The 57037-nt window shown below is 55.0% G+C and carries 55 protein-coding genes and 2 tRNA genes (1 of these 57 cut by a window edge); 28 read left to right on the forward strand and 29 right to left on the reverse strand.

Annotated elements, in window-relative coordinates:
* Positions 1 to 65 precede the first annotated feature (65 nt).
* From VOI14_RS12420 to alr, 4 genes are all read left to right on the forward strand, one after another.
* A complete protein-coding gene (locus VOI14_RS12420) occupies positions 66 to 932 on the forward strand; it encodes a hypothetical protein (protein WP_323752365.1) in 867 nt (288 codons plus the stop codon).
* Positions 933 to 952: 20 nt separating this feature from the next.
* The gene (gene rplI, locus VOI14_RS12425; RefSeq protein WP_323752366.1) at positions 953 to 1399 is read left to right on the forward strand and encodes a 50S ribosomal protein L9; all 447 of its coding nucleotides are present in this window, start codon (positions 953 to 955) and stop codon (positions 1397 to 1399) included.
* Positions 1400 to 1546: 147 nt separating this feature from the next.
* Complete coding sequence (gene dnaB, locus VOI14_RS12430; RefSeq protein WP_323752367.1) at positions 1547 to 2953, forward strand: replicative DNA helicase; 1407 nt, start codon at positions 1547 to 1549, stop codon at positions 2951 to 2953.
* A complete protein-coding gene (gene alr / locus VOI14_RS12435) occupies positions 2953 to 4026 on the forward strand; it encodes an alanine racemase (RefSeq protein WP_323752368.1) in 1074 nt (357 codons plus the stop codon). Before dnaB ends, alr begins: the two co-directional genes overlap by 1 nt.
* Before the next feature lie 27 nt (positions 4027 to 4053).
* Here alr and VOI14_RS12440 read toward each other — a convergent pair whose 3' ends face one another.
* Positions 4054 to 4410, reverse strand: a complete 357-nt coding sequence (locus VOI14_RS12440) for a hypothetical protein (RefSeq protein WP_323752369.1) — start codon at positions 4408 to 4410, stop codon at positions 4054 to 4056.
* Positions 4411 to 4603: 193 nt separating this feature from the next.
* Between VOI14_RS12440 and VOI14_RS12445 the strand changes: the two genes are divergently transcribed.
* Positions 4604 to 5476, forward strand: a complete 873-nt coding sequence (locus tag VOI14_RS12445) for a sugar nucleotide-binding protein (RefSeq protein ID WP_323752370.1) — start codon at positions 4604 to 4606, stop codon at positions 5474 to 5476.
* Positions 5477 to 5494: 18 nt separating this feature from the next.
* On the opposite strand, the gene fnr is transcribed toward VOI14_RS12445, so the two are convergent.
* Both fnr and ylqF read right to left on the reverse strand, forming a co-directional pair.
* Entirely contained in the window at positions 5495 to 6247 is a 753-nt protein-coding gene (fnr, locus tag VOI14_RS12450) for a fumarate/nitrate reduction transcriptional regulator Fnr (RefSeq protein ID WP_323752371.1), read from the reverse strand.
* Positions 6248 to 6394: 147 nt separating this feature from the next.
* Positions 6395 to 7324 carry a ribosome biogenesis GTPase YlqF gene (gene ylqF / locus VOI14_RS12455; RefSeq protein ID WP_323752372.1) on the reverse strand — a complete coding sequence of 310 codons (930 nt, stop codon included), beginning with the start codon at positions 7322 to 7324 and terminating at the stop codon, positions 6395 to 6397.
* Positions 7325 to 7555: 231 nt separating this feature from the next.
* Between ylqF and VOI14_RS12460 the strand changes: the two genes are divergently transcribed.
* Together VOI14_RS12460 and VOI14_RS12465 are read left to right on the forward strand one after the other, a co-directional pair.
* Positions 7556 to 7984, forward strand: coding sequence for a hypothetical protein (locus tag VOI14_RS12460; RefSeq protein ID WP_323752373.1), 429 nt, complete (start codon positions 7556 to 7558; stop codon positions 7982 to 7984).
* 229 nt (positions 7985 to 8213) lie between these two features.
* Complete coding sequence (locus VOI14_RS12465) at positions 8214 to 10268, forward strand: BCCT family transporter (protein WP_323752374.1); 2055 nt, start codon at positions 8214 to 8216, stop codon at positions 10266 to 10268.
* 47 nt (positions 10269 to 10315) lie between these two features.
* On the opposite strand, the gene lipA is transcribed toward VOI14_RS12465, so the two are convergent.
* The 13 genes from lipA to VOI14_RS12530 all read right to left on the reverse strand — a co-directional run bounded on the left by lipA (position 10316) and on the right by VOI14_RS12530 (position 21854).
* Complete coding sequence (gene lipA / locus VOI14_RS12470) at positions 10316 to 11362, reverse strand: lipoyl synthase (protein WP_323752375.1); 1047 nt, start codon at positions 11360 to 11362, stop codon at positions 10316 to 10318.
* Positions 11363 to 11492: 130 nt separating this feature from the next.
* Positions 11493 to 12770 (reverse strand): O-acetylhomoserine aminocarboxypropyltransferase/cysteine synthase family protein, encoded by a 1278-nt coding sequence (locus tag VOI14_RS12475; RefSeq protein WP_323752376.1) that lies wholly within the window; start codon positions 12768 to 12770, stop codon positions 11493 to 11495.
* A gap of 111 nt (positions 12771 to 12881) precedes the next feature.
* Complete coding sequence (locus VOI14_RS12480) at positions 12882 to 14093, reverse strand: serine hydrolase domain-containing protein (protein WP_323752377.1); 1212 nt, start codon at positions 14091 to 14093, stop codon at positions 12882 to 12884.
* Positions 14094 to 14186: 93 nt separating this feature from the next.
* Positions 14187 to 14621 (reverse strand): PACE efflux transporter, encoded by a 435-nt coding sequence (locus VOI14_RS12485; protein ID WP_323752378.1) that lies wholly within the window; start codon positions 14619 to 14621, stop codon positions 14187 to 14189.
* Positions 14622 to 14730: 109 nt separating this feature from the next.
* A tRNA-Met gene (locus VOI14_RS12490) sits at positions 14731 to 14807 on the reverse strand.
* Between the two features lie 92 nt (positions 14808 to 14899).
* A complete protein-coding gene (gene ychF, locus VOI14_RS12495) occupies positions 14900 to 15991 on the reverse strand; it encodes a redox-regulated ATPase YchF (RefSeq protein ID WP_323752379.1) in 1092 nt (363 codons plus the stop codon).
* Positions 15992 to 16073: 82 nt separating this feature from the next.
* Positions 16074 to 16664, reverse strand: coding sequence for an aminoacyl-tRNA hydrolase (gene pth, locus VOI14_RS12500; RefSeq protein ID WP_323752380.1), 591 nt, complete (start codon positions 16662 to 16664; stop codon positions 16074 to 16076).
* 21 nt (positions 16665 to 16685) lie between these two features.
* A complete protein-coding gene (locus VOI14_RS12505; protein WP_323752381.1) occupies positions 16686 to 17327 on the reverse strand; it encodes a 50S ribosomal protein L25/general stress protein Ctc in 642 nt (213 codons plus the stop codon).
* A gap of 189 nt (positions 17328 to 17516) precedes the next feature.
* Entirely contained in the window at positions 17517 to 18467 is a 951-nt protein-coding gene (locus tag VOI14_RS12510) for a ribose-phosphate diphosphokinase (RefSeq protein WP_323752382.1), read from the reverse strand.
* A gap of 52 nt (positions 18468 to 18519) precedes the next feature.
* Positions 18520 to 18594, reverse strand: a tRNA-Gln gene (locus VOI14_RS12515).
* 19 nt (positions 18595 to 18613) lie between these two features.
* The gene (gene ispE / locus VOI14_RS12520; RefSeq protein WP_323752383.1) at positions 18614 to 19477 is read right to left on the reverse strand and encodes a 4-(cytidine 5'-diphospho)-2-C-methyl-D-erythritol kinase; all 864 of its coding nucleotides are present in this window, start codon (positions 19475 to 19477) and stop codon (positions 18614 to 18616) included.
* Between the two features lie 5 nt (positions 19478 to 19482).
* Positions 19483 to 20109, reverse strand: coding sequence for a lipoprotein insertase outer membrane protein LolB (gene lolB, locus VOI14_RS12525; RefSeq protein ID WP_323752384.1), 627 nt, complete (start codon positions 20107 to 20109; stop codon positions 19483 to 19485).
* Entirely contained in the window at positions 20106 to 21854 is a 1749-nt protein-coding gene (locus tag VOI14_RS12530; protein WP_323752385.1) for a tetratricopeptide repeat protein, read from the reverse strand. The genes lolB and VOI14_RS12530 overlap by 4 nt, the downstream gene beginning before the upstream one ends.
* Before the next feature lie 233 nt (positions 21855 to 22087).
* Between VOI14_RS12530 and hemA the strand changes: the two genes are divergently transcribed.
* Genes hemA through VOI14_RS12550 form a run of 4 tightly spaced genes read left to right on the forward strand, consistent with a single transcriptional unit; the run spans position 22088 to position 26065 of the window.
* A complete protein-coding gene (gene hemA, locus VOI14_RS12535; protein WP_323752386.1) occupies positions 22088 to 23377 on the forward strand; it encodes a glutamyl-tRNA reductase in 1290 nt (429 codons plus the stop codon).
* Entirely contained in the window at positions 23374 to 24462 is a 1089-nt protein-coding gene (prfA, locus tag VOI14_RS12540) for a peptide chain release factor 1 (protein ID WP_323752387.1), read from the forward strand. The genes hemA and prfA overlap by 4 nt, the downstream gene beginning before the upstream one ends.
* 4 nt (positions 24463 to 24466) lie before the next feature.
* Complete coding sequence (gene prmC, locus VOI14_RS12545) at positions 24467 to 25303, forward strand: peptide chain release factor N(5)-glutamine methyltransferase (RefSeq protein ID WP_323752388.1); 837 nt, start codon at positions 24467 to 24469, stop codon at positions 25301 to 25303.
* Positions 25304 to 25318: 15 nt separating this feature from the next.
* A complete protein-coding gene (locus VOI14_RS12550; protein ID WP_323752389.1) occupies positions 25319 to 26065 on the forward strand; it encodes a molybdopterin-synthase adenylyltransferase MoeB in 747 nt (248 codons plus the stop codon).
* A 45-nt stretch (positions 26066 to 26110) separates the two neighbouring features.
* Here VOI14_RS12550 and phrB read toward each other — a convergent pair whose 3' ends face one another.
* A complete protein-coding gene (gene phrB, locus VOI14_RS12555) occupies positions 26111 to 27502 on the reverse strand; it encodes a deoxyribodipyrimidine photo-lyase (RefSeq protein WP_323752390.1) in 1392 nt (463 codons plus the stop codon).
* A gap of 137 nt (positions 27503 to 27639) precedes the next feature.
* On the opposite strand from phrB, the gene VOI14_RS12560 reads away from it, so the two are divergent.
* The 10 genes from VOI14_RS12560 (at position 27640) to VOI14_RS12605 (ending at position 38988) form a co-directional block, all read left to right on the forward strand.
* Positions 27640 to 28452 (forward strand): hypothetical protein, encoded by an 813-nt coding sequence (locus VOI14_RS12560; RefSeq protein WP_323752391.1) that lies wholly within the window; start codon positions 27640 to 27642, stop codon positions 28450 to 28452.
* A 22-nt stretch (positions 28453 to 28474) separates the two neighbouring features.
* On the forward strand, positions 28475 to 29362 hold the full coding sequence (locus VOI14_RS12565) for a mechanosensitive ion channel family protein (protein WP_323752392.1): 888 nt from the start codon (positions 28475 to 28477) through the stop codon (positions 29360 to 29362).
* On the forward strand, positions 29343 to 29834 hold the full coding sequence (locus tag VOI14_RS12570; RefSeq protein WP_323752393.1) for an ATP-dependent zinc protease: 492 nt from the start codon (positions 29343 to 29345) through the stop codon (positions 29832 to 29834). Before VOI14_RS12565 ends, VOI14_RS12570 begins: the two co-directional genes overlap by 20 nt.
* Before the next feature lie 2 nt (positions 29835 to 29836).
* Positions 29837 to 30742, forward strand: coding sequence for a 30S ribosomal protein S6--L-glutamate ligase (gene rimK, locus VOI14_RS12575; protein ID WP_323752394.1), 906 nt, complete (start codon positions 29837 to 29839; stop codon positions 30740 to 30742).
* A 6-nt stretch (positions 30743 to 30748) separates the two neighbouring features.
* Positions 30749 to 31816, forward strand: coding sequence for a succinylglutamate desuccinylase/aspartoacylase family protein (locus VOI14_RS12580; RefSeq protein ID WP_323752395.1), 1068 nt, complete (start codon positions 30749 to 30751; stop codon positions 31814 to 31816).
* Positions 31817 to 31830: 14 nt separating this feature from the next.
* A complete protein-coding gene (locus VOI14_RS12585) occupies positions 31831 to 32256 on the forward strand; it encodes a secondary thiamine-phosphate synthase enzyme YjbQ (RefSeq protein ID WP_323752396.1) in 426 nt (141 codons plus the stop codon).
* A 217-nt stretch (positions 32257 to 32473) separates the two neighbouring features.
* Positions 32474 to 33451, forward strand: coding sequence for a TAXI family TRAP transporter solute-binding subunit (locus tag VOI14_RS12590; RefSeq protein ID WP_323752397.1), 978 nt, complete (start codon positions 32474 to 32476; stop codon positions 33449 to 33451).
* An 83-nt stretch (positions 33452 to 33534) separates the two neighbouring features.
* The gene (locus tag VOI14_RS12595) at positions 33535 to 35730 is read left to right on the forward strand and encodes a TRAP transporter fused permease subunit (protein WP_323752398.1); all 2196 of its coding nucleotides are present in this window, start codon (positions 33535 to 33537) and stop codon (positions 35728 to 35730) included.
* A gap of 94 nt (positions 35731 to 35824) precedes the next feature.
* Positions 35825 to 37639, forward strand: a complete 1815-nt coding sequence (locus VOI14_RS12600; protein WP_323752399.1) for a sensor histidine kinase — start codon at positions 35825 to 35827, stop codon at positions 37637 to 37639.
* Positions 37636 to 38988 (forward strand): sigma-54 dependent transcriptional regulator, encoded by a 1353-nt coding sequence (locus tag VOI14_RS12605; RefSeq protein ID WP_323752400.1) that lies wholly within the window; start codon positions 37636 to 37638, stop codon positions 38986 to 38988. Before VOI14_RS12600 ends, VOI14_RS12605 begins: the two co-directional genes overlap by 4 nt.
* A 47-nt stretch (positions 38989 to 39035) precedes the next feature.
* On the opposite strand, the gene VOI14_RS12610 is transcribed toward VOI14_RS12605, so the two are convergent.
* The 5 genes from VOI14_RS12610 to VOI14_RS12630 all read right to left on the reverse strand — a co-directional run bounded on the left by VOI14_RS12610 (position 39036) and on the right by VOI14_RS12630 (position 45268).
* Complete coding sequence (locus VOI14_RS12610) at positions 39036 to 40694, reverse strand: acetolactate synthase large subunit (protein WP_323752401.1); 1659 nt, start codon at positions 40692 to 40694, stop codon at positions 39036 to 39038.
* A gap of 49 nt (positions 40695 to 40743) precedes the next feature.
* Positions 40744 to 42357 (reverse strand): FAD-binding protein, encoded by a 1614-nt coding sequence (locus VOI14_RS12615; RefSeq protein ID WP_323752402.1) that lies wholly within the window; start codon positions 42355 to 42357, stop codon positions 40744 to 40746.
* A gap of 188 nt (positions 42358 to 42545) precedes the next feature.
* Positions 42546 to 43931 (reverse strand): PhoH family protein, encoded by a 1386-nt coding sequence (locus VOI14_RS12620; RefSeq protein ID WP_323752403.1) that lies wholly within the window; start codon positions 43929 to 43931, stop codon positions 42546 to 42548.
* Positions 43932 to 43954: 23 nt separating this feature from the next.
* Entirely contained in the window at positions 43955 to 44446 is a 492-nt protein-coding gene (locus tag VOI14_RS12625; RefSeq protein ID WP_323752404.1) for an HPP family protein, read from the reverse strand.
* An 84-nt stretch (positions 44447 to 44530) separates the two neighbouring features.
* Positions 44531 to 45268, reverse strand: a complete 738-nt coding sequence (locus VOI14_RS12630; RefSeq protein ID WP_323752405.1) for an START domain-containing protein — start codon at positions 45266 to 45268, stop codon at positions 44531 to 44533.
* Between the two features lie 139 nt (positions 45269 to 45407).
* Between VOI14_RS12630 and VOI14_RS12635 the strand changes: the two genes are divergently transcribed.
* Positions 45408 to 46415: a DUF2804 domain-containing protein gene (locus VOI14_RS12635; RefSeq protein WP_323752406.1), complete on the forward strand. Its 1008-nt coding sequence runs from the start codon at positions 45408 to 45410 to the stop codon at positions 46413 to 46415.
* Positions 46416 to 46429: 14 nt separating this feature from the next.
* On the opposite strand, the gene minE is transcribed toward VOI14_RS12635, so the two are convergent.
* From minE to VOI14_RS12660, 5 genes are all read right to left on the reverse strand, one after another.
* Positions 46430 to 46684 (reverse strand): cell division topological specificity factor MinE, encoded by a 255-nt coding sequence (gene minE, locus VOI14_RS12640; protein ID WP_323752407.1) that lies wholly within the window; start codon positions 46682 to 46684, stop codon positions 46430 to 46432.
* 2 nt (positions 46685 to 46686) lie between these two features.
* Positions 46687 to 47499, reverse strand: coding sequence for a septum site-determining protein MinD (gene minD, locus VOI14_RS12645; protein ID WP_323752408.1), 813 nt, complete (start codon positions 47497 to 47499; stop codon positions 46687 to 46689).
* A 62-nt stretch (positions 47500 to 47561) separates the two neighbouring features.
* On the reverse strand, positions 47562 to 48320 hold the full coding sequence (gene minC, locus VOI14_RS12650; protein WP_323752409.1) for a septum site-determining protein MinC: 759 nt from the start codon (positions 48318 to 48320) through the stop codon (positions 47562 to 47564).
* Between the two features lie 22 nt (positions 48321 to 48342).
* Complete coding sequence (locus VOI14_RS12655; RefSeq protein ID WP_323752410.1) at positions 48343 to 48705, reverse strand: HopJ type III effector protein; 363 nt, start codon at positions 48703 to 48705, stop codon at positions 48343 to 48345.
* On the reverse strand, positions 48705 to 48983 hold the full coding sequence (locus tag VOI14_RS12660; protein WP_323752427.1) for a DUF1244 domain-containing protein: 279 nt from the start codon (positions 48981 to 48983) through the stop codon (positions 48705 to 48707). The genes VOI14_RS12655 and VOI14_RS12660 overlap by 1 nt, the downstream gene beginning before the upstream one ends.
* Before the next feature lie 114 nt (positions 48984 to 49097).
* On the opposite strand from VOI14_RS12660, the gene dinB reads away from it, so the two are divergent.
* Entirely contained in the window at positions 49098 to 50162 is a 1065-nt protein-coding gene (dinB, locus tag VOI14_RS12665; protein ID WP_323752411.1) for a DNA polymerase IV, read from the forward strand.
* Here the strand turns inward: dinB and VOI14_RS12670 are convergent, their stop codons facing one another.
* Together VOI14_RS12670 and VOI14_RS12675 are read right to left on the reverse strand one after the other, a co-directional pair.
* Positions 50163 to 50720, reverse strand: a complete 558-nt coding sequence (locus VOI14_RS12670; protein WP_323752412.1) for a phosphatase PAP2 family protein — start codon at positions 50718 to 50720, stop codon at positions 50163 to 50165.
* Positions 50686 to 51906 carry a glycosyltransferase family 1 protein gene (locus VOI14_RS12675; protein ID WP_323752413.1) on the reverse strand — a complete coding sequence of 407 codons (1221 nt, stop codon included), beginning with the start codon at positions 51904 to 51906 and terminating at the stop codon, positions 50686 to 50688. Before VOI14_RS12675 ends, VOI14_RS12670 begins: the two co-directional genes overlap by 35 nt.
* A gap of 127 nt (positions 51907 to 52033) precedes the next feature.
* On the opposite strand from VOI14_RS12675, the gene VOI14_RS12680 reads away from it, so the two are divergent.
* The 5 genes from VOI14_RS12680 to VOI14_RS12700 all read left to right on the forward strand — a co-directional run.
* The gene (locus tag VOI14_RS12680; protein ID WP_323752414.1) at positions 52034 to 53071 is read left to right on the forward strand and encodes an NADP(H)-dependent aldo-keto reductase; all 1038 of its coding nucleotides are present in this window, start codon (positions 52034 to 52036) and stop codon (positions 53069 to 53071) included.
* Between the two features lie 238 nt (positions 53072 to 53309).
* Entirely contained in the window at positions 53310 to 53663 is a 354-nt protein-coding gene (locus VOI14_RS12685) for a hypothetical protein (RefSeq protein WP_323752415.1), read from the forward strand.
* Positions 53664 to 53820: 157 nt separating this feature from the next.
* Positions 53821 to 56031 carry an acetyl-CoA hydrolase/transferase C-terminal domain-containing protein gene (locus VOI14_RS12690; RefSeq protein WP_323752416.1) on the forward strand — a complete coding sequence of 737 codons (2211 nt, stop codon included), beginning with the start codon at positions 53821 to 53823 and terminating at the stop codon, positions 56029 to 56031.
* Entirely contained in the window at positions 56031 to 56507 is a 477-nt protein-coding gene (locus tag VOI14_RS12695; protein WP_323752417.1) for a peptidylprolyl isomerase, read from the forward strand. Before VOI14_RS12690 ends, VOI14_RS12695 begins: the two co-directional genes overlap by 1 nt.
* Positions 56508 to 56679: 172 nt before the next feature.
* Positions 56680 to 57037: the beginning of a response regulator gene (locus VOI14_RS12700; protein WP_323752418.1), read on the forward strand. The gene runs 377 nt beyond the window's last position; only the first 358 of its 735 coding nucleotides appear in the window; the start codon lies at positions 56680 to 56682; the stop codon falls past the right edge of the window.

Raw genomic sequence — 57037 nt, forward strand, 5'->3', positions numbered from 1 at the left:
CCTGGCACTGCTGCCGTATACGGATAGTCACGACCACTAAGCACAGATAGACAGGACCCGGGACCATGCGTGCACTGGCACAGTATGTAATGCGCGGTCCCATGCAGGCCGGCGGAGTTGCAGTAGTTTCTACTATTGTTCCTTTGTTGTTCTGGATAGGCGCAGCAGTTACGGCCCTTGTCATAATGCGACAGGGGATTCGGCAGGGGCTCACTATTGGCCTCTGGGCAGTTTTGCCTGCATTGGGTTGGGCCGTTTATGGCCAGAACCCAACCGCACTGTTTGTGTTGCTGCAAACGATGTTGATTGCATCGGTCTTCCGAACATCGCTGTCTTGGGAAAACGCGCTGTTATCCGGCGCCTTTCTGACAATACTGAGCGGGCTGATGATGCCTGTGATGTATTCGGCACTTTTGAATGAACTCGTTCAGATAGGTGTCGATTTTTACGACCAATACAACGCTGAAGTGGTTCAGTCTCTGGGCAGTGACCTGGAGCGAATCATCCGAAGCGCGATGAGCGCCAGTATCGCGGGCTCGGCTTTCGCCGTAGCGATTGCCATGGCCATGTTGGCGAGATCCTGGCAGGCAGGGTTGGATAACCCCGGTGGTTTCCAGCGAGAATTCCATGCCTTCAGATTGTCGCCAGCCATCGCGGTAGTATGCGCTGTAACCATGGTGTCGGGCTCGTTGTTGGAGCTGAATCCGGTACTTTTGGCCTGGGCTGCAGGCACGCCACTACTGGTGGCAGGTTTAGCCTTGGTTCATGGTGTGGTAGGTCGTAAGCGGTGGGGCGGTCAGGCACTGTTCGCGTTTTACATTGTGTTGGGGCTGTTGGGTCTGAATCTGATGATGCTGTTGTTGGTTCTGGCTTTTGTGGATAGCTGGCTGGATATTCGGAAGCGCATAGCGCCAACCGGACCGGCTGAATAAAGCACGAAGAGGTTAACGAGATGGAAGTTATTCTGCTCGAGAAAGTAGCAAACCTTGGCACTCTGGGCGACAAGGTGAATGTTAAGGCCGGTTACGGTCGTAATTTCCTGCTGCCGTACGGCAAGGCTGTGCCTGCCACGGAAGCAAATGTAAAGGCGTTTGAAGAGCGTCGCGCTGAGCTGGAAAAAGCGGCTGCTGAAAAGCTGTCTGCTGCCCAGTCCCGTGCAGAAGCTCTGGAAGGCGCGTCCTTCACCATCACCTCCAAGGCTGGTGACGAAGGCAAGCTGTTCGGCTCTATCGGTGTTCGTGATGTCGCAGACGTTGTTTCTGCTGGCGGCACCGCAGTTGAGAAGAGTGAAGTTCGTCTGCCAGAAGGTCCGCTGCGGACGACTGGCGAGTACGACATTGAGCTCCAGCTGCACTCCGACGTTGAAGTTACCATCAAGCTGGCGGTTGTTGCCGAGTAATCGGTTAACCACAGCAGGTAAGTTCAGCGACTGCTGAAGCCTAGGGTTTTAGCGGTCTAAAACAAGCCCGAACCGGAAACGGTTTCGGGCTTGTTTGTTTCTGGTATTCTTATACGTCTGTTTTCATTCCTTACGTCTCTGGTGTCTATGGCAACTCCTTCTCCCAAACCTGCATCTATTGATTCAGAAACCAGTCGCATCAAGGTTCCACCTCATTCGGTGGAAGCGGAACAGGCCGTGCTGGGTGGCCTGATGCTGGACAATCGACGTTTCGACGAAATATCAGAAATGATTTCGGCTGCTGATTTTTATCGTCAGGATCACCGTCTGATTTTTGGTGCCGTTGAGCGGCTGGCTAGTGAAAGCGAACCTTTGGATGTCGTCACTCTGGCTGAATTTCTCGAACGGGCAGGGGATATTGAAGATGCGGGCGGCCTCTCTTACCTAGCCGAGTTGGCAGAGAAGACGCCCGGGGCAGCCAATATCGCAGCCTATGCCGATATCGTGCGCGAGCGTTCTATTTTGCGCCAACTGGTGGAAGTGTCTGGCAAAATTTCCGATTCGGCGTTTAATCCGTTGGGCCGAAAAAGTAGTGAAATACTGGATGAGGCAGAGCGTAGCGTCTTCCAGATTGCGGAAGCTCGCACAAAGGAAGGCTCGGGCCCCAAAGCCATTAACCCGATTCTCGCGACAACCCTTAGCCGTATCGAAGAATTGTTTGAATCCGGTGAGCAAACCACCGGTTTGACCACCGGCTTCCGGGATCTGGATGACCAGACCTCCGGTATGCAACCGTCAGATTTGATTATCGTTGCTGGTCGACCGTCGATGGGTAAGACCACCTTTGCCATGAACATTGTGGAAAATGCCTTGATCAGCTCGGGCACACCGATTTTGGTGTTCAGTATGGAGATGCCGGCGGATGCGTTGGCAATGCGTATGCTTTCTTCCCTTGGCCGCATTGACCAGACGAAGGTGCGTGGCGGTAAGCTGGAGGAAGAAGATTGGCCACGCCTAACCTCTGCCGTTAGCTTGTTGAAAGACAAGCCGCTGTACATTGATGATACGCCGGGTCTGAGCCCGACCGAGATGCGCTCACGAGCGCGCCGGATTGCCCGTGAAAATGGCGGTAAGATCGGTCTGATCATGGTGGATTACCTTCAGCTGATGCGTGTCCCCGGCAACACCGAAGGGCGAACCGCCGAGATTTCTGAGATTTCCCGATCGTTGAAAGGTATAGCGAAGGAGCTGAGCTGCCCCGTGGTCGCTTTGTCCCAGCTGAACCGTAGCCTTGAGCAACGGCCGAATAAACGGCCCGTTAACTCTGACCTCCGGGAATCCGGTGCGATCGAGCAGGACGCCGACGTAATTATGTTTGTGTACCGGGACGAGGTGTATAACGAAGATACCCAAGATAAGGGCATCGCCGAGATTATTATCGGTAAACAACGAAACGGCCCCATTGGCTCCATTCGGTTGGCTTTTATCGGTAAGTACACCAAGTTTGAGGATTTGGCCCACGGGGATTACGGCGATTACGGTGGTGACTATTAATGCCGCGTTCTACCGTTGCCAGAATTGATCTGGAGGCTTTAAAACACAATTTCAGGTTGGCGCAAGCAAAAGCGGGTGCGGCTCAGGCGATGGCTGTGGTGAAAGCCGACGGTTATGGTCATGGCATTCGTGCGGTCGCGCAGGCGTTGGCTCAAGATGCGGGTAAATTTGCAGTGGCCTGCCTTGAAGAGGCGCTTGAAATACGTGCAGCAGGTTTGAATCAGCCGGTTGTGATGTTGCAGGGCGTGCACAGCGGTCAGGATTTGGACGTGTGCCGGCAACAGGGTTTCGAGCCTGTGCTGCACAATAACCTGCAGCTGGATTGGTTGGCTGCTAGTCAGGCCCCGGCGTATTGGCTGAAAGTGAATACCGGAATGAATCGGCTGGGTTTCAGGCCGTCCGACCTGCCTGCGGTTATGGAAAAGCTCAAGCACCTGGATCAGCGTGCTGAGCTGCAGGGCTTTGTCACTCACTTTGCCTGTGCGGACGACACGGCGAGTTCAATGACCCAAGAGCAGACTCGCCTTTTCGAGCAAGCGACAGAAGCCTGGCCTTCGCTTATGCGAAGTGTGGGCAACTCAGCGGCTCACTTTCTGCCTGAGCAGCCGCTTTATGACTGGAGCCGCCCGGGGATTATGCTCTACGGCGCCTCCCCAATGATCGGTCAGACCGGGCCGGGCCTGGGGCTCGAGCCGGTGATGACGCTCGAGGCTCCTTTGATCACCACGCGAGTCCTCAGGCCGGGTGAATCGATCGGCTACGGCTCGACCTGGGTGGCAGAAGAAGAAACTCGGATGGGGATGGTTGCGATCGGTTACGGCGATGGTTATCCACGCCATGCGGGCACAGGAACGCCAGCAGCAGTCCGTGGGCGGCGCATACGCCTTCTCGGGAGGGTGTCGATGGATATGCTGGCTGTTGATCTAACGGGTGTGCCTGACGCTCAGGAAGGTGACATGGTGGAGCTTTGGGGCAAGACCGTGAGTGTAGATGAGGTGGCTGTCTGTGCCGGGACAATCGGTTACGAGCTACTAACCGGATTAACGGCCAGGGTGCCTCGGGACTGCCGCTGATCGTCAGTCCCGAGGCATTGGCTGCGCTTATTGAGCTTCCGGCTCATGAATGATGTCTTCAATGAATTCCAAGATGGACGTCAGGCTGCGGTCGTTCAGCTTTTTAAGCACTTTGTGAACCACCATTTTGCTGCCCTTCAGCATGCTACCAATACCCACTTTGGCCATGCTCATGGTCATGCTCCCGGCATTGAGGCGTCGTAGCGGCTCCAGGAAAAAGAAATCGAGGCCGTGTTCCGTCAGTTCCACAATGAGATTATGTAGAGTTTCGATCGCTTCTTTGTCGGCTTTGCCGCGAGCCTTTAGCTCGCTGACGGTGTAAAGAGCTCGGGTGCGGAGTTCGTCGGGGATGGGAGCGACAATGTGGCTTTGTTGTTTCAGCATGATCAATCCTGGTGTTGTATGCTCATGGTTGCAGCACAATAGTGACGTTGCTGCTCAGAGCGTGGTTCGATACCGATGTTCAGTCAGTTGTTATACGATTCGATGAATGGTGCAGCAAAACCTTCGTCCAGGCCATTGGCCCTAAAGTGGATTAGCCTGTCATATCAGCGAAATTCAGAGGTATTTAATTCCCGTGCATGTATTAGTTGTTCACGATTACGGCCCATTAGGGCGGGTGCTACTTGACCGCTTACGAGCATCGCACCTGCGGGTCAGCCCCCTGCTGATAAGCGATCCCTCCCGGGTCGACCTCCATGCTTTGGCAAGCTGGATCCCGGACGATACCGACTTGATTGTTAATGCGCTGTGGCTGGTTGATCCCGAGCAAGCTGAAGCCGACCGTGAAGCAACGCACGAGGCTGCCTTCTCGCTTCCTCTGGCGCTCGCCGGCCATGCCCTTGATCGAGGCATGGCGGTACTCCAACTGTCGTCATGCTATGTGTTCGATGGCCGTAAGCAGGATGCCTACATCGCATCCAATCCCGGTCAGCCGATCAATGAACTGGGGCGCTGGCAGTGGGAATGCGAACAGGCGTTACGCAGCCAGTTATCGCGGCATATTATTTTGCGCACCGGTTGGAGTCTGGCCCGGATTGCTAAAAAGGTTTGTGAAAACAGCGCCAACTCGGAAACGCTTCCATTGCCGGGGCGTTGTCAGGGCCAACCTGTGGCGGTGAAAGATCTTGCCCGGGTCATGGCGGCGATCATTATGCAGCTGGATTGTGGCGCTGAAGTTTGGGGGACGTACCAGTATGCCGGTGCGGAGGAAATATCCCTGTACGAGTTGGGGGTCGCCATTGCGGACATGCCGGGCATTCCCGAAGGCGTTCGGGTTGTGGATGAAATGCCTGACTGGGGTTACCTTGAGCCCGTTAACACGACCATGGTGTGCACAAAAATTCGCAACACCTTCGGCCTGAAGCAGATGCCTTGGCGGCGTTGGCTCGAGGAAGAGTTTTTAATGGTCATCGCTGAGGGTAAGCCTGAAAGCGAGCCGGCCGAGTAAGCGCGGCCGGCTTTCGGGTTAGGATCGGCAGGCTTGCTTGCTCACTTCGTGAGTAACGGTCTGCAGAGCCTCTACATCAAGAAGTTCCACCTCACGCCCTTTCGCCCGCAAGATGCCCTGGCTTTGAAAACGCGTAAACACGCGACTGACGGTTTCAACCGCCAGGCCCAGGAAGTTGGCAATATCGTTCCGGGGCATGGGCAAAGTGAAGCTTGTGCCGGACATCCGGCGACGACGGAACCGGCTGGATAGCGACAGTAGCAGGGCGGCAATGCGTTCTTCGGCCGTATTTTTACTGAGCAACATGGCGAGCTGATGGCTGCTCTGGATTTCCTTGCTCATCAATTGGTACATATGGTGCTGGAGTTCTGGCAGCTTGATGGTCAGTTCTTCTAGCTTATCCATCGGAAATTCACACAGGCTGGTGCGCTCAAGTGCCTCGGCTGTGCAGGCGTATTGTTTGCTACCCAAGCTATCCAGGCCCACAAGCTCACCCGGCATAAAGAATCCCGTGACTTGTTCTTCGCCGCCCTCGGTGATGATGGAGGTTTTGATTGAGCCGCTTTTTACCGCAAAGCAGGACTTTACCGGTGTGCTTTGGTCAAAAACGTGCTCACCTCGACTGTAGATCTTTCCTAGCTGAACAATATCCTCAAGGCTGTCCAGATCGTTTTCTTCCACTGCAAGGGGCAAGCAAAGGTTGCTGAGACTGCATTGATTGCAAGAGGCCTTGAGCGGAGAAACGGAGCGAAGAGGGATTGCCTGAGCCATAGCCAATAAACCTGAGATAAATGGGTGAACAAGCAACCCCTGGATGCAGGTGAGGGCTGCTTGTTGAATCTTGGGAAAGTATAACAAAAGAAGATAGCTTTATACCGAATGTTCGAACTAGCGGTATTTGTGCTTAATTCCTAAGGCTTAGCGTTTTCGGCTTTTTTGTTTGCGATCCTGCTCTTGCGCTTCTTTTTCAGCAGCTTCAGCCTCGGCCAAAGCTCTGGCTTCCGCCAATTCTTTTTCCACCATGGCCGGTGTTTCCAGAGAAATTCGGCCAATGGTCCCCGCTCTGAACTCGTTGATGAGTACTTCCGAGACCTTGTGTAGATCGGGAACGCCGCCGCGCCCGAGGAATCGTCGCTTGGCTGCAATGGCATCCATTAATGCCAAGCCGTCTCTTGGGCGTTCGTCGAGACCATAGCGGGCCATCGCCATGTCAGGGTAGGAGTCAACCAGATAGTCAGCTTCAAACATGGCGACATCTTCAAAATCCAGCACGGCGCTGCGAATCGCACCACTGACAGCAAGGCGATAGCCGCACTGCTCAGGCGACAATTTGGGCCATAGGAAGCCAGGGGTGTCGTACAACAGCACATTGTCTGGAAGTTTGATGGCTTGTTGTGCTCGTGTAACCGCGGGCTCGTTGCCGGTTTTTGCCGCAGGTCGGCCCGCAAGGGTGTTGATGAGCGTGGATTTTCCAACGTTTGGAATACCCAGAATCATCACCCGCAAAGCGCTTTTCTGCCGGTCGTGGTCAGGAGTCATTTCCTCGGCCAGCTTGAGGATGTTCAAGGCTTCCTGTCGCTGATTATGGGTTAGGGTGATGGCTCGGACACCTCGTTCCTGTTCCATCCACTCCAACCACTGTTCTGTCATCTCCGGGTCTGCCAGATCCCGCTTGTTCAGCACTTTGATCAAAGGTGTGTCGCCACGCAGTGAAGGCACCAGCGGGTTTTCGCTGCTGAAGGGGAGTCGGGCGTCAACAACCTCGATGATGAGATCCATCTGGGGCATGACTTTTTTGATCTCCTTTCGGGCCTTGTGCATATGCCCGGGAAACCAGTTAATGGCCATGATGTCTGCTCCGTATGGTGTGGAAAGTCGCCATTATGCAGTGGAATGACTAAATTTTCACATTTCGGAGATGCCGGCGTGGTGCGGGGTACGGGCGGACGGTATAAAAAACTGTACAAAAAGCAGGGGTATCGGGGTGAAATCGTTTGCATGAATGATTTAGGGTATCAGACACTGAAACGTAAATTGACCGTATTGTGGTGAAGCAACCACTCAAGTTTGGAGCGTAATATGAAGCTGAAAAAGATCATTGGTTCTGCATTGGTGGCGATGAGTTTGTCGGTGCCGGCGTTTGCTCAGCAGGGGCAAATGGATCAGGTTGGCCAGTTGGCGCAGATGGTCGGCTTGTCAGATGACCAGCAGACCGAGATTCGCGGCATTATCAGCGAGATGGAAGGTGATCTGGGTGAGCTGCGTCAGGATGCTCAGGGATTGCAGCGTGATCTGCAAGGTGAAATCAAAGCGGATTACGACGAAGGCGCTATTCGTTCGCACGCTGAAAAGTTGGGTGATGTGACCGGTGAAATCGCAGCCCTTTCAGCTCTGATGCAAGCCAAGGTCGATGCGGTTTTCACTGAAGAGCAGCGTGACGAGCTTGAGCGCAAGATGCAGGAAATGCAGCAAAAGATGCAGCAGCATCAGATGCAACAGTCTCAGTAATCGTCCGTTATTGGCGGTAACCCCGAGGGCGTCCAGGCAGTGGGCGCCCAGGCCCTCTCAGCATTCCCCGCAATCGGTTTTGTCTCTTTTCTGACATTCTTCTGTAAACGACGCGAATGGACTATTAGCCTAGAGCTTCTATAGTGTGGGCAGGTGTATCTATTCATGCTTGAAAATCTATAATCGCTGATTGGAAATTCATATTTAACAAAAGGATAGGTGGCGTTTTATGGCTTCGGACAAGAAAGCGATTCGATCGACGATCTTAGCGCCGGTGTTCATTCCGGCCGTTGTGGTCTCGCTGTTATTGGTGATCGGCACAATCAGTAATCCGGAGATGGCTGGTGAAGCATTCAGTGCGACACTCAGTTGGATCACCGAAACGTTCGGTTGGTTTTATATGCTCTCCGTGGCCATATTTCTGGTCTTCATTGTTTCTGTGGGAGCCTCTAAGTGGGGCAATATCAAGCTCGGCCCGGACCACGCCGAGCCGCAATATTCATTCCCCGAATGGTTCGCGATGCTCTTTTCGGCGGGTTACGGTATTGCTTTGCTGTTCTTTGGCGTGGCTGAGCCGGTTTTGCACTATGCGGCCCCTCCAGCGGGCGCTGCTGAAACGGTCGATTCCGCAAAGCAGGCCATGCAGATCGCTTTCTTCCATTGGGGTTTTCACATTTGGGCGATCTACGGCTTGGTGGGACTTGTTTTGGCGTACTTTGCGTTTCGCCATGGCTTACCGCTTTCGATTCGTTCTGCCCTCTATCCTTTGATTGGCGAGAGGATATACGGCCCCATCGGCCATGTGGTCGATGTCTTTGCTATTCTGGGTACGATGTTCGGTATCGCCACCACGCTCGGCCTGTCTGTCACCCAGATTAACGCCGGCATTAATTATCTCTGGCCCGCTGTGCCGATTAGCACCACTGTGCAGATTATTGCGATTGCGGTGATCACCGCCGCAGCAACCGTGTCGGTGGTAGCCGGGATGGATAAAGGCGTAAAGCGCCTCTCTATTCTGAATATGGTATTGGCCATTTCCCTGATGCTGTTCGTGTTTGTGGTGGGGCCTACCATTCACATTCTTGAAACTTTCTTGCAGAACACCGGTAGTTATCTGAGTGGTATTGTTGAGCGGACCTTTAACCTGCAAGCCTATACCCGCAGTGACTGGATCGGTAACTGGACGCTGTTTATCTTCGGCTGGACCATCGCCTGGGCGCCGTTCGTCGGGATGTTTATTGCGAAGATCAGTCGCGGTCGTACCATTCGACAATTTGTCTTTGGCGTAATGCTGGTGCCGTCAGTCTTTACCTTTTTGTGGTTTTCCGTATTTGGCGACACCGCGCTGACGCTCATTATGAACGAGGGCTTGAATACCCTGATCAACGACGTTCAGGAAGACCATGCTGTGGCGTTGTTCAAATTATTTGACGTTCTGCCATGGTCCTTCTTTATCTCCTTGCTGACCGTGCTGTTGATCGTGACATTCTTTGTGACGTCTTCTGACTCAGGGTCTCTGGTGATCGACTCATTGGCCTCCGGTGGTGTGATTGAAACCCCTGCTTGGCAGCGTGTGTTTTGGGCGGTACTGGAGGGTGCTGTGGCGTCGGTGTTGTTGCTGGCAGGCGGGTTGAGTGCCCTTCAGACGATGACTATTGCCAGTGCGCTGCCGTTTGCCATCATTATGTTGGTCGCAGCGATTGGTATGTGGCGGGCACTGGTTATCGAGGGGCATCGTGAAACCAGTTTGCAGGCCCATGTAAGCAGCAGTCGTCATATGACGGGGGCGCAGTGGAAACACCGATTGGCCGCTATGGTTGAATTCCCGACCCAACAAGACGTGGCTAAGTACATTCAGGGTACGGTGATGGAGGCGATGCAGGAAGTCGGGAAGGAACTGAAAGCTCGAGGCTGGAGTGCATCGGCAGAGTTTGATCCCGAAAACGAGCGTTCACACCTGATGGTGCATCGTGAAAGTTACGTTGATTTCGTTTACGACATCCGGTTGACCGAGCACGCTATGCCAGGGTTTGTGTACGGTGAGCTGAAACGGGACCCGGATGAACCTGACGTTTACTACCGGGCGGAAGTTTATCTGCGCCGGGGTGGCCGAGCCTACGACATCTACGGTTATGACAAGGATGACGTGATTAAGGACATTTTGGACCAGTTCGAGAATTACCTGCACTTCCTGGACATTTCGCCGGGTAAACTGCCGTGGGAAATGGCAGAGCACGATGAGATGATCAACACGCCGGATAGTCCGGAGCCGGACTCCGCCTGATGGAGCAAAAAAACCGCCCGAGCTCAGCTCCGGCGGTTTTTTTTGGCTTATTCCACGTGTTTGACGGGAATCTGCATAGCCTGCGGTGTTGCGGGAACTTCCGGTACCGTCAGCCCCAGATTGTTCTTGTCGAACACCCGGTCGGCGCGGTAGCTGGAGCGCACCATCGGTCCTGATGGGACTTCCATGAAGCCTTTCTCCAGGCCAATGTCACGGAACCGATTGAACTCCTCCGGAGTAACGTAGCGTTCCACTGGCAGGTGGTTCGGGGTCGGGCGCAAATACTGGCCCAGTGTCAGGATGTCTACGCCAACGGCACGAAGGTCGTCCATGGCTTCGAGGACTTCTTCTTCGGTTTCACCCAGACCCAGCATCAGGCTGGTCTTGGTGAGCACGTCGGGCCGATGCTTCTTGGCGTGGGCCAGAACGCTCAGGGTTTTTTCATAACCGGCGCGCGGGTCTCGCACACGGCTGGTCAGGCGCTTGACGGTTTCTACGTTTTGGGCGAATACATCCAGACCGGAATCCACCACCTTTTCGACATCGCTCATGACGGCGTCGAAGTCCGGGGTGAGGGCTTCTACCGCGACTTCCGGTGTGCGCTGCTTGATGGACGACACGCAGGCCGCGTAGTGAGCCGCGCCGCCATCATCGAGATCGTCTCGGTCTACGGAGGTGAGTACGATGTAGCGTAGGCCCATGAGTTCGACAGACTTGGCGGTGTTCTCCGGCTCTTCCGGGTCGAGCCAGCCTTTCGGGTTGCCGGTGTCGACGGCGCAGAATTTACAGGCACGGGTGCAGACAGAACCCATGACCATGATGGTGGCGGTGCCGTTGGTCCAGCATTCACCGATGTTCGGGCAGTGGGATTCCTGACAAACGGTGCTCAGACGATGTTCGGAAACGTTCCGGCGTACAGCTTCGTAGCGCTCGCCCCCGGGCATGCGCGCTCTCAGCCATTTTGGCTTGCGCTCCAGAGGTTTGTCTTCCGAGCTCGCGACCGATCGCTTGACGCCGTCTTTGATGGCGGAGAAACCGTGTTCGTTGCGGAATTTGGAACCACTGGTAATGCGGGGTTTTGCGCTGTCGCTCATGGCGTCGGGAGCTCTCGGTTCAGATAAGGTGAGCTCTAAAGGTTAATAGGCGGGGCGTGCAGTTACAAGGTGGATACGGGCAATCACGGGGGTACCGGGCACGACTTTGGTCGTACCCGGTTGATGCGGGTCAGGCTTGGGACTTTTCCAGAGCCTGAGCAACGTCGGCAATGATGTCATCGACATCTTCGATGCCGATGGAAAGACGTATCAGATCTTCGCTAACACCCGCATTTTCGAGTTCGTCTGCATCAAGCTGACGGTGAGTGGTTGTGGCCGGGTGGCAAGCCAGAGACTTAGCGTCACCGATGTTGACCAGACGCAAAACCAGATCCAATGCGTCGATGAACTTGGCGCCGGCTTCACGGCCACCTTTGATGCCAAAGCTCAGGATGCCGGAGGCTTTGCCATCGCAAATCTTCTCGCAGGTTGCTTTGTATGGGCTGTTTGCCAGACCGGCGTAGTTTACCCACTCTACGGACGGGTGATCCTGCAGGAACTGGGCGACTTTCTCAGCGTTCGAGCAGTGGCGTTCCATGCGCAGTGCCAGCGTTTCCATGCCCTGCATGATCAGGAAGGAGTTGAACGGCGACAGAGCGGCTCCGGTGCTACGTAGCGGCACTACGCGGCAGCGGCCGATAAAAGCGGCTTCGCCCAGGGCATCGGTGTAAACCACGCCGTGGTAGGACGGATCCGGCTCGTTCATCATCGGGAACTTGTCGGCGTTGCCTTTCCAGTCAAATTTGCCGGAATCCACAACGATGCCTGCGACGGTCGTACCGTGACCGCCAATGTATTTGGTCAAGGAATGGATGATGATGTCGGCGCCGTGTTCAAACGGACGGCAAAGAACGGGGGTGGCGACAGTGTTATCAACGATCAGCGGAATGCCGTGTTTGTGTGCGATCTCCGCCCACTTCTGGATATCGACCACGTTGCCCGCAGGGTTGCCGATGGATTCGCAGAAGAGTGCGCGAGTTTGGTCATCAATGGCGTTTTCCAGCCCTTCGTAATCGTCGTGGGCGACCATCTTGCAGTTGATGCCTTGGTTAGGCAGCGAATGTGCAAACAGGTTGTAGGTGCCGCCGTACAACTGACCAGTGCTAACGATGTTGTTGCCAACGCGGCAAATGGTTTGCAGTGCGTAGGTGATAGCTGCCATGCCGGAAGCAACGGCCAGCGCGCCAATGCCGCCTTCCAGAGCGGCCATGCGTTCTTCCAGAACCGCGTTGGTGGGGTTCATGATGCGAGTGTAGATGTTGCCTTGAACTTTCAGATCAAACAGGTCAGCGCCGTGTTGGGTATCGTCAAACGTGTATGACGTGGTCTGGTAAATCGGCGTGGTTGCAGCCCTGGTTGTCGGGTCGCTTTTAAAGCCGGCGTGCAGGGCGAGAGTTGCTGGTTTCATGACAACATTCCTTGCTGATGAGTTGTTGGTTATTGGCTAAGGAGGCCGAGTATGCCACAGGCCGTGATCATCGAATAGGTGGTTGTACTTAAGGTGCTTTGTGGGTGTAGTTCAGGTCATGGCGCCGTATACCAAAGCCCGTAACTCCTGACGTATAGGATAAGACGACGATGGCATCAGTTGTGTCATGAAGATGACCACCAAATCTTCCTCCGGGTCTACGAAAAAACTGGTGCTGGCTAATCCACCCCAGCCAAATTCACCTTCAGATCCGACGGTATGAGAGGCCGCGACATCCGTTTTTACTGAGAAGCCCAGACCGAAGCCGCTGCCTTGGTACGGTGTTTCGCTGAACCCGCCAACAGACAGCGCAGGGAGATCCTGATTCTCTGGCAGATGGTTTCGGCGCATGAACTCCAGTGTTTTGCGCCCGATAATTCGCTGGCCCTGATACTCGCCGCCCTGACACAGGGCCTGAGCGAACTTGTGATAATCGTCGATGGTGGAGACCAGTCCGCCGCCGCCAGACAGGAAACGCGGTGGCTTCAAAAATCTTGAGCGTTCCGGGTCGTCCTGCAGCTTCATGGTATCGCCGGGCTGATACAGATAGCAGGCCGCAAATCGGTGCTGTTGTTCAGGGCGCACGTAAAAGCCGGTGTCGGTCATCCCCAGTGGCTGGAAAATGTGATTATCGAAGTATTCGTCCAGCCGTTTGCCGGAAAGCACCTCGACCAAGTATCCGAGAACATCGGTTGAGGCTGAGTAATTCCAGGCCGTACCGGGCGAGAATTCCAGAGGTAGTTCGGCCAGTCTTTCTATCAATTTATCCAGCGTGAGAATCGGGCTGCCGTCCAGCTTCAGCTGACGGTACGCTGCATCTACTTCGGTGCGCTCGGTAAAGCCGTAGGTGAGGCCCGAAGTGTGGGTCATCAAATCCCGAATGGTCATTGTTTTGGTGGCCGGTTCGGTCTCAAAGTCTGGGTAACTGCCGCTTTTATAAACTCGCAGATTCCGCCATGAAGGGATGTACTTGTGCACCGGGTCGTTGAGCAGGAATTTGCCCTGTTCGTAGAGCTGCATCATGGCAATTGAGGTGACCGGCTTGGTCATCGAGTAGATACGGAACAGCGTGTCCCGCTGCATTGGCCGGTTTCGTTCAATGTCCATGGAACCCTGAGCCTGAGTCCAGACTACTTTGCCGTGACGAGCCACGAGGGTCACTGCTCCGGGCAGTTTGCCGGGTTGGATGTAGCGTTCATCGAAGTGGCGGGTGAGACGATCGAGTGCACCGGTGGATAAGCCGGACGCGATGTTTTCGGACATAGCAGCAGTTTCCCGAGGGTATAAAATAAAAAAGCCCGAACCAAGAAAGTCGGGCTATACAGAATACTGCGGCTGGCGTGTGGAGTCGAACCGCTATTCAGGGATGCCCGCCGGTTGGTCGTTATCCGGAAAAAGGGTGTCGTAGCACCAAGTGAATACGAAGGCGTAGATGAGATAGAACACGACAAACGCGATATCAACGATCAAGGCTTCTAATAGCCCGATTTCCATCCACCAGGCAATGATGGGCAGAAACACCAGCATCAAACCGAATTCAAAGCCGATTGCGTGCAGGAAACGTATTTTCAGAGCTTTTCGGGTTGTGCCTGTGATTCGCTTGAGGCTGTGATCAAATGCCAGGTTATAAATGTAGTTCCAGGCCGTTGCGATGGTAGCGCCGATAACGGCGAGCACGCTGGTTTGGCCGAGGTCGAAGCCAAATGCAAAGGCGGCCATCGGGGTCGATAAGAGGAGGCCAATCGCTTCGAAGGAAAAGGCTTGGCGAATTCTGTCTTTGGTGGTTCTCATAGCAAGGCTGCCATGCAAAGCGGGTCGTCCCGCACGAATCTCCCGGGATGGGTGAGGTCGTCCTCAAAACAGAAAAGGGTCACCGCGTTAACGGTGACCCTTCGAATACTGGTAGCAAGGGGCGGAGTCGAACCGCCGACCCCAGCATTATGAGTGCTGTGCTCTAACCAACTGAGCTACCTTGCCAAATCGTTTTGGGGATCACCCGAAACGAGGCGCGTATTTTCGACATTTGGCCTCAAGCTGTCAAGGCTTCTTGGCCAAAAATTCCCGAAAAATTACACGTTGAAGCGGAAGTGGATAACATCGCCGTCCTGAACGATGTATTCCTTGCCTTCCAAGCGCCATTTTCCGGCGTCTTTTGCTCCGGCTTCACCGTTGAACTGAATGTAATCGTCATAGCCGATGACTTCGGCTCGAATGAAGCCGCGTTCGAAATCGGTGTGAATGACGGCTGCACCTTGAGGGGCGGTGGCACCAACGCGAACCGTCCATGCGCGCACCTCTTTCACGCCCGCGGTGAAATAGGTTTGTAGATCAAGAAGCTTATAGCCAGCGCGGATGACGCGGTCCAGTCCCGGCTCTTCCATGCCCATTTCGTCCAGGAACATGGATTTTTCATCGTCTTCCAGTTCAGAGATTTCGGCCTCGATCTTATTGCAGATGGGGACGACGGCCGCATTTTCAGACGCGGCAATTTCGCGAACGACATCGAGGTGAGGGTTGTTCTCGAAGCCGTCTTCGCTGACGTTGGCGATGTACATGGTTGGCTTGATGGTGAGCAGGCACAGCTCACGAATCAGTGCCAGCTGATCTGCGTCGAGATCCATGCTGCGCACGGGTTTGCCTTCGTTCAGGACGGGCAGCAGCTGCTCAAACATCTCGAGCTGGGCTTTGGCGTCTTTGTCGCCGCTCTTGGCAACACGCTGTACGCGTTTGATCGCCTTCTCAACAGTGTCGAGGTCGGCAAGGGCAAGTTCGGTGTTGATGATCTCGATGTCGGAAGCCGGGTCAACTTTGTTGGCAACGTGGATTACGTTGCTGTCTTCAAAGCAGCGAACAACGTGTGCAATGGCGTCGGTCTGGCGGATGTTGGCCAGGAACTGGTTGCCAAGGCCTTCACCTTTGGAGGCACCGGCAACCAAGCCGGCGATGTCGACGAACTCCATGGTCGTTGGTACCACTCGTTCGGGTTTAACGATTTCGGCCAGTTTGGTCAGGCGCGGGTCGGGCATGGCCACCACGCCAGCGTTCGGCTCAATGGTGCAGAACGGGAAGTTCTCGGCGCCAATGCCGGCTTTGGTAAGTGCGTTGAACAAGGTTGATTTGCCGACGTTCGGTAGGCCGACAATGCCGCAGTTAAATCCCATGGAATGCCTCTGCTGGAACTAATAATTTGCGCGGATTATACCGGTGTATCGGTATAGGTGCGAGTAAGGGGTTCTGACGTGCTCAGGCCGTAGGCTTGAAGCTGTGCAGGCGGTTCATGGCGGCTGCAAGTTTGCCGCTGGCGGCATCCGGGAGTACGCGCATGATTTCATCGGTGACGGCGTTCAGCTCCTCGGTTTCTTTTTTGCCGAGGCGGCCAAGGACGTAGCCCGTTACCTTGCGGCTGTCGCCGGGGTGGCCGATGCCAATGCGAAGTCGTTGGAAGTCATTGGTGCCCAAATGTGCGATAGCGTCGCGCAACCCGTTGTGGCCGCCGTGGCCGCCGCCTTTTTTAAGTTTGGCCGTGCCGGGAGCGATATCAAGTTCGTCGTGGGCAATCAGGATGTTTTCAGGAGCGATCTTGAAGAAATCCGCCAGTGCCTTGATGGCCAGGCCGCTGCGGTTCATGAACGTGCTGGGGTTGAGCAGATGCAGGTCGAGACCCTGCCAATGAATGCGAGCGTAAAGCCCGTGGTACTTCTTTTCGGGGCGGAGCGTCTGACCCGCAGAGCGGGCCAGAGCTTCGACGAACAGGGCGCCGGCATTGTGGCGGGTATTCTCGTAGTCGGCTCCGGGGTTACCCAAGCCAACAACCATGACAATATCCTGTGCCATATGCCAGTCCCTCCGGAGTAATTACTCCTCGCCGCCTTCCTCAGCTTCGCCAGCATCCTCGGCTTCATCAGCCTTGGCGCCTTTTGGCTGATGGATGGATACAACCGCCTGATCGTGCTCTGAGTCGTGCTGCAGGGCAGGAATGCGAACGCCTTCTGGCAGTTTCAGGTCGCTCAGGTGAACAACTTGATCCATTTCGACGTCGGTCAGATCGACTTCGATGAACTCAGGCAGGTTCTGAGGCAGACACGCTACTTCAACTTCTGTCAGCAGACGGAAAGCTACACCACCGAAGGTCTTGATCGCAGGAGCGGTATCTTCGTTCACCAAGTGAACTGGAACCTGAACAACGATTTCGTGGTCTTTATCTACACGCAGGAAGTCAGCGTGGATCAAACGCAGCTTGTAGGCGTGACGCTGCAGATCCTTCAGGATTACGCTTTCTTTCTTGCCTTCCAGGTCGATGGTCAGAACCTGTGAGAAGAAAGATTCGTTCTCCAGAGCTTTTTTCAGCTCGTTTTCCCAGATGGAAATGGAAACAGCTTCTTTGTTTTCGCCATAAATGATAGCTGGGATTTTCTTTTCCTCACGACGCAGGCGGCGGCTCGCACCTCTCCCCTGATCGTCACGAGGAAATGCTTCAATAACAAATTCCTGGGACATGATATGTACCTCAATCGTCATCTGAACTGCCCGCGACCAGGCGTTTGAACAGATGATGTTTTTTGAATAGTCTGAGAATTATTTCTCAGACTGACTAAAAGAGTCGGGAGCCTTGTTAGGCTCCCGACTCCGATACGGTTTCAGCGTGATTTAACTTTTGATATTGCGCTGTATTTCGGGGCTTCCGAATTACACGTTCTCAAACAAGGCGCTGATAGATTCTTCATTGCTGACGCGGCGAATAGATTCTGCGAGTAGGCCGGCCATACTGAGGACGCGGATTTTATCACAATTCTTCGCTTTGTCACTCAACGGGATGGTGTCGCAGACGATCAGTTCGTCCAGCTCGGATCCGTTGATGTTTTCAATCGCCGGGCCTGACAGTACCGGGTGGGTAATGTAGGCGACTACTCGGGAAGCGCCGCGGTTCTTCAGGGCTTCGGCGGCCTTGCACAGAGTGCCGGCGGTATCCACGATGTCGTCCACCAGGATGCAGGTCTTGTCGGTGACATCACCGATGATGTGCATAACCTGAGACACGTTGGCTTTCGGGCGACGTTTGTCGATGATGGCCAGGTCGGCGTCGTCCATGCGCTTGGCGACGGCGCGGGCGCGAACAACACCACCTACGTCAGGGGATACAACGACAAAGTTTTCGAAACGCTGCTTTTCAATGTCTTCCAGCATCACGGGGGTGGCGTAGATGTTGTCTACCGGAATATCGAAGAAGCCTTGAATCTGGTCTGCGTGCAGGTCAAGCGTCAGTACACGATCCACGCCGATGCTGGAGATCATATCGGCTACGACCTTGGCGCTGATGGCGACTCGCGTTGAGCGAACGCGGCGATCTTGACGTGCATACCCGTAATAAGGAACAACTGCGGTGATTCGTGATGCGGAGGCGCGACGCAGGGCGTCAGCCATCACGATCAATTCCATCAGGTTGTCGTTCGTGGGGTAGCAGGTGGGCTGAATGATGAAAACATCATGGCCACGTACATTCTCATTGATCTCGACGGTGGTCTCACCATCGCTGAAGCGGCCAACAGTGGCTTCGCCCATGGGAATGTGAAGTTTTTGTGCGATTGCTTTGGCAAGCTCAGGATTGGCATTGCCAGCGAAGATCATCAGTTTTGACACGACGGCATCCTTCTCGGTATCGGCGTTTGATTCAGAAGAAGCAGGAGGAAGGTGGCTGGGGTGGCAGGATTCGAACCTGCGCATGACGGGATCAAAACCCGTTGCCTTACCACTTGGCGACACCCCAGTATCGTGCTTTTTTGGCATCATCTTAGCTCTGTTAGCTTTGTGTGAAGCGGTGAAATGTTCACCCCTTTAGCTACGAACCCCTTGATGCCGGAGGGTTTGCTTTCCCAGATGATCCGCGCTGCGGATTCTGTAGGGAAACGTCCAAAAATGCAAGCCCCGGTTCCGGTTAATCTTGCAGGTCCGAATTGTGCAAGCCATTCCAGGCTTCGGTCAACCTCAGGATACAGTTCACGAACCACATCCTCGCAGTCATTTCGGTACCTCGAGGCGTCTCCCTCAAAAGCGGGGCGTATTTTCAATTTTGGAGTGTCTCTTGTCAACCCTTCTTGTGAAAAAATCTTTCCAGTATTAATTTCGCAGTCGGCTTTAAGTACCAAAAACCAATCCTGGGGCGGGTTTGCGGGGGTCAGAATTTCTCCCACACCTTCGCCAATTGCGGTTCTGCCGCGGACAAAAACCGGCACGTCGGCACCTAACGCCAGGCCTAATTCGGCCAGTTTGTCTTCGCTCAGGTTTAGACCCCAGAGATAGTTCAGGCCTACGAGGGTGGTGGCGGCATTGGAACTGCCTCCACCCAAGCCTCCACCCATGGGTAGGCGCTTGTGCAAATCAATCGTTACGCCCGGTAGGGGCGCGCCAGCATGGCCTGCAAGAGCTCGTGCGGCCCGGATGATGAGATTCTGGTCGTCGGGGACCCCCTCTATGGAGTTTTCAAGGCGTATGCCTGGTTGCTCCGGGGTGAGCGTGAACGTCAGCTCGTCGCTGTAGTCGAGAAGCTGGAACAACGTTTGAAGCTCGTGGTAGCCGTCTGCTCGCCTGCCGGTGATGTGCAGGAACAGGTTTAATTTGGCCGGCGCCGGCAGGGTGATGCGGGTGGTCACTGAATTTAGTCCTCGCGCTGCCAGCGGCTGATGACGACCCGAACGCGCTTGTCGCCTTTCAGCGCTGTGATGCGGGCGGGCAGTTCTGGCAGAGTGTCTATGAAGGGATGCCAGCGATCGTAGCGAATCTCCCAGCCATTTTGTTTGAGAATGGCGAGTTTGTTCTGTTCATCGAACAGTAAACGGAAGTCTCCGTCGGGCGCAGGCAAGCCTTTGATCCACCACGTCAGGTTGTCGATGGGCAGTTGCCAGCCAGTGGCTGCCTGAATGAGCTTTTCAGGTTCGGAAGACTGGTAACTGTCGCCGTTCGGCATCGTCAGATGAATGTAGCCGGGCACCCCTTTCAGCTGGGTGCTGCCCATTCCCAAGAACGATGAAGACAAGGCCAGCTCGTAGCTTTCATTGTGCTGTTGCCAGCGGTTGATTACTGCGGTGCCGCTGTCTGACGGCTGTTTGACGGCGAGCTTGCCGGACAGTAGCCAGTGATTGAATTGGGTTAATTCTGTGGAGCGAGTGGCCCAATCGACAGGTGGTTGCTCTGTCATGCCCTCAGGTAGTGGCTCCAGCTGAATGGTTGTACAGCCGGTGATTGCGAATAGCAGGGCCAACAATAGCGGAATTCTGGAGATCATTCGCTGCTCCCGTCGTTGGTCAGGCGCTGTATGGTTTCGAGCAGGATTTCGTGATCAGGGTCGTTGTCCAGACCTTCCTCCCAGACAATGCGTGCCTGCTCTTCTTCTCCAATGCTCCAGAGTGCTTCTCCGTAGTGGGCAGACACTTCCGGATCCGGGTAGGTGGCCCAGGCTTTCGCCAGATAGTCCAGAGCTTCCATCGTGTGACCTTGCTTGAATAGGACCCAGCCCATGCTGTCCAGGATAGCGGGGTTGTCCGGGTCGAGCGCCAACGCTCGCTCAATGTAGCCTTGAGCTTCCTGAAGGCGGTCGTTTCGCTCGATCAATATGTAGCCGAGTGCGTTCAGGGTGATGGAACTGGTAGGTTCAATATCGAGAATGATTTTCAGATCTTGTTCAGCCTGTTCTGGCTCGTCGTTAGCGTCCAGTAGCATGGCGCGAGCATAGCGAGCCTCAACACTTTTGGGGTGCGCCTCAAGGGCTTTGTGGGCTGCGGCCAAGGCTTGCGATTTCTTATCTTGATCAATCAGTAAGTTGATCTCCAGCAGCCAAAACTTTTCGGCTTGCTCGGGGTTGTTGGCTCTTAGTGAATGAAGGTGGTTGATGGCCTCCTCCAGTTCACCGGCCTGCGCTTGCAGCTCGCTGGCCCGCGATAATGCGGGGAAGTAGTAATTGCCCTCTTCGACGCTCTGGTAGTGGTTGATCGCCAGTTCAGTATTGCCAGCTTCTTCTTCAATGCGGCCCAGGTAATACGCGGCTTCGTTGATGTGGTGCCCTTGCTCGACCAGCGTCGTGAGCTCGGTGCGGGCGATTTCCGGTTGCTGGTTTTCAATGGCCACCAATGCATGGGATAGCTTAAGCCCCGGCGTTTTAGGGTGGAGCGTTACCAGCCGCTGAAATTCATCTTGCGCGGCTTGCAGCTTTTGCTCGTTGATCAGCATTCGAGCGTACAGTGTGCCCATCTGGCGATTGTCGGGGAATCGCCGAGTATTGGTGGTGAGGTAGTTCAGTGCGCTCTTTGTCTGTCCGGTTTGATAGAGCAAGTCACCCTTGAGGGTAATGGCCGGTTGAAAGTTCGGGTGTTCGCTGAGCAAGGGTTCCAGTCTTGTGAGGGCGTCTTGGGGCGCGCCGGTGACTTTCATCAGTAGGGCAATGCCGTATTCAAGATCTGGTGTATTCGGGTGGCGTTCAGCAAGGCGCAGGTAGAGTGACAGTAATTCTTGTTGATGGGCGGCAGGGAGCTGTGTAGCCATGGCGGCGAGGTTGTCAAAGTCAGCGTCCTCGTCTTGATCCATGATTTTTTCCATGTGGAACAGTGCGGTTTCCAGATTTTGTCGTTTGACGGCCTGGATGGCGGCTACACGATGGGCTTGAATGTTTTCCGGTGACTTCTCAAGCCACAAGTCAGCCAGTTGTTGTTGGGCGTTATCGGCATTGAGCGTTTGCGCGATGCGCATGGCCCGTTCGATGACGCCGTCATCGTTGGAGGTTTTTGCGGCCTGAAGATAGTTGACCAACGTGACATCGTAACGGCCTCTTTGCGCCGCGATTTCTGCCGATAGTAGTTGGTAGAGCACTTCCGGCTCGAAGTCGGCGTACTCAATGTCTGTTTTGTCAGTTGCTGGGGTAGCAGTAGGTTCGGGGGCCGGTTGTGTTGATGACCCTGAAAGGCTGGCACAGCCGGATAAAGCGGCGAAGGTAAATCCCAGCAGGCAGGTGGCCAGGTATGGTGCGTTTCTTTGCATGCAACGTCCTGTGAGCTCAAGGCTGTGTTTCAGAATGACCGTTCATTGCTCGAAAATTGAGGCAGGTCGGTTCGTGGTCAAGACCGAATGCCTATAATGGCATAAGCGCTTGAAGTTGCCCAACATGTCCGCAGTTGCCGAAGACGGGGCGTTTTTCAGGTGGCAGGCGCAAGCAGGCGCCGGTAGAATGAGGCAGCTTATCTTCCATTGGACTAGGGTGTTTTGATCTCACCATGGCATTGCTGACACTGGGAATAAATCACCGCACGGCGCCCGTGGAGATCCGCGAGCGGGTAGCGTTTACACCTGAACGGATGGCTGAGGCCTTCTCTGAGTTGCGGGTGGCGACGGGTGCCAGTGAAGCCGGCATCCTGTCTACGTGTAACCGCACGGAACTCTATTTGGCGGGCGATGACGACTGCGCGCCGGCGCTATTGCGTTGGCTGGCCGGATTTCATGATCTGGACGCGGCCGACCTCGAAAACGTGATTTACGTGCATCGGGACTCCGACGCCGTGCGGCATATGATGCGCGTGGCTGCAGGCCTCGACTCCATGGTTTTGGGTGAACCGCAGATTCTCGGACAGCTCAAAGATGCCTACGCGCTGGCTCGAGAGCACAATGCCACCGGCACATTCCTTTCCCGGCTGTTTGAGCACACCTTCTCAGTCGCGAAGCGCGTTCGGACAGAAACGGCGATCGGCGAGAACCCGGTTTCCGTCGCTTATGCGTCTGTCAGCATGGCGCATCAGATTTTTGCCGACATGTCCCGTAATAAAGCGCTGTTGATCGGTGCTGGTAAAACCATCGAGCTGGTGTCTCGCCACTTGGCCGATGCTGGGGTACGTGACTTCCTGGTGGCAAACCGCACGCTGGAACGTGCGCAAGCGCTGGCGGAGATTCATGGCGGCAAAGGTATTGTCCTCTCCGAAATCCCGGATCACTTGGCGGATGTCGATATTGTGATTTCCTCAACGGCCAGCCCGCTGCCGATTCTCGGTAAAGGTGCCGTGGAGCGAGCACTGAAAAAGCGTAAACACCGTCCGTACTTCATGGTGGATATTGCGGTTCCTCGTGATATTGAACCGGAAGTGGGAGCCCTGGCGGACGTCTACCTCTACACCGTTGATGATTTGCGGCAGGTGATCGAGGAAAACGTTCGCTCTCGGGAAGGTGCCGCTCGTGAGGCAGAGAATCTGATAGCCAGTGGTGTTCAGGATTTTCTTGACCAGCTTCGCGCTTTGGATGCGGTCTCTACATTGAAGGTGTTCCGTTCACGAGCGGAATCTCTCCGCGACGCGGAAACCGAGAAAGCGCTTAGGGCGTTACGTAACGGTACCGACCCGGAAACTGCACTCCGCAGTCTGGCGCGGGGTCTCACCAATAAACTTCTGCATCAACCATCCACGCAGGTGCGTAAAGCCATGGCTGACGGGCGCACCGAGGTAGCGGATTTTCTGCGCGAGCTTTATCAGCTTGAAACCTTGGATGCTGACGAGCCCACCACCACGGAAAAATTATGAAGTCATCGATTAAATCCCGCCTTGAACAGCTGGTAGAGCGGTTCGAGGAGGTGAGTGCGCTGTTGAGCGATGCGTCAGTAATTACCGACCAGAACAAATTTCGTGATTTATCCAAAGAGTACGCGGAAATTGAACCTGTCGTGAAATGCTTTCAGGCATGGCAGCAGTCTCTTGGGGATATTGCCGAAGCGAAAGAGTTGGCTAAAGACGGCGATGCCGATATGCGTGCCATGGCGGAAGAAGAACTGGCCGATGCTCTGGCGCGTAGCGAAGAACTGGACGCCGAGTTGCAGCGGCTGATGCTGCCGAAAGACCCGAACGACACCAAAAACGTGTTTCTGGAAGTGCGCGCCGGTACCGGCGGCGATGAAGCCGCGATTTTTGCCGGTGATTTGTTCCGCATGTATTCCCGTTACGCAGAAAAGCGTCGCTGGCAGGTTGAAATACTGAACGAGAACGAAGGCGAGCACGGCGGCTATAAAGAAGTGATCGCGCGCCTGTCCGGTGATGGAGTTTATGGGACCCTCAAATTTGAGTCCGGTGCGCATCGTGTTCAACGTGTGCCCGAAACTGAGTCCCAGGGGCGCATTCACACTTCCGCCTGCACCGTGGCAGTTATCCCGGAAGCTGACGAAGCAGAAGCCATTGATATCAACAAAGGCGATTTGCGCGTAGATACTTTCCGGGCGTCCGGTGCTGGTGGGCAGCACGTTAACAAAACCGACTCCGCAATTCGTATCACTCATTTGCCGACAGGGTTGGTGGTGGAGTGCCAGGAAGAGCGTTCACAGCACAAGAACCGCGCGAAGGCTATGAGCTTGTTGGCGTCTCGCCTGCAGAATGCCGAGCAGGAAAAACAGCAGCAAAGCATGGCCGAAACCCGTAAAAGCCTGGTGGGCAGCGGTGACCGATCCGAGCGTATCCGTACCTATAATTTCCCGCAAGGTCGAGTCACCGATCACCGTATCAACCTCACGCTGTATAAGCTGGATGAGGTGGTCAGCGGTGATTTGGATGCGGTGGTGATACCTCTGCAACAGGAGCATCAGGCTGAGTTGCTGGCAGAACTGTCACAGGATCACTAAGCCCTTGTTGACCTGTGAAGCCTTAATAAATGACGCGGTAGCCAGCATCGGTGGCGATTCACCCAAGCTGGACGCTGAATTGTTGCTGAGCCACGTCAGCGGCCTGAGTCGCACCAGTTTTCGGGCTTGGCCCGAGCGGGAAGTCACGGCTGCACAGGCCGAGCAGTTTTCCGTTCTGGTGGCTGAGCGGGTTAACGGCAAGCCCATCGCTTATCTGCTCGGCCAGCAAGAATTCTGGTCACTGCCCCTGAAAGTGTCGGCGTCCACCTTGATTCCGCGCCCCGACACCGAATGCCTCGTGGAAACCGCTTTGTTTCTCGAATTGCCTGAGTCCGCCAGAGTGCTGGATTTGGGTACCGGCACTGGCGCGATTGCCTTGGCATTGGCCAGCGAAAAGCCAAACTGGCAGATCATGGCCAGTGATCGTATTGCCGAAGCCGTAAACTTGGCTCGTGAGAATAGCCAAAATCTGAACCTGCCGGTCACCGTAGTTCAAAGTAACTGGTTTGAGGACATCCCGGCAGGCACCTTCGATCTGCTCATTTCCAACCCGCCCTATATTCCGGTGAGCGATCGCCACCTCAGCGAAGGCGACGTGCGCTTCGAGCCAGAATCGGCGTTGGTCGCGGGTGACGATGGTCTTGATGACATTCGTTTGTTGATCATCCAAGGTCTGGACTGGCTGAATGCGGGGGGCTGGATGATGCTGGAGCACGGCTACGACCAAGGCGAAGCGGTTCGGAGTTTGTTTGCCGAAGCCGGATGGCTCACCATAGAAACCCGTAAAGATTACGGCGGCAACGACCGCATGACCCTGGCCCGGAAGCCAACCAGCGACTAACTGCGAGACCCTCCCATGCTCAGCGATGACGAACTGCTCCGCTACAGCCGCCAAATTCTGATGCCCCAATTCGACATTGCTGGCCAGCAAAAGCTCAATGAGGCCCGGGTGATGATTCTGGGCTCCGGTGGCTTGGGCTGCCCCGTCGCACTGTATTTAGGCGCGGCCGGAGTAGGGCAGCTAACGCTGGTGGATGATGACCAGATCGAACTGGCGAACCTGCAACGCCAAATCGGCTTCCAGCAAAACTGGATTGGCGATTCAAAAGCCGAACGCCTGGCGGAGCGGATTCGCGCTATCAATCCGGAAATTACGGTGAATGCCGTTAATTGCCGAGTTGAGGGTGACGATCTTCAGCAGCTGGTGTCGGAAGCAACCTTGGTGCTGGATTGCACCGATAACTTCAGCACCCGCTTTGCCCTTAACCGCGCTTCGGTCGCCGCCGGCGTTCCTTTAGTCTCCGGCGCGGCCATTCGGGGGGAAGGGCAGCTCTCGGTTTACGACCCCCGCAACCCCGAGAGCCCCTGTTACCACTGTTTGTATGAAGAACAAGGTAACGAAGACCTGACCTGTTCGGAAGCCGGCGTTATTGCCCCCTTGGTGGGCATGATTGGCTCAGCTCAAGCGATGGAAGCCATTAAAGTTATCAGCGGGGTCGGTACACCCTTAGTTGGTCGTTTGCTCATCCTAGACGCTTGGCAAATGCAGTGGCGAGAAATGAAACTGCTGAAAGATCACGGCTGCCCCGTGTGCTCGGGCTAACTTCGGCGTAGGGCCGGGTTGGGGTGCCTGCCCAAGACCGCAAGCTCAGTCCTTCAACGCCTGAAACCGTGCAATCGCCTCCTTCCGACTTTCCTTCAAATCCACGATTGGCCGCGGATAGCCCTTGGGAATTACCCCACCTTTTGACGGATCGTGAATGCGCTTGTTATCCAGCTTCGCCAGCTCCGGCACCCAATTCCGGATAAATTCGCCTTTTGGGTCAAAACGTTCGCTCTGAGTGACCGGATTGAATACCCGGAAGTAGGGCGCTGCGTCTGTGCCCGTGGATGCACTCCACTGCCAGCCACCATTGTTCGAGGCCAAAAAACCATCCACCAGATTCTGCATAAACCAGGCTTCACCCAGTCGCCAGTCAATGAACAGGTTCTTGGACAGAAACATCGCGGTGATCATCCGTAAGCGATTGTGCATCCAGCCCGTGGCTTTTAACTGGCGCATGGCCGCATCGACAATCGGAATACCGGTTCGGCCTTCTTTCCACGCTTCAAAGTGTTCTCCGGGGGGATTCCACTTAAGTGCTTCCGTTTCTGGCTTGAAGGCCCGGTGCATGCTGAGCCGTGGGTAGTGATAGAGAATGTTGATGTAGAAGTCGCGCCAGGCAATCTCGTTGATCCAGGTTTCAATGCCCTCGCCGGAACTGCCGGTTTGCTGGGCGGCGATCAGACACTGACGGCCGGACAAGATTCCGTTGGCTAGATAGGGCGACAGCAGACTGGTGCCGTCCAGCGCCGGGAAGTCCCGGGTGTCTTTGTAGCTGGCGGCGCGCTCGGCGAGAAACTCATCCAGAGCGTCGTGGGCGGCGTCCTCACCGGTTTCGACCAGAGGCTCCGGCGCGTGCTCGAATGGCGCGGGCAGAGTGTCGGTTTGTTCCGGTGTGACTTCTGGCCCCATCGCAGAAGGTGCCGGATACAGAGTCGGGTGGGTTTCTTCTATCCACACACGCCACCGGCGGGAAAAGGGTGTGAAAACGGAATAGGGTTCGTCCTTCTGAGTGAGAATTTGCCCGACCGGGGCAACGGTTTGGTCCCGGTATTTTTTTACCGACACATCCACAGCCGTTAGCCGATCCCGAACCTGTTGGTCTCGCTTGCGTTCGTTGACGCCATATTCTTCATTAAAGTGCAGGTGGCTTATGTTGTGCTGGCGGCAGTGTTCTTCGAGTATGTCCACGATCGAATCGTAGGTGTCGGTGTGAAGGAAGCTAAGCGCAATACCGAGTTTGGCCAATTGTTTCGATAGCGTGTTGGCGTGTTCCAGTACAAACCGAACCCGCGCGGCCGACCAGTCGTGCTCCTGCCATTGTGCAGGCGTTACGATAAAACACGCCTGCACGGGGCGGCCGCTTTTGCAGGCGGCGGTCAAAGCCGCGTTATCAGCGGTGCGGAGGTCGTTTCGGAACCAGACCAGTTCAGCCATGAGCGGGTTTACCTCGTGCTGTGGAATAGGGGTAATTACAGGCGAAAAATCATTAACTTATATATTCGCTGACCTTGCCTGATTGGATTATAGTTAAGCAATAATCTCCGCCAGGAAAAAGGAGTTTTTTCCACGGTATGACAGAGCAAACCGAAAACCAGCGCGACGGTGTCTGGGCACACCCCTATCAATTGGCATCCGGCCAGACGCAACAGCATCAACTTGGTCATAGTCAGTTATGGATCACGTTGTTGGATCTGGAGTGGCAAATCCGGGAGCGGTCATCCAAGCAAGGCACTGACCCCGAAAACTGGTATGCATCGACGGGCCACACCTTGCCATCGGCAGATCTCAAAGTTCAGCGCTTCGTGCGCACGAAGGATGACGGGGTTCTCTGTTTTGTGCCCGCCATGGCCGATCTGCCCACGGTCATTCGCCCGTTTCAGCCTTTGACCGTTCCAGCCGGCGCCCGCTGTGTGTTGTACGTAGGCACCACGTTGTGGATAAAAGTCTGTGTCGGTGAAGCGCGTACCGAGCTGGCCGAGTTTCCACTGGCACCACCATCAATGACCTGGCTGGGGAGAAATACCCGCGAGGGGGAGCTGTGCTACGCCTCCTCCACTTATGGCCGGCTGGCGCTGGAGGCCGTGCCCAAAAGGCCTTGGCGTGCCGTGACCCCCGTGACCATTATTAACGAGCGAGAAAAGCCGCTGTTGCTGGAGCGGTTCAGTTTGCCGACACCGCTACTGGCCATCTACCGGAACGAGCGTGGGCAACTTTGGACCTCGGGTGTTACGGTGAAGTGCGAAACCGATATGAGTTCAGCCAGCCTGCATATCGATCCTACGGTTAGCCCTGAGGCGGGTATATGTGAAGCCATTGCACCTGCCCGGGAGAAACTGGCCCGAGGGCGGAGGTTGGTTCGCGCCGTTGACCACATCTTTGGCTAAGGGCCAAAACAGGAGTATTGCTTTGTTTGACTCGATACAGCAAACAATCGCCCAGATAGCCAACGGCATAGCTTGGGGGCAGTGGTTCTCCGCGGCATTCCTGTTGTTGCTGGGCGCGGTGCTCGGCACGCTGATTGCCCGCAGTGCGGGCCGTTTGGTGGGCGAGCGGGTTTCTCGTCATCATCAGGTTATGATCCGCCGTTTGTGCTTCTATCTGGTGTTCATGCTGTTTGCGATGGCGGCGCTGCGGGAGGTTGGGTTCTCGCTGGAAGTTGTGTTGGGCGCGGCAGGTATTCTCACCGTGGCGATTGGTTTTGCCTCCCAAACGTCAGCTTCAAACATTATCAGCGGCTTGTTCCTGGTTATGGAGCGGCCGTTCGAAATTGGTGATGTCATCGAAGTGGACGGTACCGCCGGTGAAGTGGTTGCGATCGATCTCCTGAGTGTAAAGCTGCGTACGCCCGACAACCTGTACGTGCGTATACCCAACGAAACTTTGATTAAAACACGGGTGGTGAATCGTTCGCGTTTTCCAATCCGGCGAATAGATCTGACACTGGGTATCGCCTACGCCGAAGATGTTGAGCGCGTAAGCGAGCTGTTGCTGGAGCTGGCGGTGGAAAATGCCGCCTGCCTGGAAGAGCCGAAATCCTTCGTGCAGGTCACGGGGTTTGGTGCATCGTCCGTGGACTTGCAGTTTTCCTTTTGGGTGCCTAAAGACCGATTTTTAGAAGGCCGTAGCAGCATGATGATCGCTGTTAAGAAAATTCTGGACGGTCACGGCATCGAAATACCGTTTCCACATACCAGCATTTATGCCGGTAGCCATTCAGAGCCATTCCGGGTGCAGTTGTTGGCACCGGAGCAAAATAAAGAAAAGGGTCTCCCGGATGTCGATAAGCACGACTGAAGAAATTAAAACCACGCCGCCTGCCACCACTGAAAACAGAGTCGGGCTCGGTTGGCGCGAGTGGGTGGGGTTGCCGGAGCTGGGAATTGGCCGGATGAAAGCAAAGGTGGATACGGGGGCGCGTACCTCCTGCCTGCATACTTTCCGAACAGAGCCCTATACTGAGAACGGAGAGCGCCGCGTGAAGTTCTGGGTGCATCCCGTCCAGAATGAAATGAAGGACGTCATCGAGTGCGATGCGAAAGTGCTGGATGAGCGCACCGTGACGGATTCCGGCGGCCACAAAGAACTGCGGCTGGTGATTGAAACCACGGTTACCGTGGGTGATGAAAGCTGGCCGATTGAAATGACACTAACCAACCGGGACTCTATGAGATTCCGGATGCTCTTGGGGCGCACCGCTATGTCGGGGCGCGCCGTTGTATACCCTGAAGCTTCGTATCTTGCCGGCGAACCGGCACCAAGGACCTGATCATGAAAATTGCGATTATGTCGCGCAATCGTCACCTCTATTCGACCCGACGTTTGATGGAAGAAGGCATCAATCGCGGGCATGAAGTGAAAGTTATCGATTGCTTGCATTGCTCAATGAACATCACGTCTGCGGACCCCAAGATCCATTATCACGAAGAAGTCCTGGAGGATTTCGACGTGGTGATTCCGCGGATTGGGGCCTCAGTCACTTTCTACGGCACGGCCGTTCTGCGTCAGTTTGAAATGATGGGCGTGTTTCCATTGAACGAATCGGTGGCGATTACCCGCTCTCGCGACAAGTTACGCTCGTTGCAGTTGTTGGCTCGTAAAGGCGTAGGCATGCCCGTGACCGGATTCGCCAACAAGCCGGACAACGTGCCGGAACTACTGAAAATGGTGGGCGGCGCGCCGGTGGTGATCAAGTTGCTGCAAGGTACCCAGGGTATTGGTGTGGTGCTGGCGGAAACCCGCAAAGCGGCAGAAAGCGTGATCGAAGCATTCATGGGGTTGAAAGCCGACATCTTGGTGCAGGAGTTCATCAAGGAAGCCGGCGGCGCCGACATCCGTTGTTTTGTGATTGGCGATAAGGTGATTGCGTCGATGAAACGGCAGGGCGCTGAGGGTGAGTTTCGTTCGAATCTGCACCGTGGTGGTACCGCTTCGTTGGTGCGCATTACGCCGGAAGAGCGGCGCACGGCCGTCACCGCCGCAAAGGCCATGGGTCTGAACGTGGCGGGTGTGGATTTGCTGCGCTCCAGCCGTGGTCCGCTGGTGATGGAAGTGAATTCGTCGCCGGGACTGGAAGGCATTGAGAATGCCACCGGTAAAAACGTTGCGGGTATGATCATTAATTGGACTGAGAAAAACTATAAGCCTTGGAAAACCAAAACCAAGGGCAGAGGCTGACCGTTCATGGCAAGAGCACCGTTTGAGATTGCTGGAGTGCAGGTGAAGGCAGGCACTCGCGAAACCGTGAACGTTCAGGTGGCCAAGTTGTACACCCACACGCCGCTGCATATTCCTGTGGAAGTGGTGCATGGCCGCCGTGACGGGCCCGTATTGATGGTGTGTGGCGCTATTCATGGTGATGAAATCAACGGTGTCGAGATCATTCGCCGGGTGATGAAAAACTCGGCACTGCGGCATTTGCGGGGCACTTTGGTGGCGGTGCCCATCGTCAACATATTTGGCTTCGTTCAGCGCACCCGGTACCTGCCGGACCGTCGCGATCTGAACCGATGTTTCCCCGGCTCGGAAACAGGCTCCTTGGGTGGCCGTATTGCCTACTTGCTGCGCACCCTGATCATGGAGAAAGTCACGCACATCATCGATTTGCACACTGGCGCCGTTCACCGGTTCAACCTGCCGCAGATACGGGCCGAACTGAAAAACCCGGAAACGACCCGCATGGCTGAAGCCTTTGGTGCACCGATCATCATCAACGCCGGTCTTCGGGATGGCAGTTTGCGAGCCTACGCGGACTCGCTCGACATTCCGGTGATTACCTTTGAAGGCGGCGAAGCTCTGCGTTTTGACGATGTAGTGATCGCCAGCGGGGTGAAAGGCATTATCCGAGTGATGCGGGAACTGGAAATGGTGCCGGCCAAGAAAGGCCCCAAGGCACCGAAGAAGCGATCGGAAACCGCGGCAAACTCACAGTGGGTGAGAGCTGACATCGACGGCATCATGCGTCCGGTCGCTCGTTTGGGGCAACGAGTGCGCAAAGGACAAAAGCTGGCGATGGTCGCTGACCCGTTCGGTGAAGCGGAAGTCGCGATTGCATCTCCGTGCTCGGGCATTGTGATCTGTGTGAACAACTTGCCGCTGGTGAATGAAGGTGAGGCGATTTACCACATCGCCCGTTTTGATGAGCTGGGTGAGGCGGAAAAAGCCATGGATTACTTCCGAAGCTCATACGAAAGCGAGGTGCCCGAAGACGCCGCTGTTCCGGTTCACCCTTGGGATGACCTGCAGAAATAAACTGTGGAGAGACTATGATCTGGCATCAGAACATCATTGAGTTGCCGCCGTACCCTCGGGGCTTCAATCTGGTTACCGACGACATCCTCGCGCGGGCGCCGGAGCTGACCAACTGCGAAGTCGGCTTGTTGAATCTTTTTATTCAGCACACCTCGGCGTCCCTGGCGATCAATGAAAACGCTGATCCAGATGTGCGCGGTGATCTGGAACGCCATTTCAATGTCATGGTGCCGGAAAACGCGCCTTATTATGAACACACCCTGGAAGGGCCTGATGACACCACTTCCCACATCAAGAACGTGATCATCGGGCCAACGCTCACCATTCCCATCACCCACGGCAAGCTGGCGCTCGGCATCTGGCAGGGTATTTACTTGTGTGAACACCGGAACAACGCTGGCGGGCGAAGGGTTGTGGCGACGTTGCAGGGGCGCTGGTGAGGGCCGGGATTGGTTTTGGCGGGAATTAACCCAATGCAATAAATATATGTGTGGGTTTCTACCCATTTCTTCCATTCTTGATTTCTTCGTGTTGTCGTAGATGGTTGTTTTATAGATTCTTTGTATTTATGGCTCAGGTTTTGCTTTAGGGCTCGGTCAGGAGGTCGAATGCGGCCTCGTCTGCACCGAACTAACAAAACGCATCGGGAGCTTTTTTATGAATCTTCAGACCATCATGGCGGCCGCGTTCGCCTCATCTGTATTCGCTGCAACACCTGCTGTTGCCCAAGACCGTGCCGGCTGGCCGGACAGTTTCACTGTCGGCACTGCAAGCCAGGGCGGCACCTACTTCGCATACGGTTCTGGTTGGGCGAACTTTGTGGCCGAAAACCTGGGTGTGTCTGGTGGTGCTGAAATCACAGGTGGCCCGGTTCAGAACATGGCGCTGGTTCACACCGGTGACCTGAAGTTTGGCTTGACGACCATGGGTCCGGCCCGTGAATCCAGAGACGGTGAAAGCCCTCTGGCACCGGGCATGAAGATGGACAACGTGTGTGCGATGTTCCCGATGTACGAGACACCGTTCTCTATCACGGCTCTGACCAGCACCGGCATCGAATCTATTTCTGATATCCCGGATGGTGCGACTATCGGGTTTGGCCCGGCAGGCTCCACGTCTGACACCTACTTCCCACGCATGATGGAAGCCCTCGGGGTTAACTTTGAGCGCCGTAACGGAAGCTGGTCGGATCTGGGTGGCCAGTTGCAGGATGGTTTGATTGACGTGGTTGCGTTTGCAGCAGGCATTCCAATTCCGGCGGTTAGCCAATTGGAAGTGCAAACTGATGTGAACATCATCGGTATGAACGACGAAGAAGCCAAGACAATTGTCGACAGTTTCCCGGTTTCCGAGTTTGTTATTCCTGCCAGCACCTACCAGTCTCTGGAGGAGCCGTCGCGCGTTGTGTCCATGTGGAACTTCGCCATGGTGAACTGCGACATGCCAGAAAGCTTTGTGTATGAAATCACCAAGCTGACCATGGAAAACAACGAGAAGATGGTGTCTATCCACAAGGCAGCTCGATTCTCCATTCCAGAAAACTACACCAAGAACACGGTATTGCCGTGGCATCCGGGTGCTGCCCGTTGGTTTAACGAAAACGGTTACACCATCGAAGCCAGCGATATTAAGTAATAAGGCTTAAGCCCCGGGGTGCGTTATCCCCTCCGGGGCTTGGTTGCATCTGAATAACCGCCTTTCTACAGGCAGGACCAATCATGACCAAAGAACATTTTCCCGCTGATGGTGGGCAACCATCCGCTGAAAACCTGACGATTAACGAAGATCACCTGCTTGCGCACGACGTTGACGAAGAGCCCGTTGAGGCCAATCGCCGGATGTTTACCGGGCTTCTGCTCAAGTTTGTGATCATGCTGGCTATTGCCTATTCCGTGTTTCATTTGTACACGCTGAATGTGGCGCCCATGGAGACTTGGTCGTTCCGGATTGTGCACGTTGCCGGCGCCTTGGTGTTGGGTTTTATCTTGTTTGCTGGTGCCCGTTTTGTTTCCTCCGAGGAGGGAGAAACCCGGCACAAATGGACGTCCTGGATCAGTGCGGTGGCTTTGATTCCCGCATTTTACGCGCTATATCAGACCTATGCCTTTGACCTGCTGCTGAAGGCGGGCGCTTTCCGGGTGCCCGTTGAGCTGGAAACCTGGCATTTTGGTTGGCCTCTGTTGGCGGCCACGGGTATTGGTATTGTGATGAGCTGGTTCCACCAGCGTGATCGTGCTCGTTTCAGTATGCCGGACCTTGTTTTGGTTGTGTGCTCTATTGCCGTTGCCTCTTATTTGCTGGTGGTATTCAACACCACTATGCGGATGACGACGGGTACCGCCTTTGCGCCAGTAGGGATCTCCTTCGCGGCTGTGGCCGGCACTGCGATGATCATGGAGCTGACTCGCCGGGTGGCGGGCATGGCGCTGGTGGTCATCGGGCTAGTGTTCCTCGCCTACGTGTTTGTTGGCCCTTATCTGCCGGGCTTTTTGGGCTATCCGGGCCTGTCGGTACAGCGATTCTTCAGTCAGGTTTACACGGATGCGGGAATCTTGGGGCCGACCACCGCGGTGTCTTCGACTTATATCATTCTGTTCATTATTTTTGCTGCGTTTCTTCAGGCTTCTAAAGTGGGCGACTACTTTGTGAACTTTGCGTTCGCCGCCGCTGGCCGTTCCCGTGGTGGCCCCGCCAAAGTGGCCATTTTTGCCTCGGGTCTGATGGGCATGATCAACGGCACCAGTGCCGGTAACGTTGTGTCGACCGGCTCGCTGACCATTCCGTTGATGAAGCGGGTAGGCTATAGCAAAGAGTCTGCGGGTGCTGTTGAAGCCGCGGCCTCAACCGGTGGGCAGATCATGCCACCGATCATGGGTGCCGGTGCCTTCATCATGGCAGAGATTACCGGTATTCCTTATACCGACATCGCCATTGCCGCGATCATTCCTGCGATCCTCTACTTCGCATCAGTCTTCTTCATGGTCGATTTTGAGGCTAAGAAGCTGGGGATGCGCGGTATGCGCAGCGATGAGTTGCCGGACCTGAAGGTTCTGGTGCGCCAGGTGTACTTGTTTGCACCGATCATCATCCTGATTGTTGCTCTGTTCCAGGGCTATTCGGTCATCCGTGCCGGTACGCTGGCGACGGTGTCCGCAGCGGTGGTGAGCTGGATTTCGCCCAACAAAATGGGGATTCGTGCGATCTTGCGCGCCTTTGAAATTGCGGCTTACATGTCTATCCAGATCATCGTTGTCTGTGCAGCGGCCGGGATTATCGTGGGTGTTATCTCGCTGACCGGTGTCGGTGCGCGCTTCTCTGTGTTGTTGCTGGATGTGGCTGCCCACAGTAATTTGCTGGCATTGGTGTTCGCGATGTTCATCTCCATCCTGCTGGGTATGGGCATGCCGACCACGGCCGCCTACGCGGTAGCGGCGTCTGTCGTTGCGCCAGGCTTGGTTCAGCTGGGTATTGAGCCGCTGACCGCGCACTTCTTCGTGTTCTACTTCGCCGTGGTATCTGCGATTACACCGCCGGTGGCGCTGGCTTCCTACGCGGCTGCGGGGATTTCAGGTGCCAATGCCATGTCGACGTCGGTCGCGTCGTTCCGTATCGGCATTGCCGCGTTTATCGTACCGTTCATGTTCTTCTACAACGGTGCGCTGTTGATGAATGCGGAATGGCTCGAGATTGCGCGGGCGTTGATCACGGCAATCTTTGGTGTGTACTTGCTGTCAGCCGGTGTCCTGGGTTGGTTCGCCAAATCAGCGGCGCCGGTTCTGGTACGTTTGCTGCTGGTTGCTGCCGCCTTGCTAACCATTGAAGGTGGCATGTGGACCGACTTCGCGGGTATCGGGTTGGCGGTTGTCGCTTTCCTGATCCAGCGTAAGCAGGCACCAGGACTGGCCGCGGCCTGACATGGTGAGTCAAGGGCAGGGCAACGGGTGTGAAAGCCGGTTGTCCTGCCGGGTTCCGGACGTTAGTCTAGAGGCTTTTCCGGAACCCGACCCCATGCTTTATCGGATCAGTGTTGCTGTCGTTCTGATCGTCACCCTGCTGTTGGCCTGGGTGATTGGTGGCTGGTTTGGTTACCGCCAGCTGGAACATGACAGCCTGCAGGAAGCCTTTCGTTACCGCCAGTTGGTTGCCAACGAACTCAACCGCTACATTCCCGTTCCCGAATTGATCGCGGAACACCCGCTATTGGCGGAAGCCCTCCGACGACCGGATGACCCGGTGACCATCCTCAAGGCCAACGAGCAGATGCAGAGGATGGCTACGATCGTGGGTGGTTCGGACATCTATTTGATGGACCTGACCGGCCTTGCCGTTGCTGCGAACAATTTTGGCGAGCCCGATAGCTTTGTGGGCAGTAATTACTCCTATCGACCTTACTTTTATGATGCCTTGGGTACAGGGGGGGCGGTGGTGTATTTTGCCCTCGGCACTATGTCTCTTGAGCGCGGTTTGTATTTCTCTCATCCGGTCCGGGATCAGCGTGGCTCGATCCTTGGGGTGGTTGCGGTCAAGGTGCTGGTGCACGAGCTGGAATCCCATTGGCAGCGGCCCGATACCGAGCGACAAGCTGAAATGGTGGTTTTGGATGATGACGGTGTCAGCTTTTTGGCCAGTAACCGGAGGTGGTTATACCGTGATTTTTCGCTGGATGGTCAGGCCGCCGCGAATACCAAAGTGCGCCAGCGCTACCCGATGCGAGACTTGAAACCTGTTGATTTCAACCTTCAGGAAGGACCGTGGGTGTTGTCGGAACAATCGACGCGAATGCGGATGCACGGAGCGGATGGTGAGCGGAGTTATCTGGCGCTGGAGGCCGGTTTACCCCGGTTGGATTGGCGGCTGCTGGTTATTGCTGACACGCGCCCCGTGACCTGGAACCGGCTCGGCTTTTTGCTGGGTGGTGGCGCGATCTTCCTGGCGGGTTTTCTGACCTGGCTGTATCTGCGCGAGCGTCAAAGACGGGAGCGAGAGCTGGCGGCAAGGGGTGAACAGTTGGAGCGTCGGGTGGCACAGCGTACCGTGGACTTGAAGCGCTCGAATGATCAATTGTTGGCTGAAATTCAGGAGCGAGAGCGGGCCCAGACGGAATTGCGGGAAACCCAGCAAGAGTTGATTCAAGCTGCCAAGTTAGCCGTGTTGGGACAGATGTCTGCGGGGCTTAATCATGAGATTAACCAGCCACTGACGGCCATTCAGGCCTATGCCCGTAACAGCCGGAAGTTCCTGGAGCGTGGGGCCGGCGACATGGTCGATGCCAACTTGCAGGAGATTGTCACGCTGTGCGATAAAATGGCGGAGCTGATTCGTCAGTTCAAGGTATTTGCGCGTAAGTCGGAAGGGCCGCCGTCGCTGGTGGACCTGCGCTTACCTGTAGATGCCGCGCTGAAAATTATTACCGCTCAGAGCACCAGCGACGGCATCGATATTCGATGGCGCCGGCCGGACGTTCCCTTGATGTGTCACGGCGACTTGATTCGGGTGGAACAGGTTATGGTTAACCTGATGGCAAATGCGGTTCAGGCCGTGGAAGGTCAGGCTGAGCCCGAAATTCTTGTGGATGTTGTGGAAGACGGGGAATATTGGTGCTGCATGGTTCGGGATAACGGCCACGGATTGCCTCGAAACACCGAGCGTGTTTTTGAACCCTTCTTTACCACGCGGTCAGTGAAACAAGGATTAGGGTTGGGGTTGTCGATTTCGAAACAGATTGTTGAGGCTCTTGGTGGCACCTTATCGGGCCAGAACCGGGCGGATGGCCCGGGCGCCGAGTTTGTTCTGAAACTGAAACAGCGTAGGGCAGAGGAATGACCGCACCGCTAGTGATTTTTGTGGACGACGATCCCGATATTCGGATGGTGATGGAGCAGACGCTGGCACTGGAAGATATGCCTGTGGCCTGCTTTGCTGATGCTGAATCCGCGCTAAAACAGGTGTGTCCGGAATTCGCTGGCATCGTGTTGAGTGACTACAACATGCCGGAAGTGAACGGCTTGGAGTTGCTGCAAAAAATACGTGCGATCGATGAAGACATTCCAGTTATTCTGCTGACCGGGCAGGGCGATATCAGTACGGCGGTATCGGCCATGCAGCAGGGCGCTTACGATTTCATTGAAAAGCCATTTGATCACGAGGAGCTGATCGAGCTGCTGAAGCACGCGCTCGAAAAAAGGCATCTGTCGTTGGAAAACCGCCAATTGAAAGCCCAGCTGCGTCAACTGGCAAAACCTGGCCCTCGCATCCTGGGGGATTCACCCACGATGCAGCGGGTGATGGCAACGGTAGAGCCAATTCTGGATATTTCCGCCAATATTTTGCTGTATGGTGAGACTGGCTCCGGTAAAGACGCGCTGGCTCGTTACATTCACGAAAGTAGCCCGCGCAGTGGTTACAATTTTGTGGCGATCAACTGTGGTGCGGTGCCTGAGAACCTGATTGAAAGCGAACTGTTTGGCCACGAAATGGGGGCGTTTACCGGCGCGGACAAACGCCGCATCGGGAAGGTGGAACACGCGCATCAGGGCACCTTGTTTCTGGATGAAGTGGAAAGCATGCCAATGGCGCTGCAGGTTAAACTTCTGCGCGTGCTTGAAGAGCAGAAGGTCGAGCGGTTGGGCAGCAATCAAGTGCTGGATGTGGATGTTCGCATCATCGCGGCTACCAAAGCAGACCTGAAGAAACTGTGTGATGAAGGGGAGTTTCGCCCGGATCTGTATTATCGCCTTAATGTGGTGAAAGTGGACATTCCGTCTCTTCGGGAACGCAAAGAAGACATCCCTACACTGTTTCATCACTTCGCGTTGATTGCCGCCGCCCGCTATGACCGGGAAAGTGTGCCACTGGATGCCGGGCAGGCGGCCCGGTTAATGCAGCACTCCTGGCCCGGAAACGTCAGAGAGCTCCGCAACCTGGCGGAGCGCTATGTGCTGTTGGGGCCTGCGGCGCTGGAGGATAGTGATAGTGACGATATCCGACACTTGTCGGGGCGCCAGACCCTGTCTGAAATGATGGACGGGTTTGAGCGTGCTGCCATTGTGAGTGCGCTGAATGCTTGTCAGGGGAGTATCAAAGACACCATGGTGGCGCTCGGAATAGCCCGCAAAACATTGTACGACAAGATGAAAAAGCACGGCTTAGATAAAGCCGAGTTCAAAGATTGAGCCGGTGCGGGAGTTAAGCCCGCACTGACTCACGCCCCGGTATTCCCTTAAGGGGCTATTTTCTTCTTCAAAGCCTTGGACACCGGTCGCGGCAAGCGCGGAAGCGAGCGCAGCAGCCAGGGCAGTACCTTCCGCTTAACTCCATTCAGTGACTCCGGCACGATGGCTTCGATGAGGTGAGGCCCTGGGTTATTCTGGGCGTACTCCATCGCTTTTAGCAGCTCTTCTGTCGTGTGTACCCGAATGCCGTGCACGCCCATGCTTTGTGCAAGCTGGGCGAAGTGGGTCACAGGGCCGCTGATGTCCAGCTGCGATTTGGCTTTCTCACCGGCCTCTTCCGCGCCCACACGTTCCAGTTCGACGTTCAGAATCGAGTAAGACGCGTTATTAAAGATGATGGAGGTGACGTTGAGTTGCTCACGCGCCATGGTCCACAAGGCTTGAATGGTGTACATGGCGGTGCCGTCACCAATCAACGCATAAACCGGGCGATCCGGGCAGGCAATGGCGGCGCCAGTTGCGCTGGGCAGGCCCTGGCCAATGGCCCCGCCGGTGAGAGTGATGATGTCGTGCCGAGGTGCGCCTGCGGTCATCACATTCAGCATCAAGCCGGAGGTAATGGCTTCATCAACGATGATGCTGTTTTCCGGCATCAGGTGCCCGAGCGCTTTACAGACTTTCTCTGCCGTGAGTTTCCCACGAGGGCGACTGGGGCGAGCCGGTTGCTGAAGTTCGGGGTCCACGCAGGCGGCGCCCAACACTTCTGCCAGTTTGTTCAGACTGGTGAGTGCATCCTGCTCGGGGGTGGATAGCGTATAGAGCGTGCAGTGTTCGGGCACCAGATCACTCGGTTTGCCGGGGTAGGCGAAGAACGAGACCGGAGGCTTCGCGTCGACAAGAACCAAGTTGTCGTATTCGGATAATTGTAACGTAGCCAACTCCGCCAGATAGGCGATCCGCTCGACCGGAGGTAGGCCAACGCCCCGTTCAATGCGGGTCGGGAAGGTTTCAGCGAACAGCTTTACGCCGCTGTGGGCGGCAATGCGCGCAGCGGCCATCAAGCTCGGTTCCCGAAGCGCTCGGCCACCCAGCAATACCGCGCTTTTTTTGCCGCTGCGCACTGCTTCTGCAACGGCTTGAACCGTGGCATCGTCAGCGCCAACGAACTCAGGCTCTGGCAACGGTGCACAAGGGACGCCGCCTTCACCCCAGGAAACATCCGCTGGCAGGATCAGTGTGGCAACCTGACCGGGAAGGCCCTTGGCGGCGGCAACGGCTTCTGCTGCATCCTGGCAAAGTTGTTCTGTAGTCTGGGAGGTGCGAACAAATCCGGGGGAAACATTGCGGGCCACGGTTTCAATGTCTGACTGCAATTGGGCGTTGTATTTAACGTGGTAGGTGGCGTGATCGCCCACAATGTTTACCACCGGCACTTTGCCTTTGCGGGCGTTGTGAAGATTGGCCAAACCGTTACCCAAGCCACAGCCGAGGTGCAGCAAAGTCGCCGCGGGCTTGTCAGCCATCCGTGCATAGCCGTCTGCGGCGCCGGTTGCGACCCCCTCAAACAGAGCCAACACCGCTCGCATTTTGGGTTCGTTGTCCAGGGCGGCCACAAAGTGCATCTCGCTGGTGCCCGGGTTACTGAAACAAACCTCTATACCGGCATCCACCAGTGTTTTCATTAAAGCTTGAGCGCCGTTAGACATGGAACTTCTCCTGATCAATATTCTTATTGGTTTTTGTTGAAGGCTTGCGTCAACCCGCGGCCAAAATCGACCTTGCCGCGGCCCGGGCTGTCATGATGCAGCCCGGCAAAAATGTACCTTCGAGTGACCGTTTGCCACTGGCTCCGCCCCCGCCAAAGCCCGCGGCTTCCCCGACACAGTAAAGGCCAGGGATGGGCTGATTGTCGACATCCAGAACACGGCTTTGTAAGTCGGTGCGTAGGCCTCCGAGGCTTTTCCTCGTGGTTAGCTGCATGTGGATGGCGATAAACGGGCCAGCGCCGGATTTCTGTAAGGGGGCCGGTTTGCAGGTGCGCAATCGGTCTGGCCCCCATTGCCGTGCGTGTTGGATCAGCCGGATCTGCGGGTCGTTGTTTAGCTGTGTACCCTTGTGGAAATTGGCGTCGAAAGCATCGGCGGTGGCTTGGAGTGTGGCGGGATGGATATCCACTGAGCAGGTCAGGCCGTTCATCTTGTCAGCCAGTTCCTCAAGCGTATCGGCTACCAGAAAGTGCGGGCTTTCGTGTTCCATTTGGGTAACCAAGGGCTTATTGCCGAGTAGCAGTTCTTTCAGGAACAGCGGGAACTGCTTGTCGCGAATGCGCGCGTTGTGTTCCGCGCCGGAGATGGCGAATTCTTTCAGGGCGATGCGCCGGTTTAATAGATGCCAGGTCCAGGGCTTTTCCTGTGCTGCGACTTGCTGGCATAGCCAGTGGGTGTCGAAGCCGGTGACCAAGGGTTCCGGGCCGATGCGCTCGCCGCGATGATTCAGCCACAGAGCGGACTTGCAGGGAATGGTGGAAAGGCCGTGACCTTCAAAGTGTGGGTAAGGGTGGGGGAAACCTGCCGCATAGTTCCACATCTCGCCGGCATGGGTGATTTTCGCGCCCAGGTTGTCTTCGGTCCAGTGATGCAGTTTGCCATCGGCAAACGGATGAGCGCCATTCAACATGCTGGTTGGTTGCGGGCGCTCTGAAGGCCAATTGGCCTGACATTCTTGATGGCTGCCGTTGAGGCCGCCCATGGCCAGAACCACCGCTGGCGCGGTTAAACGCACTTCTTCGCCGGTCAGTTCATTGATGGCGACGGCGCCGGATACATTCCCGCTCTGGTGATCGAGCCCGGTAATCCTGTGCTGGTGGAGCAGTGTCAGGCGACCACCGGTATCGGCCCGATGCATGGCTTCAATCATTTTCAGTGTGAGTTCACGGGACGTGCCCCAAACAATGTGGTATCGGGGTACCGAGTTACCGTTTGCCAGTCGGCCACGCTCAACCCAGTTCACCGCGGGCATGAACTTCAACCCTTCGCCGAGCAACCAGTCATACACTTCGGTGCGGGAGTGTTCTACGTAGTACCGGGCCCATTTCATGGGCCATTCATCGTTTGGGTCGAGTTCTCCGAACCGCAGCCAGTCGTTCAGGGCCGTTTGCGGAGAATCGGGGATTTTTAGTCGTTTTTGCAGGGGGGTATCAACCAAGGCCATACCGCCGAAGGCCCATAAGGCGAGGCCGCCTAGACGCTGCGGGGTGTCGCGATCGACCAGAGTGACCGTTTTACCTGCCCTTAATGCTTCGAGTGCAGTAACGATACCGGCCAGACCGCCTCCGGCGATCAGTAAATCGGATGAAAGAGGATTGGCCATAGGAAGTTACCTGTCGACTCAGTTTGTCATTTTTATTAGGGGCGATCCTATACTGCCGTCACCGGTTATGGTGTGACATAAAGGGCCAAAGTGGCCCGCGTGGTAGATTGCGTCACCGATAACCGGGGCAACTACCTGAGGACGGAATGCAGGCCATTGAGGTGTCGCCCTGCATTTCGTCTGTCCGTTTAAAGGTTGGCTTCCGCGTATTCGGCCAGCGCCGAGCGTGGTACGCCTTGCAGGTGGATATGCCCGCCGTGCTTGAAGCCTTTGAAGCGCTCGGTCATGTAGGTCAGGCCTGAGCTAAGGGGGCTCAAATACGGCGTATCGATCTGTGCCAGGTTGCCCAGGCAGATCACTTTCGACCCGTTACCCGCCCGCGTGATGATGGTTTTGATTTGATGGGGCGTCAGGTTCTGGGATTCATCGATAATGATCAGGCTGTGCTGGAAGCTGCGACCCCGGATGTAGTTCATCGACTTGAAGTGCAATGGCACCTTGCTGAGGATGTAATCCACGCTGGCCGACATGTTTTCGTCGTCTTCATGCAGCGCTTCTAGGTTATCAACGATGGCGCCGAGCCAAGGCTCCATTTTCTCTGCTTCAGTGCCGGGCAGGAAGCCGATGTCTTCATCCAGCCCTTGGGTGGAGCGGGTGGCGATGATGCGTTTGTAGAGTTTGCTGGCGACCGTCATCTCGATACAGGCGGCCAGTGCCAAGATGGTTTTACCCGAACCGGCTGACCCGGTCAGATTGACCAGATGGATCTCGGGATCGAGCAGAAGGTGCAGGGCCATGGCCTGATAAATGTCTCTCGGCACCAGACCCCAGACTTCTTCATTCATCAGATCGTCGTGTAGCAGATCTTTGATCACGAGTTGATCGTCAGAAATGTCCGCGACCTGACCGATAAAGCCTCGCTCATCAATAACGAACTCGTTGATATTAAGTTTGGCTAACTCGCCTTCGCGCTTGAGCAAGTGTTCGGTGACGCCAGCGCGCTGAACGGTTTCAACCTTCGCGATATTGTCCCAGAAGGAGTTGGGGAATTCCTTGTAGCCTTTAGGGAGTAGATCAATGTCGTCCAGCAACTGGTCGTTGTGGTAGTCCTGAGCCTCCACTCCGAAGCCCCGGGCTTTCAGGCGCATGTTGATGTCTTTACTGACCAGTATGATGTCGTGGGAAGCGTGTCGTTCTTGCAGGGCCGCCAGGGTGTTGATGATTTTGTTGTCGTTTAGGTGCTCCGGCAACGAATGGTTGCCGTTGCGTTCGGTGCTCATGATGATGGAGAGCGTGCCCAGTGGATCGGCTTTTTTGCCCCGAAGGATGGGGATGCCTTTTTCGATGTCTTTGGGGTTGGCGTCGCCCAGTAATTTGTCGATGTTGCGAATCGCCTGGCGGCAGTCGGCGGCAACCGATTGTTTGCCGGATTTCAGACCGTCGAGTTCCTCGAGGACCGTCATCGGAATAATGACGTCGTGTTCTTCAAAATTCAGGAGGGCGTTGGGGTCGTGGATAAGGACGTTGGTATCGAGGACGTACATTTTTTTGCGAGCTTGCGGTGCTCTGGGCATAGATGCGTTACCTCTGTGTTGTGTCAGTTGCACTCGGCGCAGCGCTGGGATAAGTCTTTGTCTGAAATCACTTTGAGCATGTCGTATGTGGTAATAATACCCGTGATTTTTGAATCGCGGGTGACAAAAATACGGTGCAAATGTTCGCTCATCATCACATTGGCGATGTCACGTACGGGGGTGTTTTCATCGATCGAGAAGACCAGTGGCGTCATAATGTCCCGGACTTCGACAGGCACTTTGCCCATTTCTTCAAAGATCGCCATGCGCAGGCGACGGGCGTCACTCTGCTCTTCTTCTGTCAGTTGTGGCTGATCATCGGAACGGGATGCGTTCCAGCGAAACTCGGTGATGTCTTTGAGGGTTGCGATACCGATGATTTCGCCGCTGTCATCGGTGACAGGGCTGCCGGTGATTTCGTTGTCGGTGAGAAAGCGGGCCAACCGATCCATGGTCCAGTTTTGGGGGACAGCCTTGATGGTGGGCGTCATGATCTCGTGAGCGAGAATAGGCATCAGATAATAGCTCTTCCAATCGCAGTGTTTCTGTTGCAGCTTAGCCGTTCCTTGGCCTGCCGTCACCCCCGTTTGATCAAGTACTTAAGGGGGCTCAGGAACGACGGCTTTTATGTTGCCATCTGCCGCCCATTGAATCCGGTAACCCAGATATTTTGTCTTACGGGCTACAGCCTCGAGTGCTTGCAAGGACTTGATCGGGATATCCACCACTAGCTGATTGACCAGCCATTCCGGCAATGCACCATTGGGTTCGGTGTGTTGAACCCAAACCATGTGAGTGCCGTCGTCAGTCGGGCGGAATCGGTACAGCGTGTTGGAACGGTCAACCCGTACACGAGAGTTCAGTTCGGCTCGCATGCCGGGTGTGGCGTTTAAGTCCATGATGACTTCGCCGGTTTCGGCATTGCCGCGAGTACGTATGCGCAACACGTAATCCCGATCAGAAACGGGCCAGGGCATGTCGTTCACGGAGTAAGCGTAGCGATCATGGAAGTTGCCTTTGCTGAAAGCAAAGGACTCGGAGCAATTGTGTACCCATTCTTTGCAGGATTCGGGATTGATCATCACCGCCATTAGGTTGTTGATGGGTACATTCAGCTCGGCAACGGCTTTGAAGGCCTGAAATCCTGAGCCGGGTTGATCCATGGTATAGATGCGAATGTTGTCGACTTGCTTTTGCAAAGCCCATTGCTCTGAATTCATCGGCGGCAAGGCGGGATCGTCTTCTGCATAGGCGTGAATAGACAAAGACAGAGTGGCCAGCAGAGAAACGAAACCGCCGAGAATGCCCCTAATGCCACGGACACGGGTGGTGATCATAAGCTACACTTTTCGGTTGAAGGTAGCTAGAAAGCCTACCATGCTGATCTGCAACCGCTTCCTGCCGTAGTGAGAGTTTGTGAACCAGGTAGCTTACTGATGCCACCCAGCCTTGAAATGGCCTGATCTGACGAAGACTATGACCGAAAAAAAATTGATCGACCCGAAAGGGCGGATTGTCCCGGGGCTGATATCCGAGCCTGTGGATACCGTTAACTACCTGGATTACGACCTGCGCACGGTGATGGACAAGCCCCGTTCCCGATTTGCGCGGCAATGGCGCTTTAACCAGTTTCAGTTTGTTAGCGCGATGTCGCCGGGCTGGGTATTCGGGATGGCGATTGTCGATTTGAAATTGGTCGGTTCCGGCTTCTTCTATCTGTTTGATTTCGAATCCGGGCAGATGTATGAGCAGTCGTTTATTCAGCCTCTGGCCCGGCACACCGGGATTGAGCCCTATCCGGAGAGGGGCAACGCCCGTTTCAGGAAAGGAGACGTGTCCCTGGCGATTGAGCCTGCCATAGGGGGGCGAAACGTGCGGGTGAGTGCGCCGGGCAATGTTCAGGTTGATCTGGTATTGAGGGACGACAATGACCCTCATCGTTTGGTGTGCCCTGCGGGGTATACGGGATGGGTGTTTACCCGAAAGTCCTCGGGCTTGCCGGTAGATGGTGAGGTGCGCTGGGGGCAGCAGATTTGGAGAACGGATGCGCAGAGCAGGGGCTCCATCGACTGGAGTTGTGGCTTCATGCGACGGGAAACCGCCTGGAACTGGGCGTGTTTGGCGGGGGTGAATGATGATGGCGTATCGGTGGGCTTGAACCTTGCCGCGGGCGTCAATGAAACGGGGTTGACGGAAAATGCGCTCTGGCTGAATGGTCAGCGATTCGTGTTAGGAGCAGCTCGGTTTGAATTTGACCGCTACCAGCCAGAGACCAATTGGCGGGTGACCACAGAGGATGGAAAAGTAGACCTGTCGTTTGTCCCTTCCGGCGTGCGCAAAGAGAAGTTGAATGCGGGGATACTGGCGTCGAATTTTCGCCAGTTCGTTGGTACGTTCGAGGGCACGGTGGAGGATGCGTCAGGCAAAAAAATCCCCGTAGCAGGACTGCGGGGATTGATGGAGGATCACTTTGCCCGCTGGTAAGGCGGGCAAGGATGCTATTGCTCCGGCAGGGTAACGTTCAGCTCCAGTACCGAGCAGCTGTCGTTTCGGTCGACTTCCACCTGCACCATGTCATCACTGATTTGCACGTACTTTCGAATAACCGCAAGTAGCTCTTGCTGCATCTGGGGGAGGTAATCCGGCTGACCCCTTTGCCCGCGTTCGTGGGCTACGATGATCTGCAGGCGTTCTTTGGCAACGCTGGCGGTGCTATTGCTTTTGTTGCTTCTGAAGTAATCCAGAAAACTCATCCCTAGCCCCCCTTGAACATCCGTGAGAAGAAACCTTTTTTCTGTGCGGTCATGAAGCGATGTTCGCGCTCCTCGCCCAGAAGTCGTGCGACTGCGTCGTCATAGGCCTGGCCTGCGTCACTCTCTTCTTCAAGGATGACAGGCAAGCCTTGGTTGGAGGCGTTCAAGACAATCTGGCTTTCCGGAATGACTCCGAGCAGCGGGATCGCCAGAATTTCTTCAACATCTTCCACAGACAGCATTTCACCACGTTCTACTCGTTCGGGGTTGTAGCGGGTCAGCAGCAGGTGTTCTTTAAGCGGGTCCTGGCCCATTTCGGCCCTGCGGGACTTGCTTTGCATGATGCCCAGAATGCGGTCAGAGTCACGTACCGAAGACACTTCCGGGTTCGTAACGACAACCGCTTCATCCGCATAATAAAGTGCCATCAATGCGCCGTGTTCGATGCCGGCCGGGGAGTCGCAGATAATGTAATCAAAGGTTTCGGAAAGCTCATTGATGACTTTCTCTACGCCTTCTTTGGTCAGGGCTTCCTTTTCCCGGGTTTGTGACGCTGGGAGAATGTAAAGCGTATCGACCCGCTTGTCTTTGATCAGGGCCTGGTTCAGCGTGGCTTCACCCTGAATGACATTGACGAAATCGTATACGACCCGGCGCTCACAGTTCATGATCAGATCGAGGTTTCGCAAACCTACGTCGAAGTCGATGACGACCGTTTTGTGGCCCCGTTTGGCAAGCCCGGTGCTGAGTGAGGCGCTGGTGGTGGTTTTACCGACGCCGCCTTTTCCTGAGGTAACGACAATGATTCTAGCCAAGGTTCAAGTCCTGTTTCGCGGTGGATTCGTCAAATATAAAAACGTTATTTGTTCTTGCACTATCAGCCTTTGTCCAGTGGCGACACCACCAGCACATCATCCTTGAGCTGGATTTGCACAGCACTTTTCCAGCCGTTGTCTTGAAGATCTTCGGGAATTTTATAGTGTCCAGCAATAGACACAAGCTCTGCCTCTAGTGACTGGCAAAAAATGCGTGCCGATACTGCACCGTGTATACCGGCTAAGGCTCGTCCCCGCAGTGCGCCGTATACGTGGATGTTCCCGGCCGCCAGCACTTCCGCGCCGGCCTGTACCGGAGCCAGGATAATCAAATCACCTTCCGGAGCATGGATTTGCTGCCCTGAACGAACCGGTTGAGTCACGATCTTTGCGGGGGTGGGCTCCGGTGCAAGATTCGCGGTCGGAGCTTCTGGGGCCGGTTGGGCTGCCTCGGCAACGGGCTCGGGTGCCGCTGATTTCTCACGAACCGAGCCGCCGGGCATCAGCGCCAGCGAGGCGCCCTTGGCGAGTCGACGTTGATTCTCGTTGGCAGCCCGAACGCCGATCACTTGAATGTTATGACGGCGACAAGTCCCGATGATCTTGAAAAAGTCGATTTCGCTGTCCAGGCCTTCGTATTTGTCGAGGCTGATCACCAGAGGAATGTCTTTAAAAAAGCCGGGTGCCTGACTGATTTTATCCCGCAGGTTAGCTTCGAATTCATGTTCATCGAAGTAGTAAAGTTCCAGTGCTGTAAGCGTGACGCTGGCGCTTTTTAGCTGGAAGCTCTGTTTTACTTCGGGGTTAGCAGTATCGCTCATGAATGCTCGTTTTCCTGATGGGTTACTGGGTGGATTCGGCTTGGGCCCGCAACGGTTGGTTGTCAAAACGAATGCCGGACCATCCGGTGCTGATGAATTGCCGGATATTACCATGGCTCGTGCCCGTCGGGTCGCCCAGAACTTGTTGGTAATGCTGTGCGAACAGTGCGAGCGTGTCGTTTTCGTTCAGGTTGCAGTACTGGCCTAAGCCAAATACCCGGCAGGAACCGGCGTTTTCTCCGACTTCGTTGCGAAGGGGGCCGTTGTCAAAACCGGTGGCCTGAAACTCGAAGTGTTGGTCGATCAGCGCCAGGGTGTCGTTAAAGTCTGCGTGGCCAGCCTTCAGCGATGCCAGATGAATGCGAACAGCTTCGTTGATGTTCATTATTTGTGATCCTGTTTGGGGCCAGCTTGGTATTTTTCTTTCCACTGCTCGTACGGCATGCCGTAAATTTCTTCACGGGCATCGGGGTCAGATAGCTCGAAGCCGCGTTCTTGTGCCTCGGAACGATACCACTTTGATAGGCAATTACGGCAGAACCCCGCCAGGTTCATCAAGTCGATGTTCTGAACGTCTGTGTTTTGGCGTAAGTGATCGACCAGCCGTCTGAAGGCGGCCGCTTCGATTTCAGTCCGTTCGGACTCGGGAATAGGGTTGCTCATGATGTCTCGCAGTAGGTTGACGGTTTGAATCTGGAGTTCCTGACATTCTCGGCATGTTACCGTAAGATACAAGGCTGTATAAACGTACAGATTGTTAACCTGAGCCCACGGATTATGCCCCAGCGCAAGATCATCCATGTAGATTGCGATTGTTTTTACGCCGCGGTCGAAATGCGGGACGACCCGTCCTTGCGGGATGTTCCGCTGGCGGTCGGCGGTGATGGTGGGCGTGGTGTGGTGACCACCTGCAATTATAAGGCTCGGGCTTTTGGTGTGCGCTCGGCCATGCCCGGTAGTGAAGCTCGGCGCCTGTGCCCGGGTTTGGTGACGGTTCCGACGAATATGAGCAAGTACCGGGCCGTGTCGCAGCAGGTGATGGCGATATTGCGCGACATGACCGATCTGGTTGAACCCTTGTCGCTAGATGAAGCCTTTTTGGATGTTTCCGAAATTACCGATCACAAAGGCAGTGCCACGCTGATGGCGCGACACCTGCGTGAGCGTGTGAAGCGGGAAACGGGTATCACCATTTCTGCGGGTGTCGCTCCCAACAAATTTCTCGCCAAAATTGCCAGTGACTGGCGTAAGCCCGATGGTTTGTTCGTCATTACCCCTGATGAAGTGGATGCTTTTGTGCAGGCGTTGCCGGTTGAAAAGCTGTCCGGGGTGGGCCAAGTGACGGCGGGAAAGCTTCATGGTCTGGGTGTAACCACCTGCGGTGATATGCAAGCACTCGGTGCCGAGGTGTTAATAGAAAAGCTTGGTAAGCAAGGGTATCGCTTGTTCGAAATGTCCCATGGTCGGGATGAGCGGCCGGTGGTGGTGTCCCGGGTCGCCAAATCTGTCAGTGTGGAACGAACCTTTTCTCAGGATCTGGCAGGCAAAACGGCGTGTGATTCTGTGATGCCATCACTGGTGGCGGATCTGAACCTGCGCCTTGCCCGAAAGAATCGGGACAAACCCATTCATAAACTTTTCGTGAAAATACGCTACAGCGATTTTTCTACCCACACGCTGGAGCGGGTGCGAGATCAGATTTCTGAACCTGAAGCGGCTGACTACCAGCCGCTGCTGGATGAACTGGTCACGCGCGAAGATCGCCCGGTTCGTCTAATGGGCGTCGGCGTGCGCTTTCGGAACGACGAAGCGCCGGTGACTCAATTGCGGTTGTTTGACTGATCAAACGGCCAGATCTGCGAATACCCATACCGATGTCCACCCCAACAGTCCACCAATCAGCGCTCCTGCCGCAACGTCGCTGGGGTAGTGCAAACCCAGAACCACCCGGGATGCGGCAACCGACAGGGTGAACGGAAGAGCCTGCCAGGCTATTGCCGGTAACATTGCGAACAACATGGCCTGGAAGCAGGCCGCGTGCATCGTGTGCCCGGAAGGAAAGCTGTAACGATCCAGTGGTGGTGTTGCACAGTTAATGGCCGGAAAGGAAATGAAGGGGCGTTCCCGAATGAGCCAGTGCTTCAGAGCCTTGTAGCTCAGGGTGCAGATCAGGCCGGTCAGCGTCATCAGAATGGCCGTGTGTAGGCCGTGAATGGGCGCTATGAAGGGTATAGCGAGAATCAGTGCATACCAAAACCAGCCATCGCCCAACCAACTCACCAAATGGAAGTAGCTTTTAATTGGTCGAAACCTGATGGTGCGGTTAATGGCCTGGCACAGGGCGAACTCGCGTTGGTCCGCCTGCTCAAAGAACCGGGAAGCTTTGCTTGCTAGGGGCATGGTGTGAGGCCTGTGTGTATGGGTTGAATGCCAAACGTTCGAATTGTTCTATTTGGTGGTTCCAGTTGAGATCGAGCGTGTCGAGCCGAGCCTTGGTCCGAACTCGCCGGAGTAAAGACGGTTGATCGGCCAGCTTCAGTGCGTGATGGACGAAGTTGTCGTCGTTATGGAGCGGTGCTTTCATGCCGTTGTCGTTGTGTCGAATATGCTCGGATGCGGCTGCATCGTTAAAGGCGATGACGCCTAAACCGCTGGCCATCGCTTCCAGGACAACGTTGCCAAAGGTATCGGTTTTGCTCGGGAACAAGAACAGGTCGCCGGAGGCATAGTGTTGCGGAAGATTTTCACCGCTCTGCATGCCGCAAAAGATGAAGTCAGGATGCCGCTCTTCCAAATTGGCTCTCATGGGACCATCGCCAACCAAAACGAAGCGCGCATTTGGGTACAGCTTTCGAATTCGTTCAAAGCAAACCACCGCTAAAGGAAGGTTTTTTTCCGGTGCCAGGCGGCCAACGTACAGTATGGCGAGATCGTTTTCTTTCAGCCCCCAACGATGTCTAAGTGCCTGACTTCGTTTTTGTGGAGTGAAGCGTTCGCAGTCGACGCCACGGCTCCATAACTCGGTATTATTAATGCCCATGGTCTGGGCGGCCGCTATGGTATTTCGGGTGGGGGCGAGGGTTCGGAGGGTTCGGTTGTGGAACCATCGACCATAAGTGCTCAGTATGCGTTCGATAGCGCCCAGCCCGTAATAACGGGAGTAGCTGTGAAAGTTGGTGTGGAAGCCTGAGAGTACAGGGATGTTAAGTCGTTTGGCGGCCGCAACCGCGGCTACACCCAGGGGGCCTTGGGTGGCAACGTAAATGCAATCCGGGCGATTGTTCTGCCATAGCGTCACAAGGGTCGCTGGTCGGGTGATGCCGAACCGAAATTCGGTGTAACCGGGGATCGGGATGCCGCCGACCAAAAGCTCATGTGAAAACAGCTGGCTGCCGGTGTTAGGGTAGAGTCCTGTTTGTTCGTGGGACTGCCGGGGGCGTACCACCGTTACTTGGTGCCCGCGGTCAACCAGGCCCAGGCACAGGTAGCGCAGGGTGTTGGCTACGCCGTTTATTTCCGGCGGAAAGGTTTCAGAAACAATGGTAATCTGTTGCCTGTGCCGGCCTGGTCGTATGGTCTCAGTCACGGTGCATTCCGCAAGCTTCTTTGTCATATGGCTACTATGAAAGCGCGCCATGACAACTCTGCGACAACCCTGTGACATTCCTCTTACGCTTGTTTCACTCTTTTCTGAAAGCCGCTAAGGAGCTTTTATGCAAATGCGAAAACTTGGAAATACTGACATTGATGTCAGTCTGATTTGTCTGGGTACTATGACCTGGGGCGAGCAGAACACTGAGCAGGAAGCATTTGAACAGCTTGATTATGCGGTAGGGGCCGGTATTAATTTTATCGACACGGCTGAGATGTATCCGGTGCCTCCGAAAGCTGAAACGCAGGGCCTGACGGAGCAGTATTTGGGCAACTGGCTTGCCCAGAGAGGGCGCCGAGATGATCTGGTCATCGGGTCCAAGGTCGTGGGCCCAGGTCCCAGTTTTGGCTACATGCGTGGTGGCCCGAGAATGACTCGGGCGCAAATTCGTGAGGCCTGTGAGGGCAGTCTTCAGCGCCTGCAAACGGATTACATCGATCTTTATCAGGTGCACTGGCCTGATCGTAACGCAAACTTCTTTGGCAAGCTCGGTTACCAGCACGACCCGAAAGAGGTCATGACGCCGATTGAGGAAACGCTCGGGGCGCTGGATGAATTGGTGAAAGAAGGCAAAGTGCGCCATGTCGGGCTATCGAACGAGACGCCGTGGGGGGTAATGGAATACCTGCGATACGCTCGCGAGAACGATTGGCCCCGTGCGGTTTCAATACAGAATCCGTACAGCCTGTTGAACCGTTCGTTTGAAGCCGGGCTTGCTGAGTTTGCGCACCGGGAAGGCACCGGGCTTCTGGCCTATTCGCCTTTGGCCTTTGGCATGCTCACGGGTAAGTACCTCGGAGGCAAGTGGCCGGAAAAGGCGCGCTTAACTTTGTATGAGCGTTTTTCCCGTTATGCCGGTGAGCATGCTGCAGATGCGACTCGAGCCTATGCCGAGCTGGCGTATCAGCATGGGCTGACGCCAGCCCAAATGGCACTCGCCTGGGTGAACAGCCGTGATTTTGTCACCAGCAACATTATTGGTGCAACGAATATGGAGCAGCTGAAAGAAAACATCGGGTCGGTCGATATCAACCTGAGTGCGGACATTGTTTCGGCAGTTGAGGGAATTCATAACGAGTTCACCTATCCTTGTCCATAAAAAAGGCAATAACTTCAATAGGTTAATGATGCATGGCCGCCTCGGTTCCAATGCGGAGAGACTGAGGCGGTTACAAACGGCAAAATAAAGCGTTCATTTGTTGACAAAAAAGTGACCAATTACAGTCAGAATGCTGATGCATTTGTGTGCAAACTCACACTATTATCAATTAGAATAGTTAGACTTTAGTACATATATAACTGCACTTAAAATAGAGTTCTGAGGCACGCCGTTCGTCATGATTATCCGTATCTTTCTCTTATTGCTGGCTTTGAATTGCGTGGCCTTTGTGGCGCGCGCTGAAGCAGCAGAGCCTTCCCGGTCTGAGCCTTTGCTCTCTGACCGGATGATGGCAGAACGAGAGGAAGTCATGTCCGTTGAAGACATGTATGAGCTACAAGAGTGGATGTCCGGTGAGGAACAAGACAGTCACGATGATGCTTTGGCCGCTATTGGTTCAAAATTATTGAGTCTCAGTTTTAACCGAACAAAATCTTCTCGCAAGACTTACGCGTCGGATCCTGCTCAGCCTGACCACGGTATTGCTCTGCTGAATGAAGGGGCCTGTCTGAACCTTCGTTGGATGTTCTAAGTCCTCTCTTTCTCTCGCCTTTTCGCGAAATCCGGCTCGTCCTCCATAAGCGTTAAAGCGCTTGTCGTGAACCGACTCGTGACCTGCCTCATTGTCAGGCGAATGCTGCCGTGTGATTATCCAAGTCATGAGTCATTCCTGAATGATGAGGGTTGCGATGACAGGGCAAAATAAAGTCTATGTGGATGATGCAGATGCGTGTGTCGATCAAGTTATAGAACGGGTCGGCAAGGACATCACTCTTGGCTTGCCGTTGGGGCTAGGAAAGCCGGTACGCTTTGCGAATGCCTTGTACCAGCGAGCGAAAGACGACCCTGATATCCGCTTGCACATCGTAACGGCGCTATCGTTGTTGGCTCCCGAGGGCCGTTCATCATTGGAGCGGCGGTTTCTGGAGCCGTTTACCAAGCGACTCTACGGTGCAATCCCGGAGCTGGCCTATGCCCGTGATGTGGTTAATAACCAACTTCCGGAAAATGTGAAGGTTTCTGAGTTTTTCTTTAAAGCGGGTAGTTACCTGAAAAACCCCAGCCAGCAGCGTAACTATATCTGCACCAATTACACTCATGCGGTTCGGGATCTGATGGCTCAGGGCGTCAACGTGGTGGGGCAGTTGATGGCGCCGGGTGAACTTCATGGACAACCCGGCAAGATGAGTTTTAGCTGTAACCCGGACCTATCCCTCGATATTCTACCTTTGTTGCGACAGCGAGAGTCCGGAGGCACGCTGGTAGCTATGGTTGCTGAACAGAACCCGCAGTTGCCTTGGTTCGGTCGCCACGCGGTGGTGGAGGACAGTCAGTTCGACTTGATTCTTTCTGCACCCTCGACCGATTACCCCCTGTTTTCTGCGCCGCAGATGGCGGTTAGTCCTGCAGACCATATGATTGGTTTTTACGCCAGCAGCCTGCTTAAGGATGGTGGCACCCTTCAGGTTGGGATTGGTTCGTTGGGCGTGGCTCTGGTGCACAGTGCTATTGTTCGACACAAGCATAACGCCGTTTGGAAATCCGTTTTTCAGAAGGCTCGCGTGGACGAAAGATTCCCGGTAGTAGGTGATTATGGCGGTACTGAGCCCTTTGATGCGGGCCTGTACGGTTGTAGCGAAATGATGGTGGATGGTTTTCTGTACCTGATTCAAGAAGGGATCCTGAAGCGGGAAGTCTTTGGGCACGAGGACCTTCAGCGGCTGATAAACGAAGAAAAAATTTCGGGAACACCCTCGCTGAAAACACTGGATGTGCTTCGTGCGGAAGGGTTGATTGATTCACCCTTGCGGAACCGGGATCTGCAGTGGTTGATCGACCACGGCATTGTGCGGAACTCGATTGAACTCAAGGGAGGCCGCTTGCGCCTGAATGAATCAACATCCGTTGTGGCGGATCTTGATGACCCCGAAACCCGCGACAGGCTGCAGACGCTCGGGATGGGCGAGAAGCTGACGGGTGGCGTGGTAATGCACGGTGGTTTCTTTGTCGGGCCTGAAAAGTTCTATCGAGAGCTGAGAGGTCTGCCAGCCGAACAGCGTGAACAGATCTGCATGACCAGCGTGAATTTTATCAACCATTTGTACGATCATCGTTATGGTGATCAGAAGATGAAAATGGCTCAGCGTGTGCACGGTCGGTTCATCAATACGACCATGATGTACACATTGAATGGCGCTGCAGTCTCGGATGGACTGGCCGATAGCCGAGTAGTGAGTGGGGTTGGGGGGCAGTACAACTTTGTGGCCATGGCTCATGAATTGCCGGGCGCCCGCTCAATTGTTGCCTTGCGGGCATCGCGGACTTCGGGCGGCGAGGCCGTTTCCAATATTGTTTTTAACTACCCTCATTGCACAATTCCCCGACATCTTCGGGATATCGTGATCACCGAATACGGCATAGCAGATCTTCGCGGGAAGTCTGACGAAGATGTGTTCCTGAGCTTGATTCGCATCGCTGATTCCCGTTTTCAGGAAGCGTTGCTTAAACAGGCTAAGAAAGTCGGGAAAGTGCCTTCCGGTTTTAAGTTGCCGAAGGATTGGACAAACAATACGCCGGGGCAGGTCCGTGAGACCTTGGCCGCAGCTGGAGAGGGCGATTGGTTTCCGGCATTCCCGTTTGGTCGGGATTTTACCGATGAAGAATTGACGTTGGGGAAAGCCCTTAAATCGCTTAAGGCCGCAACAGCGACTCCCCGTGGTAAACTCTCGACCCTTTGGCAGGCCATGCGCGCTGACGACGATGGTCGTTACCATTCGATGATCGAACGTATGGGGTTGGCGCGCCCAAGCAACTTTCGGGAAAAACTGGATCGAAAGTTGGTCATACACGGCCTCCAGCAACTTGAATCCTCGACAGAAACAGGAAGCGTGAAAAGCTAATGCAAGCAGATTCGCAGCAAACCAAACCGGAAGTTTACACTGTTCATTACATCCTGAAGAACCAAATCGGCGAGCTGGTGGATACCTCCGAAGGTAGTGAGCCGTTGCATTTTTTGATGGGCAGCCCAGACGTCATTGAAGGCATTCAGGCCGCCGTAAAAGGCCGCTCGCCGGGAGATTGTCTGGAAGTGACCGTGCCGCCGGAGATGGCATACGGAGAGCACCGGGAAGATCTGGTGCGGACTGTGCCACGATCGTTGTTTGAGGGTATCGAAACCCTAGACGTCGGGATGAAGTTCCAAACCAATTCAGGCGATCAGGCACAGATTGTTCAGGTGGTCAGCATCGATGGCAATTTGGTGAAAGTGGATGCCAACCACCCATTGGCTGGTTTTACTCTATATTTTGACTTGGAGATCGTCGGTCGCCGCGAAGCGACAGAAGACGAAATTACGCAAGATCGCCCATTATTCTGAGGGGGCAGAGCGCTAAACCAGAGCCTGTGAAACTCTGAAATTGGACCTCTGTCACAGGCTGTAATGTTTTGTAGTGGCGTGTACAGTTTTGAATGTAGTGTATAATTGCTGTAACCGAAGGTTGTCTGTATTGTTGTTCGTATAATCTTAAAATCAAATATAATAATCAGAGATGGGCGACGTGGAACATACAAACGAAAGTTGGCGAATCCTGATTGTAGAAGACGATGAGCGGCTGGCGGATCTCACCCGCGAATATCTGGAGAGCAACGGTCTTTCCGTATCTTTGGAAACTCACGGCGGTGCTGCTGTTGAGCGGATTCGCAAAGAGCAGCCAGATCTGGTGGTACTCGATCTCATGTTGCCAGGTGAAGATGGCTTGTCGATTTGTCGACGGGTGCGCCCCGTCTATTCCGGACCGATCATCATGCTGACCGCCAGAACCGATGACCTGGACCAGGTCTTAGGCCTCGAAATGGGGGCGGATGACTACATAGGCAAGCCGGTTCAGCCTCGTGTTTTGCTGGCAA

Source organism: Marinobacter sp. (assembly GCF_034669625.1).
Classification (GTDB): Bacteria; Pseudomonadota; Gammaproteobacteria; order Pseudomonadales; family Oleiphilaceae; genus Marinobacter.

Coding starts and splice junctions, on each gene's coding strand:
- rimK (WP_323752394.1), top strand. CDS start 29,837: ATGAAAATTGCGATTATGTCGCGCAATCGTCACCTCTATTCGACCCGA.
- ylqF (WP_323752372.1), bottom strand. CDS start 7,324: ATGGCCATTAACTGGTTTCCCGGGCATATGCACAAGGCCCGAAAGGAG.
- VOI14_RS12485 (WP_323752378.1), bottom strand. CDS start 14,621: ATGAGAACCACCAAAGACAGAATTCGCCAAGCCTTTTCCTTCGAAGCG.
- VOI14_RS12460 (WP_323752373.1), top strand. CDS start 7,556: ATGAAGCTGAAAAAGATCATTGGTTCTGCATTGGTGGCGATGAGTTTG.
- VOI14_RS12585 (WP_323752396.1), top strand. CDS start 31,831: ATGATCTGGCATCAGAACATCATTGAGTTGCCGCCGTACCCTCGGGGC.
- dnaB (WP_323752367.1), top strand. CDS start 1,547: ATGGCAACTCCTTCTCCCAAACCTGCATCTATTGATTCAGAAACCAGT.
- VOI14_RS12630 (WP_323752405.1), bottom strand. CDS start 45,268: ATGATCACCACCCGTGTCCGTGGCATTAGGGGCATTCTCGGCGGTTTC.
- VOI14_RS12610 (WP_323752401.1), bottom strand. CDS start 40,694: ATGTCTAACGGCGCTCAAGCTTTAATGAAAACACTGGTGGATGCCGGT.
- VOI14_RS12550 (WP_323752389.1), top strand. CDS start 25,319: ATGCTCAGCGATGACGAACTGCTCCGCTACAGCCGCCAAATTCTGATG.
- VOI14_RS12600 (WP_323752399.1), top strand. CDS start 35,825: ATGCTTTATCGGATCAGTGTTGCTGTCGTTCTGATCGTCACCCTGCTG.
- lipA (WP_323752375.1), bottom strand. CDS start 11,362: ATGAGCGACAGCGCAAAACCCCGCATTACCAGTGGTTCCAAATTCCGC.
- fnr (WP_323752371.1), bottom strand. CDS start 6,247: ATGGCTCAGGCAATCCCTCTTCGCTCCGTTTCTCCGCTCAAGGCCTCT.
- VOI14_RS12570 (WP_323752393.1), top strand. CDS start 29,343: ATGTCGATAAGCACGACTGAAGAAATTAAAACCACGCCGCCTGCCACC.
- pth (WP_323752380.1), bottom strand. CDS start 16,664: ATGGCACAGGATATTGTCATGGTTGTTGGCTTGGGTAACCCCGGAGCC.
- dinB (WP_323752411.1), top strand. CDS start 49,098: ATGCCCCAGCGCAAGATCATCCATGTAGATTGCGATTGTTTTTACGCC.
- VOI14_RS12635 (WP_323752406.1), top strand. CDS start 45,408: ATGACCGAAAAAAAATTGATCGACCCGAAAGGGCGGATTGTCCCGGGG.
- VOI14_RS12505 (WP_323752381.1), bottom strand. CDS start 17,327: ATGTCCCAGGAATTTGTTATTGAAGCATTTCCTCGTGACGATCAGGGG.
- VOI14_RS12420 (WP_323752365.1), top strand. CDS start 66: ATGCGTGCACTGGCACAGTATGTAATGCGCGGTCCCATGCAGGCCGGC.
- VOI14_RS12475 (WP_323752376.1), bottom strand. CDS start 12,770: ATGAAACCAGCAACTCTCGCCCTGCACGCCGGCTTTAAAAGCGACCCG.
- VOI14_RS12670 (WP_323752412.1), bottom strand. CDS start 50,720: ATGCCCCTAGCAAGCAAAGCTTCCCGGTTCTTTGAGCAGGCGGACCAA.
- VOI14_RS12590 (WP_323752397.1), top strand. CDS start 32,474: ATGAATCTTCAGACCATCATGGCGGCCGCGTTCGCCTCATCTGTATTC.
- VOI14_RS12560 (WP_323752391.1), top strand. CDS start 27,640: ATGACAGAGCAAACCGAAAACCAGCGCGACGGTGTCTGGGCACACCCC.
- VOI14_RS12580 (WP_323752395.1), top strand. CDS start 30,749: ATGGCAAGAGCACCGTTTGAGATTGCTGGAGTGCAGGTGAAGGCAGGC.
- VOI14_RS12440 (WP_323752369.1), bottom strand. CDS start 4,410: ATGCTGAAACAACAAAGCCACATTGTCGCTCCCATCCCCGACGAACTC.
- VOI14_RS12605 (WP_323752400.1), top strand. CDS start 37,636: ATGACCGCACCGCTAGTGATTTTTGTGGACGACGATCCCGATATTCGG.
- VOI14_RS12530 (WP_323752385.1), bottom strand. CDS start 21,854: ATGCAAAGAAACGCACCATACCTGGCCACCTGCCTGCTGGGATTTACC.
- VOI14_RS12480 (WP_323752377.1), bottom strand. CDS start 14,093: ATGTCCGAAAACATCGCGTCCGGCTTATCCACCGGTGCACTCGATCGT.
- VOI14_RS12620 (WP_323752403.1), bottom strand. CDS start 43,931: ATGCCCAGAGCACCGCAAGCTCGCAAAAAAATGTACGTCCTCGATACC.
- VOI14_RS12680 (WP_323752414.1), top strand. CDS start 52,034: ATGCAAATGCGAAAACTTGGAAATACTGACATTGATGTCAGTCTGATT.
- lolB (WP_323752384.1), bottom strand. CDS start 20,109: ATGATCTCCAGAATTCCGCTATTGTTGGCCCTGCTATTCGCAATCACC.
- VOI14_RS12615 (WP_323752402.1), bottom strand. CDS start 42,357: ATGGCCAATCCTCTTTCATCCGATTTACTGATCGCCGGAGGCGGTCTG.
- alr (WP_323752368.1), top strand. CDS start 2,953: ATGCCGCGTTCTACCGTTGCCAGAATTGATCTGGAGGCTTTAAAACAC.
- prfA (WP_323752387.1), top strand. CDS start 23,374: ATGAAGTCATCGATTAAATCCCGCCTTGAACAGCTGGTAGAGCGGTTC.
- phrB (WP_323752390.1), bottom strand. CDS start 27,502: ATGGCTGAACTGGTCTGGTTCCGAAACGACCTCCGCACCGCTGATAAC.
- VOI14_RS12655 (WP_323752410.1), bottom strand. CDS start 48,705: ATGAACATCAACGAAGCTGTTCGCATTCATCTGGCATCGCTGAAGGCT.
- VOI14_RS12690 (WP_323752416.1), top strand. CDS start 53,821: ATGACAGGGCAAAATAAAGTCTATGTGGATGATGCAGATGCGTGTGTC.
- VOI14_RS12465 (WP_323752374.1), top strand. CDS start 8,214: ATGGCTTCGGACAAGAAAGCGATTCGATCGACGATCTTAGCGCCGGTG.
- VOI14_RS12695 (WP_323752417.1), top strand. CDS start 56,031: ATGCAAGCAGATTCGCAGCAAACCAAACCGGAAGTTTACACTGTTCAT.
- ychF (WP_323752379.1), bottom strand. CDS start 15,991: ATGGGATTTAACTGCGGCATTGTCGGCCTACCGAACGTCGGCAAATCA.
- hemA (WP_323752386.1), top strand. CDS start 22,088: ATGGCATTGCTGACACTGGGAATAAATCACCGCACGGCGCCCGTGGAG.
- VOI14_RS12595 (WP_323752398.1), top strand. CDS start 33,535: ATGACCAAAGAACATTTTCCCGCTGATGGTGGGCAACCATCCGCTGAA.
- minE (WP_323752407.1), bottom strand. CDS start 46,684: ATGAGTTTTCTGGATTACTTCAGAAGCAACAAAAGCAATAGCACCGCC.
- VOI14_RS12625 (WP_323752404.1), bottom strand. CDS start 44,446: ATGCCTATTCTCGCTCACGAGATCATGACGCCCACCATCAAGGCTGTC.
- rplI (WP_323752366.1), top strand. CDS start 953: ATGGAAGTTATTCTGCTCGAGAAAGTAGCAAACCTTGGCACTCTGGGC.
- VOI14_RS12685 (WP_323752415.1), top strand. CDS start 53,310: ATGATTATCCGTATCTTTCTCTTATTGCTGGCTTTGAATTGCGTGGCC.
- minC (WP_323752409.1), bottom strand. CDS start 48,320: ATGAGCGATACTGCTAACCCCGAAGTAAAACAGAGCTTCCAGCTAAAA.
- VOI14_RS12660 (WP_323752427.1), bottom strand. CDS start 48,983: ATGAGCAACCCTATTCCCGAGTCCGAACGGACTGAAATCGAAGCGGCC.